This window comes from Priestia sp. D3YE.R1, assembly GCF_049199565.1.
In the GTDB taxonomy this organism is placed as follows: Bacteria; Bacillota; Bacilli; order Bacillales; family Bacillaceae_H; genus Priestia; species Priestia aryabhattai.
This window is the reverse complement of record NZ_JBLTHW010000009.1, coordinates 1-55,677: the sequence shown is the minus strand read 5'-3', so window position 1 is coordinate 55,677 and position 55,677 is coordinate 1. Positions and strand designations below refer to the sequence as shown.

Sequence of the window (55,677 nt, the reverse complement as noted above, 5' to 3'; positions counted from 1 at the left end):
GACCGTTATGAAGCGCATCACCGAGTATCTATTTCTGATGAGGCAATCGAGCAAGCGGTGAAACTATCAGATCGCTACATTTCAGATCGTTTCTTACCGGATAAAGCAATCGATTTAATTGATGAAGCTGGTTCAAAAGTGCGTTTACGTTCATTTACAACGCCGCCAAATTTAAAGGAATTAGAGCAAAAATTAGAATCAGTACGCAATGAAAAAGATGCGTCTGTTCAAAGTCAAGAATTTGAAAAAGCAGCATCTTTACGCGATACAGAACAACGCCTACGCGAAGAATTAGAAGACACAAAGAAAATTTGGAAAGAGCAGCAAGGTAAAGAAAACTCAGCTGTAACCGTAGAAGATATCGCGATGGTGGTATCTAGCTGGACGGGTGTACCGGTCTCTAAACTGGCACAGGAAGAGACAGAAAGACTGCTGAACATGGAAGAGATTCTTCACTCTCGTGTAATCGGCCAAGAAGAAGCGGTAAAAGCAGTTGCAAAAGCTGTGCGCCGTGCTAGAGCAGGCTTGAAAGATCCAAAACGTCCAATTGGTTCATTCATTTTCTTAGGACCAACAGGGGTTGGTAAAACAGAGCTTGCACGCGCATTAGCGGAGTCAATCTTCGGCGATGAAGACGCAATGATTCGTATCGATATGTCTGAGTACATGGAGAAACATTCTACTTCCCGCTTAGTAGGTTCACCTCCAGGATATGTTGGATACGAAGAAGGCGGCCAGTTAACGGAAAAAGTAAGAAGAAAACCTTACTCAGTTGTTCTTTTAGACGAAATTGAAAAAGCACATCCGGATGTATTTAACATTTTATTACAAGTGTTAGAAGATGGACGCTTAACAGATTCAAAAGGCCGTACAGTTGATTTCCGTAATACGATTTTAATTATGACATCAAACGTAGGTGCGGATACATTAAAACGAAGCAAGCACTTAGGGTTCACAGTAGAAGCAGAAGGGCAAGACTACAAAGATATGAAAGGAAAAGTAATGGCGGAAATGAAGCGCGCATTCCGTCCGGAGTTCCTAAACCGTATCGATGAAATTATCGTCTTCCATTCACTAGAGAAACCTCACTTAGCTGAAATCGTTAAATTAATGGCGGATCAGTTAACAAAACGCTTAAAAGAGCAAGAAATTGATCTTGAATTAACAAAAGAAGCAATTGATAAGATTGCAGAGGAAGGTTTTGACCCAGAATACGGTGCTCGTCCACTTCGTAGAGCAATTCAAAAACATATTGAAGACCGTTTATCTGAAGAGCTGCTAAAAGGGGTTGTTCAAAAAGGTCAGAAAGTGACGCTAGATGTAGACAAAGGAGAATTTGTTGTTAAATCCTCCGCTCCAAGCAGCATCAGCTAAATTTACTCAAACCAAGACGAGGCATACGAAAAAACACGTATGCCTCCCTTTTTATTTTAGCTTAGGAAATAGTGTACAATAGAGATAGAAATTGATTGAATGAACGGAGAGATTGATAACATAATGGCGAAACGAAAAACAAAATTTGCATGTCAGCATTGCGGATATGAATCAGCAAAATGGATGGGGAAATGTCCCGGATGCGGAAGCTGGAATTCGATGGTAGAAGAAATGGAAGAAACGAAATCATCACGCCGAGGAGCTTTTTCCGGAGCTACTGCTTCTAAAGTTCAAAAACCTCAGTCAATTACAGCGATTGAATCTACAACAGAACCACGAATTTTTACACCTTCTGCAGAGTTAAATCGTGTATTAGGAGGAGGTATTGTCAGAGGGTCACTCGTTTTAATAGGGGGAGATCCGGGTATCGGAAAGTCTACTTTACTTTTGCAAACCTCCGCGCAGTTAGCAATGAAACAAAATAAAGTACTATATATTTCGGGAGAGGAATCAACGAAACAAACGAAGTTAAGAGCGGACAGGCTAGGTGTAAAAGCTGAAGAACTTTATGTTCACGCAGAAACAAATTTAGAATTAATACTAGAGGCCATCTCAAGCATGCAGCCTGATTTTGTGGTGATTGATTCAATTCAAACCATTTACCATGCTGATGTGACATCAGCGCCAGGAAGCGTCTCACAGGTGCGAGAGTGTACGGCTGAACTAATGCGTGTTGCTAAAACGAATGGAATTGCCATCTTTATTGTGGGTCATGTAACGAAAGAAGGGGCCATTGCAGGTCCAAGACTTCTTGAACATATGGTGGATACGGTTCTTTATTTTGAAGGAGAGCGTCATCATACTTATCGTATATTAAGAGCGGTTAAGAACCGATTTGGATCTACAAATGAAATGGGCATTTTTGAAATGAAAGAAAGCGGGCTAGAAGAAGTATTGAATCCATCTGAAATCTTTCTAGAAGAACGGTCTCAGGGAGCAGCAGGGTCGGTTGTTGTCGCTTCAATGGAGGGGACAAGACCCGTATTAGTAGAGCTGCAGGCGCTAATCAGTCCAACGAGCTTTGGAAACCCTAGAAGAATGGCGACAGGAGTAGATCATAATCGCGTTTCGCTTATCATGGCTGTCTTAGAAAAGCGTGTAGGAATGCTGCTGCAGAATCAAGATGCCTATTTAAAAGTAGCAGGTGGAGTGAAATTAGATGAACCAGCAATCGATTTAGCTGTAGCCGTTAGCATTGCTTCAAGCTTCAGAGATGCTGCTTCTAGCGCTACAGATGTTATTGTAGGAGAGGTAGGATTAACAGGTGAAGTACGCCGAGTGTCTAGAATTGAACAGCGAGTTCAAGAAGCGGTAAAATTAGGGTTCCAACGAATTATTATCCCGGAGAAAAATTTAGGAGGATGGAAAGTCCCAGATGGTATTGATGTGATTGGGGTATCAACAGTAGCGGAGGCTCTGCAATATACATTAGGAGGATAAGCAGTGGAAGGAGAAAAAACAACAGTTAGTCAAAAACAAATATCAGAAATTCTGCAGTTTGTAGCACCAGGAACCCCTATTCGTGACGGTATCGATAACGTCTTGCGGGCAAAGACGGGCGGCTTAATTGTTATGGGCTACAATGAACAAGTCAAAAAGATGGTAGATGGAGGATTTTCGATTAATTGTGCATTTACACCTGCGCATCTATACGAGTTAGCCAAAATGGATGGAGCGCTTATTTTAAACGACAGCGGAAGCAAGATATTATTTGCTAATGCTCAGCTCATGCCAGATCCTTCTACTCCTTCTTCACAGACGGGAATGCGTCACCGTACAGCCGAGCGTGTAGCTAAGCAGTCAGGTGTATTGGTGATAGCCATTTCGCAAAGACGAAATGTGATTACGCTTTACAAAGGGTCTCTGCAGTATGTATTGAAAGACATTAGCGTTATTTTAGCAAAAGCCAATCAAGCGCTTGGAACCCTTGAAAAGTACAAGGCGGTATTAGACGAATCGATTACAAGTCTCAGTGCATTAGAGTTTGAAGAGCAAGTAACTCATACAGATGTGCTGCAGTCGCTTCATCGTACAGAAATGGTTCTGCGTATTAAAAATGAAATTTTGAGCTATATTAGCGAGTTAGGAACAGAAGGAAGACTAATCCGTCTCCAAATGAATGAACTGCTTTCTCACTTAGAGGAAGAAGCAACTTTATTAATCAAAGATTATATGTATGACCTCAGCTTTGACCCTTACCGAGTAATTGAACGCATGCAGCAGCCGTCAAATAATGTTCTTCTCGATGACCAAACGCTCCTTCGCTTAATGGGGTATCCTATGTATACAAGCTTTGAAGACAGCGTTATTCCTAGAGGGTATCGAATGCTTCATAAAATTCCAAGACTTCCATCAATTATTATTGAAAATCTCATTGATGAATTAGGGGATTTAAAAACGATAGCAGATGCGTCGGTAGAAGAATTAGATGAGGTAGAAGGCATCGGTGAAATTCGAGCACGGAAAATTAGAGAAGGCCTAAAAAGACTAAAAGAGCAGCATCTTACAAACCGTCAGCTATAGGATATTAATTGACATTAAATGTTTGATTCATTAAGATATTGTGAAAATACAAAAAAAGTGACAGTTTGTTTACAAATTCTGTTTTTTGGTTAAATAACAGGTTTCAATCATTGTAAACTGTTTATAATGATAAAGGGAGGTGAAGGCGTGTTAAAACGTTTTGTACAGTTATTTTTTATTATTACAGGTGGTACATTGGGCGTCTTTTTTATACCTGAACTTATTCANTATAATGATAAAGGGAGGTGAAGGCGTGTTAAAACGTTTTGTACAGTTATTTTTTATTATTACAGGTGGTACATTGGGCGTCTTTTTTATACCTGAACTTATTCAATTATTAAATCTGCAAGATGTAGCATTTCTAGAAAAACCTTACGTCGATGCAATACTGGGAGCTATTTTGTTTTTCCTTGTCACGTTTTGGATTGTTGATTATATAGTTGAATTAATTCGCCGAGTGGAAGAGGCGTTACTGAAGGCGCCTGTAACGGATGTACTTTTTGGTAGCTTAGGATTGATTTTAGGGCTTATTGTAGCCTACTTGGTCGGAGCTTTTTTAGGAAGAATTCAACTTCAAGTAGTAAGTACCATTTTACCAATCTTTCTAAGTATTCTTTTAGGTTACTTAGGGTTTCAAGTCGGCTTTAAAAAACGTGATGAGCTTGTGAACGTGTTTTCGATGCCATCTCGAATTGGGAAGAAAAAAGGGCAAGAAGAAGAAGCAGATAATGAAGAATCACTAAAATCTCTTAAAATTTTAGATACGAGCGTTATTATTGACGGCCGTATCGCAGATATTTGTCAAACAGGATTTTTAGACGGAACGATTGTTATTCCGCGCTTTGTGCTTGAGGAACTTCAGCATATTGCTGATTCGTCGGATGTTTTAAAACGAAACAGAGGTAGACGAGGTCTAGATATTCTAAACCGTATTCAAAAGGAACTGGCAATGAAGGTAGAAATTTATGAAGGCGATTTCGAAGACATTCAAGAAGTGGACAGTAAGCTCGTCAAATTGGCAAAGCTGACTTCCGGGTTGGTCGTTACAAACGATTTTAATTTAAATAAAGTATGTGAACTTCAAAATGTCGGCGTCTTAAATATTAATGACTTAGCAAATGCGGTCAAGCCAATTGTGCTTCCGGGAGAAGAAATGAACGTGCTGGTTATAAAAGACGGTAAAGAGCATAATCAAGGTATTGCCTATCTTGATGACGGTACAATGATCGTGGTAGAAGAAGGAAGAAATTACATTGGAAAGCAAATTGATGTACTGGTGACGAGCGTACTCCAAACCTCAGCAGGCCGTATGATTTTTGCGAAACCCAAGCTATTAGAAAAAGCACTGTGATGTAACAGGTAAAGGGAGTATACCTATGAAGTATGAAATTATCGTTTTAGCTGCAGGGCAGGGGAAGCGAATGAAAGCGGGGCGGAACAAACAATTTTTAACTATTCAAAACGTTCCGCTTATCATTCATACGCTGCAAAAATTCGAACAAGATCCTTGGTGCAGTGGAATTGTACTAGTCGTAAACGAAAAAGAAGTGGCGATTTTTGAAGAGTTATTAACCGAATATCCAATTCAAAAGGTTCAATCATTGACAGTTGGAGGCGATGAACGTCAACATAGCGTTTATAACGGCCTTAAAAGTTTAAAGCAGGCTCAGATGGTATTAATTCATGATGGCGCTCGTCCATTTGTTCAACAAAACACAATCCATGAGTTAGTAGAAAAAGCTGCTAGTGATAAGGCTGCTGTGCTGGCTGTTCCAGTAAAAGACACAATTAAGCGTGTGGAACAGGGTACTGTCATTGAAACAGTTGAGCGCTCTAGCTTGTGGGCTATTCAAACGCCGCAGGCTTTTCTTTTTGATGTAGTAATGGATGCACATGAAAAAGCAAAAACAAATGAATACTTAGGCACCGATGATGCAAGCTTAGTAGAAAAAGCGGGGCAAAAAGTATCGATTGTAGAGGGAAATTACGATAATATAAAACTAACAACACCAGAAGATTTGTTATATGCAGAAGCTATATTAACAAAGCTAAACACAGCTAAAGGAGTGGAAAAATGAACATACGAGTAGGACAAGGTTTCGACGTACATGAATTTGCAGAAGGAAGACCTTTAATCATCGGTGGTTTAGAAATTCCGTATGAAAAAGGATTATTAGGCCATTCAGATGCAGATGTGCTGTTACATACAATCGCAGATGCCTTATTAGGAGCGGCGGCTAAAGGAGATATCGGAAAGCATTTTCCAGATACAGACCCTGAATTTAAAGATGCTGATTCAGCAAAGCTTCTTCAACATGTATGGAAACTACTAAAAGATGAAGGCTATGAATTAAGCAATGTAGATTGCACGATTATCGCGCAAAAACCTAAAATGGCTCCTTACATTGAACCAATGAGAGAGCGCATTGCGCAGCTGTTAGAAGTAAGCATTTCTCAAATTAACGTCAAGGCAACAACAACAGAAAAGTTAGGTTTTACGGGACGTGAAGAAGGAATTGCCGCCCAAGCAGCCGTTTTAGTTTATCAAAAATAAAAACAGTTGACTTTGACAGATACCTATTTGGTGATAAAATTAGAACATGTCTAAAACATATAAATACATACTATAAGTAATATTAAATTGGAGGTCATCTTAGTTATGTCAAGCGAAGTAAGAGTTCGTTATGCCCCGAGTCCAACTGGACATCTTCATATAGGGAATGCAAGAACAGCACTATTTAATTATTTATTTGCACGAAATCAAAACGGTAAATTTATTATCCGTATTGAAGATACAGATCAAAAGCGTAATATCGAAGGCGGAGAAGAAAGTCAGCTGCGCTATTTAAAATGGTTAGGTATTGAATGGGATGAGAGTATCGATGTAGGCGGCGAGTACGGTCCTTATCGCCAGTCTGAACGTACGGAAATCTATCAAGAGTATACGGAAGAACTTCTTGAAAAAGGATTAGCTTATCACTGTTATTGTACGTCAGAAGAGCTTGAAAAAGAGCGTGAAGAACAGCAGGCGAACAGTCAAATGCCGCGTTATTCAGGTAAGTGCCGTAACTTAACAGCTGAACAGCGTGCTGAACTAGAAGCAGAAGGCCGTGAGCCAAGCATTCGCTTTCGTGTTCCTAGTAACACAGAAATTAAGTGGAATGATATTGTCAAAGATGAAGTATCATTTGAGTCTGAAGGCATTGGTGATTTCGTTATTGTGAAAAAAGACGGTACACCAACATATAACTACGCTGTAGCCATTGATGATTATCTAATGAAGATGACACATGTTCTACGCGGAGATGATCATATTTCCAATACACCGAAGCAAATTCTTGTGTATGAAGCTTTAGGCTGGACGCCTCCTGTATTTGGTCATATGACGTTAATCGTAAATGAAAATCGTCGCAAGCTAAGTAAACGTGATGAGTCAATCATTCAGTTTATTGAACAATATAAAGAATTAGGCTACTTGCCAGAAGCACTGTTTAATTTTATTACAATGCTTGGCTGGTCACCTGTGGGAGAAGAAGAAATCTTCTCTAAAGAACAGTTTATTGAAATTTTTGACCCAGCTCGTTTATCAAAATCTCCAGCACTATTTGATACAAGCAAATTACGTTGGATGAACAACCAATACATGAAACAATTGGATTTAGACGAGGTAGTAGCTTTATCAGTTCCTCACTTAGTGAAAGCTGGAAAAGTTGAAGAAACGCGCGATGCAGAAACAGAACAATGGGTACGTGACTTAGTTGCTCTATACCAAGAACAAATGAGCTTTGGCGCTGAGATTGTTGAACTTACTGAAATGTTCTTTAAGAAAGAAATTGATTACAGTGAAGAAGCAAAAGCAGTACTTGCTGAAGAGCAAGTACCGGAAGTGTTAAAAGCATTTGCTGAAGAGATTTCTTCCTTAGAAGAATTCAGCGCTGATGAAATTAAGGCAGCAACAAAGGCTGTACAAAAAGCAACAGGTCAAAAAGGTAAAAAACTATTTATGCCAATTCGTGTAGCAACAACAGGCGAAACACACGGCCCTGAGCTTCCAAAAGCTATTTCTCTTTTAGGGAAAGAAACAGTTTTAGCTCGTCTAGAAAGCATTTATAGTTAACAAATTTCTAGTTTGCCCATATGATAAAATAATCAAATATGGATATCGTTGAGAAGGAAGAGTAGGCAAGTTCATTGCATATCAGAGAGGGTTATCACCGGCTGAAAGTAACCTATGACAAAACTTGTTGAAGTGCGCCTTTGAGTCTTTTGTTGAATGCTACTAAGTAAGTAGGCAAAAGCGGGTACTTTCACGTTATGAGAGAAGAGTTGGGATTGTTTATTGATCCAAACAGAGTGGAACCGCGTATATACGTCTCTGTGTCATTTGACATAGGGGCGTTTTTTTATACAATCAATGAGTAGATAGAGGAATAGCGGAATTGGGGTGAGATGATGCTAAAGTTGTTAAAGGAAGACATTGAGGCCATATTTGAACAAGATCCTGCAGCAAGAAGTTATATTGAAGTGATATTAACCTATTCGGGGTTGCATGCTATTTGGGCACATAGATTAGCTCACGGGCTTTTTAAAAGAAAGTGGTTTTTTCTGGCGCGTGTAATCTCACAAATTAGCCGATTCTTCACAGGGATTGAAATCCATCCGGGTGCGAAAATTGGCCGCCGCTTTTTTATTGACCACGGAATGGGAATTGTTATTGGGGAAACGTGCGAAATTGGAGATAATGTAACAGTATATCAAGGAGTAACACTCGGAGGAACAGGGAAAGAAAAAGGAAAGCGTCACCCGACGATTGAAGACAATGTCTTAATTGCAACAGGTGCTAAAGTGCTAGGGTCGATTACGATTCATGCGCACTCCAAGATTGGAGCAGGCTCAGTTGTGTTAAATGACGTCCCAGAAAACTCAACGGTTGTCGGTATCCCTGGCCGAGTCGTCATTCAAAATGGCGTCCGGATTCCAAAAGATTTGAATCATCAAGATTTGCCAGATCCAGATGCAGAGCGTTTCAAACAGCTAGAGAAAGAAATTTTACACCTGCAAAATCAATTAAAGGAATTAAAAGAAGGGAAGATTCACCATGGCAATTAAGCTATATAATACGTTAACACGTCAAAAAGAGACGTTTGTACCGCTGGAAGAAAACAAAGTCAAAATGTACGTGTGCGGACCGACGGTGTATAACTATATTCATATTGGAAATGCGCGTCCTGCGATCGTATTTGATACGGTGCGCCGCTATTTAGAATTTAGAGGCTACGATGTAGAGTACGTCTCAAACTTCACAGATGTGGATGATAAATTAATTAAGGCAGCAAAAGAGTTAGGAGAAGATGTTCCAACGATCGCAAACCGCTTTATCGATGCCTACTTTGAAGATACGTCAGCGCTTGGATGCAAGCATGCCGATGTGCATCCACGCGTAACTGAAAATATGGATATCATTATTGAGTTCATTGACGAACTAGTAAAAAAAGGTTATGCATATGAGTCAGAGGGTGATGTATACTATCGTACACGTAAGTTTGAAGGATACGGAAAATTATCACATCAGTCTATTGATGAATTGCAATCCGGTGCTCGTATCGAAGTTGGAGAAAAGAAAGAAGATCCATTAGACTTTACTCTTTGGAAAGCAACCAAAGATGGAGAGATTGCATGGAATAGCCCTTGGGGTCAAGGAAGACCAGGCTGGCATATTGAATGCTCGGCGATGGCACGCAAGTATTTAGGTGATACAATTGATATCCACGCAGGCGGTCAGGATTTAGCTTTCCCTCATCACGAAAATGAAATTGCTCAATCAGAAGCGCTCACTGGGAAATCGTTTGCGAAATACTGGCTTCATAACGGATATATCAATATTGATAATGAAAAGATGTCTAAATCACTAGGGAACTTCGTGTTAGTTCATGACATTATTAAAAAGCATGATCCTTCCCTACTTCGATTCTTTATTTTATCTGTTCACTATCGTCACCCAATTAACTATAACGAAGAAATTTTAGAGAATACGCGCAAAGGGTTTGAGCGTCTGCAAACAGCTTATGGCAACTTAACTCACCGTCTAGAGGCAGCAACAAATCTTCAAGAAGATGCTTCAGAATGGTTTGAAAAGCTAAAAGAGCTTCGCGAAACATTTGTTGAAGAGATGGATGATGATTTTAATACGGCAAATGCCATTTCTGTTCTGTTCGAGCTAGCAAAGCAAGCTAACTTGTATTTATTAGAACAAACAACGTCTACAGATGTAATTGAAGCCTTTATTAAAGAGTTTAAAGAATTAGGTGCTGCAATAGGCATTGCATTTGGAGAAGCTGAACTTCTAGACGAAGAAATTGATCAATTGATCCAAGATCGTATTCAAGCTCGTAAAGATCGTAATTTCCAATTAGCAGATCAAATTCGAGATGAATTGAAGGCTAAAAATATTATTTTAGAAGATACGGCGCAAGGAACAAGATGGAAAAGAGGATAATAGTGTTATGAGCAGCAGTAAATTAGATGTAAAACAGCTAAATAGCTTAGCTCTTGCTTATATGGGTGATGCGGTGTTTGATTTACATGTTCGCCGCCACCTGCTGGTGTTAGGGACAGTGCGCCCTAACCAGCTTCATAATAAAGCTAAAAAATACGTATCAGCAAAAGCACAAGCGCAAATCGTATATTATTTTAAAAATGAAAACTTTTTTACTGAAGAAGAAGAAGGTGTACTGCGACGAGGACGCAATGCAAAGTCCGGTACAGTCCCTAAAAACACAGATGTGCAAACGTATCGCTACAGTACGGCATTTGAAGCGGTCGTAGGCTATTTGTATCTTTTAGGTGAAGAAGAAAGAATGATGGAACTTATTACTAAAGCTATCTCTTTCGTCGATGAAGGAGAGGGAGGAATGAATCATGGAACATGAATTTATCATTGGACGTAATCCGGTCCTAGAAGCCCTAAAGTCTGGGCGCGACATTAACAAACTATGGATTGCCGAAGGATCGCAAGGCGGTTCTATGGGACAAATCACGCAGTTAGCAAAACGTAATGGTGTATTGGTGCAGTTTGTACCGAAAAAGAAAATTGAGCAAATGGTAGACGGTATTCATCAAGGAGTAGCTGCACAAGTTGCTGCTTATCAGTATGCAGAGTTAGATGATTTATTTAACTTAGCGGAAAAACGTAATGAAAGTCCGTTTTTTCTTCTGTTAGATGAGCTTGAAGATCCCCATAATTTAGGTTCTATTATGAGAACAGCCGATGCCGTTGGCGCACACGGTATCATTATTCCAAAGCGCCGTTCAGTTGGATTAACGGCCACTGTAGCAAAGGCGTCTACAGGAGCGATTGAACATATTCCTGTAGCAAGGGTAACAAACCTATCAAGGACGATTGATGAATTAAAAGATCGAGGCGTATGGATTGTTGGAACGGATGCGAAAGAAAGTGACGATTACCGCAACTTAGATGGAGGTATGCCGCTTACGTTAGTGATTGGAAGCGAAGGAAAAGGCATGAGTCGTTTGATTCGTGAAAAATGCGATTTTCTTGTACAGCTTCCAATGGTTGGGCATGTTACATCGTTAAATGCATCTGTAGCAGCTAGTCTTCTCATGTATGAGGTTTACCGAAAACGCCATCCTCTAGGTGAATAAGAATGGATATTCTACTGGTGGATGGTTATAACATGATAGGTGCGTGGCCCGACCTAAGAAAGCTTAGAGATAATGATTTAGCGGGTGCTCGAGACCTGTTAATTGAAAAGATGGCAGAGTATCAAGCATATATGGGGTATCGTGTCATTATTGTCTTCGATGCTCATATGGTCGAAGGAATTGAAAAAAAGGCAAAAAATCATAAGGTTGACGTTGTATTTACAAGAGAAAATGAAACAGCGGATGAGTACATTGAAAAGTTGGCTCAAGAGCTAAACAATGTAAAGACACAGATTCATGTTGCTACATCTGATTTTACGGAGCAGTGGGCAATCTTTGGACAAGGTGCGCTTAGAATTTCTGCTCGAGAATTGTACAACGAAATTGAGCAAATTGAGAAACATATTAATCTTGATGTAAAGTCTATTCAAAATCAAAAGCCAGCGGCACGCATCCAACTTTCCAATCAAGTAGCCGAAATTTTCGAAAAATGGCGCCGGGGACAGCGGTGAGGTTATTGACGGTACGGAATTAGCTACTGTATAATATTTCTATCTACTGTGCGGTCGGGGGGATCGATATGGGCGATAATTATGGGAGAAAACTGCATGCTCATTTCGAACAACAAGAGGATGAAACAGTTGTCGATCTTGTGCATAAAGGCGATATTGACGCATTAGAGTATTTGATTCATAAATACAAAAACTTTGTGCGAGCAAAGGCGCGGTCGTATTTTTTAATTGGGGCAGACCGTGAAGATATTGTACAAGAAGGTATGATAGGGTTATACAAGGCAATTAGAGATTTTAGAGAAGATAAGCTAACTTCGTTTAAAGCTTTTGCTGAACTTTGCATTACCAGGCAAATTATTACCGCTATTAAAACCGCAACAAGGCAAAAACATATTCCATTAAACTCTTATGTATCATTGGACAAGCCAATATATGATGAAGAGTCCGACCGAACCTTAATGGATGTTATTTCGGGGACAAAAGTAGCAAATCCAGAAGAGTTGCTCATTAATCGAGAGAAGTTTGATGATATTGAATTAAAGATGGCTGAACTGTTAAGTGATCTTGAGCGAAAAGTTCTCGTTCTTTATTTAGATGGTCAATCTTATCAAGAGATTTCAGAAGAGTTAAACCGCCACGTCAAATCCATCGATAATGCACTTCAGCGTGTGAAGAGGAAATTAGAGCGCTACCTCGAGATTCGTGAAATCACAATGTAGACTCCTATCCTCATATTGACATGCTAAGAAAGTCTGTGATACTTTTTTATAGACATTATCACTCTATAGGTGGTTGACATTATGCGTAAAAAAGTTGTACTTGCGTGTGTGCAATGCGCTAGTCGTAACTATACGACTATGAAAAACACACAGCAAAACGAAGAGCGTTTAGAAATGAAGAAGTTTTGCAAAACGTGTAACGCACATACGATTCATCGTGAAACAAAGTAGATCAATAATCTGCACAGACTAATACCCCTTTTAATTTATTGGAGGTTACAAACATGAACCGTGTAGGAAATTTCTTGCGTGATGTTGGGCGTGAGATGAAGAAGGTAAGTTGGCCTAAAAAAAATGAGCTAACTCGTTATACAATTACTGTTATTTCTACAGTTGTATTTATGACACTCTTTTTTGTAGTAGTTGATTACGGAATTTCGTCACTTATTCGTTTAATCCCTTGAATAAATTGACTTAAATCATGGTATAATAAAGCTAAATTATGTTTTTTTCAGAAAAGCCCGGAGACGGGTTTTTTAATTTGCTTTAAGAATGATTGTGCTAGGAGTCAACTATTTTCCTAGTGCGTTGTCTGTGCAATAGATTAGGACATCTTATTTTATAGTGAGCTGGGAGGGAAGGACGTATAGTCCTCAGAAATGGAGAAAAATTGGTATGTAGTCCATACTTATTCTGGATATGAAAATAAAGTAAAAACAAATTTAGAAAAGCGCGTAGAAACAATGGGTATGCAAGATAAAATTTTCCGCGTTGTTGTTCCTGAAGAAGAAGAAAGAGAAATTAAGAACAACAAAGAAAAGATTACAAAGAAAAAAGTATTTCCAGGGTACGTGTTAGTTGAAATCATCATGACGGATGATTCATGGTATGTAGTTCGTAATACACCTGGCGTTACGGGCTTTGTAGGTTCAGCAGGTTCTGGATCAAAGCCAACTGCTCTTCTACCAGAAGAAGTAGAAATGATCTTAAAACAAATGGGCATGGACGAGCAGCATGCTGACTTTGACTTTGAACTAAAAGAAACAGTATTGGTTCAAGAAGGTCCGTTTGCAAACTTCGAAGGTACCATTGAAGAAATCGATACAGATAAACGTAAAGTTAAGGTTCATGTCGATATGTTCGGAAGACAAACGCCAGTAGAGCTAGACTTTACACAAATTGAAAAAATATAATCTGTAAGACCTTGCAATTCATGAAGTTTAATGTTAATATTTCATAAGTCAGTATGTCTCAAAACTAGAGACTAAAACAACTATTTCTTTATTTTATATATAAAGAACATTGAGTGGGAGGGCATCGCCCTATTACCACATCACGGACTTAAGGAGGTGTGTCTCGTGGCTAAAAAAGTAATTAAACTTGTTAAGTTACAAATTCCTGCAGGTAAAGCAAATCCAGCGCCACCAGTTGGTCCTGCATTAGGTCAAGCCGGTGTTAACATCATGGGTTTCTGTAAGGAGTTTAACGCTCGCACAGCTGATCAAGCTGGTCTTATCATTCCTGTTGAAATCACGGTATTTGAAGACCGTTCATTTACATTTATTACGAAAACTCCACCTGCTGCTGTACTACTTAAGAAAGCGGCTGGTATTGAGTCTGGTTCTGGTGAACCAAACCGTAATAAAGTTGCAACAGTCAAGCGTGACAAAGTGCGTGAGATTGCTGAAACTAAAATGCCTGACTTAAACGCTGCTAGCGTTGAATCTGCAATGCGCATGGTAGAAGGTACAGCGCGCAGTATGGGAATCGTAGTTGAAGACTAATTCCATTTGATTGGGTGTTAGAAGGTTGCGAGAAATGGAAGTTTTCCTATGCTCGCAACCTTTATTAGTGGGAGGTTATTCCGTTAAAACCACATAAGGAGGAAACAAAAATGGCTAAAAAAGGTAAAAAGTACGTTGAAGCTGCTAAGCTTGTAGATCGTACACAAACTTATTCAGTACAAGAAGCGATTGAATTAGTAAAGAAAACAAACACAACTAAATTTGATGCAACTGTAGAAGTAGCATTCCGTTTAGGAGTTGACCCTAAGAAAGCTGACCAACAAATTCGTGGTGCAGTAGTACTACCAAACGGTACAGGTAAAACTCAACGTGTATTAGTATTCGCTAAAGGCGAAAAAGCTAAAGAAGCTGAAGCTGCAGGCGCTGACTACGTTGGCGATGCTGACTACATCAACAAAATCCAACAAGGTTGGTTCGAGTTCGATGTAATCGTAGCTACTCCAGATATGATGGGTGAAGTTGGTAAACTTGGTCGTGTATTAGGACCTAAAGGTTTAATGCCAAACCCTAAAACTGGTACAGTAACATTTGACGTTCAAAAAGCAGTTAACGAAATCAAAGCTGGTAAAGTAGAATACCGTGTTGATAAAGCTGGTAACATCCACGTACCAATCGGTAAAGTATCTTTCGAAGAGAGCAAGTTAGTTGAAAACTTCACTACAATCTTCGAAACTATGGTAAAAGCTAAGCCGGCAGCAGCAAAAGGCACATACATGAAGAACGTAGCCGTTACTTCAACAATGGGCCCTGGTATCAAAGTTGATACTGCTTCATTCTCTGCTTAATAAATTTGGAAATAAATCGGTGTTGACTTTTTGAAAGTCCCTGATTATAATAGATAATGTTGTTAAAAAGAATAACATTTGTACCGTAGACAGTAGGTGCTGCAAAGCTTAATTTCCTACCGAGGTGTGTGAGATAAATTAGTGAAACGTTATGGTTCGCTTACTACACCTCCATGTCTTTATTGTCATGGAGGTTTTTTATTGCACCTTGTCTGAGTGTACGGAAGGAAATCTACAGGAGGTGTAAAGATGAGCAACGTAATTGAACAAAAGAAACAAGTCGTAGACGAAATTGCTGAAAAACTTCAAGCGAGTAACTCAATAGTTGTCGTTGACTACCGTGGTTTGAATGTTGCTGAAGTTACTGAACTTCGTAAGCAATTACGTGAAGCAGGCATTGAGTTCAAAGTTTACAAAAACACTTTAACTCGCCGTGCTGTAGAAAAACTTGAACTAACAGATCTTAATGATGCGTTAGTAGGTCCAAATGCAATCGCATTTGGTGGAGAAGATGTTGTTGCTCCAGCTAAAATTTTAAACAACTTCGCTAAAGAACACGAAGCGTTAGAAATCAAAGCTGGTGTAATTGAAGGTAATGTTGCATCTGTTGAAGAAATTAAAGCACTTGCAGAACTACCATCTCGCGAAGGCTTACTTTCTATGTTGCTTAGCGTGCTTCAAGCTCCAATTCGCAACCTTGCTCTTGCTACAAAAGCTGTGGCAGATCAAAAAGAAGAACAAGGTGCATAATCTAGTCTGTTATATATAACACAATCACAAGGAGGAAATTAACAATGACTCAAGAACAAATCATTGAAGCAGTTAAAAATATGACTGTTTTAGAACTTAACGATTTAGTAAAAGCAATCGAAGAAGAATTTGGCGTAACTGCTGCTGCTCCTGTAGCTGTAGCTGGCGGTGCTGCTGGTGAAGCTGCTGCTGAGAAAACTGAATTTGACCTAGTACTTGAAAGTGCTGGCGGACAAAAAATCAAAGTTATCAAAGTAGTACGTGAAATCACTGGTCTTGGCTTAAAAGAAGCTAAAGAAATCGTTGATAACGCTCCAAAAGCTCTTAAAGAAGGTATTTCTAAAGAAGAAGCTGAAGAAGCAAAAGCTAAACTTGAAGAAGTTGGCGCTTCTGTAGAAGTTAAGTAATTATTGCTTAACAACTGATATAAAAAAGCTCGCTTGTACAAGCGAGCTTTTTTGCTTCTGTCATCCTTTTCATTTATAGTAAAGAAGAACATATTGATTAGGAGGTTCTATTTTGACAGAACATTATTTTTCTAATACACCATCGTCTGCAAGTAATGAAGAGCGCTTTTCATTTGAATTGAGAGGAACCTCTTTTTCATTTACGAGTGACAGCGGTGTTTTTTCAAAAAAAGAGATCGATTTTGGATCGCGCCTGTTAATTGAAACGTTTCAAATGCCTGAGAGTCCCGGCCCGCTTCTGGATGTTGGATGCGGATATGGCCCGATTGGGTTGGCTCTTGCAAAAGAGGATAGCCAAAGAAACGTTCATATGGTCGATGTTAATGAACGTGCATTAGCACTAGCTCAAAAAAATGCTGAAGTTAATTCAGTATCAAATGTTTCAATCTATCAAAGCTCATGCTATGAAAATGTGAAGGAAACGAATTTTGCAGCTATTCTTAGTAATCCGCCGATCCGTGCGGGTAAAAAAGTTGTTCATGAAATTCTAGAAAAGTCATTAGATCACCTTGCTGACCAAGGAGAACTTTGGATTGTGATTCAGAAAAAGCAAGGAGCGCCATCTGCTCTTGCGAAATTAGAATCTCTATTTAATGAAGTAGAAGTAGTAGAAAAGAAAAAAGGGTATTATATCATATGTGCTAAAAAATGTTGACTAATATTTTTTAGTATGTTAGCATTATAAAATGCCAATATATAAATATTCCATATAAGCTCGGGTTATACATAAAATAAAAGGTATAATTTTGAATTATATGGGAAAAACTAATAAAATCAATAGTACGTTTTTATGAAATTGTGGTTTTCTATTTAAAGAGACCATTTTTCTTTTGTTCAATAATAAACATATGGTTTATTATATATTTTGAATAATAACGCTTGATTTGAGGGGTGAATCAGTTGACAGGTCAACTAGTTCAGTATGGACGCCACCGCCAACGCAGAAGTTATGCTCGTATTAGTGAAGTTTTAGAGTTACCGAACTTAATCGAGATTCAAACGGCTTCATACCAATGGTTTTTAGATGAAGGTTTACGAGAAATGTTCCAAGATATTTCTCCAATTGATGATTTTACAGGTAACTTATCACTAGAATTTATTGATTACAGCTTAGGTGAGCCAAAGTATTCAGTAGGAGAGTCTAAAGAACGTGATGTAACTTATGCAGCACCTCTTCGTGTTAAGGTGCGGTTAATTAATAAAGAAACAGGTGAAGTAAAAGACCAAGATGTGTTCATGGGAGATTTCCCATTGATGACCGAAACAGGTACCTTTGTAATTAATGGTGCTGAGCGTGTTATCGTATCACAGTTGGTTCGTTCACCAAGTGTTTACTATAGTGGAAAGCTTGATAAAAACGGTAAAAAAGGATATACAGCAACTGTTATCCCTAACCGTGGTGCATGGCTAGAATATGAAACTGATGCAAAAGATGTAGTATACGTGCGTATTGATCGTACTCGTAAACTGCCAGTAACAGTGCTGTTACGCGCGCTAGGTTTCGGTTCTGACCAAGAGATTATCGATTTAATCGGTGATAATGAATACATCCGTAATACGCTTGAAAAAGATAACACGGAAACAACGGAAAAAGCGCTATTAGAAATCTATGAGCGTTTACGTCCGGGTGAACCACCGACAGTTGAGAATGCGAAGTCTCTATTAGTATCTCGCTTCTTTGATCCAAAACGATATGACTTAGCGAACGTAGGTCGCTATAAAATTAATAAAAAGCTTCATATCAAACATCGCTTATTTAATCAAAAACTAGCTGAAACATTAGTTGATCCTGAAACAGGTGAAATTATTGCAGAAAAAGGCGCAATGATTGATCGCCGTCTGCTAGATCGCTTGATTCCGATGCTTGAAGGTGGAGTAAACTTCAAAACTTATAGTCCGGTTGGTGGAGTAGTAGAAGACGATGTTACATTACAATCTATTAAGATTTATGCGCCAAATGATCCAGAAGGTGAAAAAGTCATCACTGTATCAGGTAACGCATATGTAACAGAAGAAGTTAAAAATATCACACCTGCTGATATTTTAGCATCAATCAGTTACTTCTTTAACTTGCTTCATCAAGTAGGAGACACAGATGATATCGACCACTTAGGTAACCGTCGTCTGCGTTCTGTAGGTGAATTGTTACAAAACCAATTCCGTATCGGTTTATCTCGTATGGAACGTGTTGTTCGTGAAAGAATGTCAATTCAAGACACGAATACAATCACACCTCAACAATTAATTAATATTCGTCCAGTTATTGCGGCGATTAAAGAGTTCTTTGGAAGTTCTCAATTATCACAGTTCATGGATCAAACGAATCCATTAGGCGAATTGACGCACAAACGTCGTCTTTCAGCTCTAGGACCTGGTGGTTTAACGCGTGAGCGCGCTGGTTTCGAAGTGCGTGACGTTCATTACTCCCACTATGGCCGTATGTGTCCGATTGAAACGCCAGAGGGTCCGAATATCGGGTTAATCAACTCACTTTCTTCTTATGCAAAAGTAAACAAATTCGGTTTCATCGAAACACCTTACCGTCGTATCGATCCTGAAACAGGTAAAGTGACAGAGCGAATTGACTACTTAACAGCTGATGAAGAAGATAACTATGTTGTAGCCCAAGCGAACGCTCGTCTAGGTGATGATGGTTCATTCTTAGATGAAAATGTCGTTGCACGTTTCCGTGGAGAAAACACGGTTATCCGTCGCGATCGTTTAGACTATATGGATGTATCACCAAAACAAGTTGTATCTGCCGCTACAGCATGTATCCCATTCTTAGAGAACGATGACTCTAACCGTGCATTAATGGGTGCGAACATGCAACGTCAAGCAGTACCTTTATTAAATCCTGAAGCACCAATCGTAGGTACAGGTATGGAATATGTATCTGGTAAAGACTCTGGTGCAGCCGTGATTTGTAAATACCCTGGCGTTGTAGAGCGCGTAGAAGCAAAACAAATTTTTGTTCGCCGCTATGAAGAAGTAGACGGACAAAAAGTTAAAGGTAACTTAGATCAATACAAATTATTAAAATTCGTTCGTTCTAACCAAGGTACTTGTTACAACCAGCGTCCAATTGTTTCAGTTGGTGACGAAGTAGTAAAAGGTGAGATCTTAGCCGATGGTCCTTCAATGGAAAAAGGTGAGCTTGCTTTAGGACGAAACGTAATGGTTGGTTTCATGACATGGGATGGTTACAACTATGAGGATGCCATCATCATGAGTGAACGCCTTGTGAAAGACGATGTATATACGTCTGTTCATATTGAAGAATATGAATCTGAGTCTCGTGATACGAAACTTGGACCTGAAGAAATTACGCGTGACATTCCAAACGTAGGTGAAGATGCGCTTCGCAACTTAGATGAGCGTGGAATCATCCGCATTGGTGCAGAAGTAAAAGATGGAGATCTTTTAGTTGGTAAAGTAACGCCAAAAGGTGTAACAGAACTAACAGCTGAAGAACGTCTTCTACACGCTATTTTCGGTGAAAAAGCGCGTGAGGTTCGTGATACTTCTCTTCGTGTACCGCACGGCGGCGGTGGAATTATTCTTGATGTTAAAGTCTTCAATCGTGAAGATGGCGACGAATTACCACCAGGTGTAAACCAATTAGTCCGTGTATACATTGTTCAGAAGCGTAAAATTTCTGAAGGTGACAAAATGGCCGGTCGTCACGGTAACAAAGGTGTAATTTCACGTATTTTACCGGAAGAAGATATGCCTTATCTACCAGACGGTACGCCAATTGACATCATGTTAAACCCATTAGGGGTACCATCTCGTATGAACATCGGTCAGGTGCTAGAGCTTCATTTAGGTATGGCTGCTCGTAAGCTTGGCATTCACGTTGCGTCTCCAGTATTTGATGGTGCGCGTGAGGAAGATGTTTGGGCAACAATCGAAGAAGCTGGCATGTCTCGTGATGCCAAAACAGTTCTATATGATGGTCGAACAGGTGAACCATTCGATAACCGTGTATCAGTAGGAATCATGTACATGATCAAACTTGCTCACATGGTAGACGATAAACTTCACGCTCGTTCTACTGGACCATACTCACTTGTTACACAACAACCACTTGGTGGTAAAGCGCAGTTCGGTGGACAGCGTTTTGGTGAGATGGAGGTATGGGCACTTGAAGCATACGGTGCTGCTTACACATTACAAGAGATCTTAACAGTGAAATCAGACGACGTAGTAGGTCGTGTGAAAACATACGAAGCAATTGTTAAAGGTGAAAACATTCCAGAACCTGGCATACCTGAATCGTTCAAAGTATTAATTAAAGAACTACAAAGTTTAGGTATGGATGTGAAGATGCTTTCTGCTGACGAGCAAGAAATTGATATCATGGACTCAGAAGAGGACCATGAGCAACCAACAGAATCAATTATTGCAGATAACGAAGAAAGCCTTTCTGAAGGACAAAAAGATCCTGTCACAAAAGAGTAAGGAATTACTTTCATATAAACGTTAAGGGAAAAAACCTGTAGATTAAAAGGGAGGTAGGCTCCTTGCTAGATGTAAATAACTTTGAGTATATGAAAATCGGTCTAGCTTCGCCAGATAAAATTCGTTCTTGGTCGTACGGTGAGGTAAAAAAACCTGAAACGATCAACTATCGTACGTTAAAACCTGAAAAAGACGGCTTATTCTGTGAGCGTATTTTTGGTCCGCAAAAGGACTGGGAATGTCACTGCGGAAAATATAAGCGCGTTCGTTATAAAGGTGTTGTATGTGATCGTTGTGGCGTAGAAGTTACGCGCGCAAAAGTTCGTCGTGAACGCATGGGTCACATCGAACTAGCTGCACCTGTTTCACATATTTGGTACTTCAAAGGTATTCCTAGCCGCATGGGACTTGTCTTAGACATGTCCCCTCGTGCGCTAGAGGAAATCATTTATTTTGCTTCTTATGTAGTAACAGATGCTGGTGATACACCACTTGAAAAGAAACAGCTCTTATCAGAGAAAGAATACCGTGCATATCGTGAGAAGTACGGACAAACTTTCCATGCAGCAATGGGTGCTGAAGCTGTTAAAAAATTATTGCATGACATCGATCTTGATAAAGAAGTAGATGCTTTGAAAGAAGAATTGAAAACTGCTCAAGGTCAACGTCGTACACGTGCTATTAAACGTTTAGAAGTACTAGAGGCTTTCCGTCATTCTGGTAACGAACCTTCTTGGATGATTTTAGACGTTCTACCGGTTATTCCGCCAGAACTTCGTCCAATGGTTCAATTAGATGGTGGACGCTTTGCTACGTCTGATCTAAATGATTTATATCGCCGTGTAATTAACCGTAACAACCGCTTAAAGCGTTTATTAGACCTTGGAGCTCCTAGCATTATCGTTCAAAACGAAAAGCGTATGCTTCAAGAAGCTGTAGATGCATTAATCGATAATGGTCGTCGCGGCCGTCCGGTAACAGGACCAGGTAACCGTCCATTAAAATCTCTTTCTCACATGTTAAAAGGTAAGCAAGGTCGCTTCCGTCAAAACTTATTAGGTAAACGTGTTGACTACTCTGGACGTTCGGTAATCGTTGTAGGTCCGAACTTAAAGATGTATCAATGTGGTCTTCCAAAAGAAATGGCGTTAGAACTTTTCAAACCTTTCGTAATGAAAGAGCTTGTTGAACGCGGTTTAGCTCATAACATCAAGAGTGCAAAGCGTAAAATTGAACGTGTGCAACCTGAAGTATGGGACGTATTAGAATCGGTTATTAAAGAGCATCCAGTTCTTTTAAACCGTGCACCAACGCTACACAGACTAGGTATTCAAGCATTTGAACCTACGCTTGTAGAAGGTCGCGCTATCCGTCTTCACCCGCTTGTATGTACAGCATATAACGCTGACTTTGACGGTGACCAAATGGCGGTTCACGTTCCATTATCTGCGGAAGCACAAGCAGAAGCACGTATCTTAATGCTTGCTGCTCAAAATATCTTGAACCCTAAAGACGGTAAACCAGTTGTTACACCTTCACAGGATATGGTATTAGGTAACTACTACTTAACACTTGAGCGTGAAGAGGCAGTTGGAGAAGGTATGGTGTTCAAAGATACGAACGAAGCACTATTAGCGTACCAAAACGGTTATGTGCATCTTCATACACGTGTAGCTGTGTATGCAGGTTCTTTAAACAACGAAACGTTTACAGAAGCACAAAATCAACAATTGCTTGTTACAACGGTTGGTAAATTAGTTTTCAACGAAATTTTACCAAAATCGTTCCCATACATTAACGAACCAACAAGAGAAAACTTAGAAGTGAAAACTCCTGAGAAGTACTTTGTTGAAAAAGGTGCAGATGTGAAGGAATTCATCAAGAATCAACCGGCTATCGCACCGTTCAAGAAAAAAATCTTAGGAAATATCATCGCTGAAGTATTTAAACGTTTCAAAATTACTGAAACATCTAAAATGCTTGACCGCATGAAAGACCTAGGTTTCAAATATTCTACTAAAGCTGGTATTACAGTTGGTGTAGCTGATATCGTTGTTTTAGGAGAAAAAGAAGTTATCTTAACAGAAGCGCAAGCTAAAGTAGATAATGTACTAAAACAATTCCGTCGTGGTTTAATTACTGAAGATGAGCGTTATGACCGTGTTATCTCTGTATGGAGCAGCGCGAAAGACGTTATCCAAGGTAAATTAATGGCGTCATTAGACAAACGCAACCCAATCTTCATGATGAGTGACTCTGGTGCCCGTGGTAACGCATCTAACTTCACTCAGCTTGCAGGTATGCGTGGACTAATGGCCAACCCGTCTGGTCGTATCATTGAGTTACCAATCAAATCTAGTTTCCGTGAAGGTTTAACAGTATTAGAGTACTTTATCTCTACCCATGGTGCACGTAAAGGTCTTGCCGATACGGCTCTTAAAACAGCTGACTCTGGTTACCTTACTCGTCGTCTGGTTGACGTGGCACAAGACGTTATCGTACGTGATGACGACTGTGGTACAGATCGCGGTATTCTGGCTGTTGCAATCAAAGAAGGAACAGAAGAAATTGAAAAACTTGATGAGCGTCTAATTGGACGTTATGCAAGAAAAACAGTACTTCACCCAGGAACAAACGAAGTGTTAGTGAAAGAAAACGAACTAATTACAGAAGACTTAGCTGAAACAATTGTGGATGCTGGTGTTGAAGAAGTATGGATTCGTTCTGCATTCACATGTAACACTCGCCACGGTGTATGTAAAAAATGTTACGGTCGTAACCTTGCAACTGGTTCAGAAGTTGAAGTGGGTGAGGCAGTTGGTATCATCGCTGCTCAATCTATCGGTGAGCCAGGTACACAGTTAACGATGCGTACATTCCATACAGGTGGGGTTGCTGGAGACGATATCACTCAAGGTTTACCGCGTATCCAAGAGATCTTCGAAGCGCGTAACCCTAAAGGTCAAGCCGTTATTTCTGAAATTGAAGGTACAATTGCCGGCATTTCTGAAGGACGCGATCGTCAGCACGAAATTACTGTTCAAGGAGAGATTGAAACTCGTTCTTACACAGCTCCGTACAGTGCACGTCTGAAAGTTATTGAAGGACAGCGCATTGCACGTGGTCAAGAATTAACGGAAGGTTCAATTGATCCTAAAGAATTACTAAAAGTAAAAGACATCACGGCTGTACAAGAGTACTTGCTTCGTGAGGTGCAAAAAGTATACCGTATGCAAGGGGTAGAAATTGGAGATAAGCACGTAGAGGTAATGGTTCGCCAAATGCTTCGTAAAGTGCGCGTAATGGATTCAGGAGATACAGATGTATTACCAGGTTCATTACTTGATATTCACCAATTCACTGATGCTAATGAAAAAGTATTACTTGAAGGCAATCGTCCAGCGACAGGCCGTCCTGTATTACTTGGTATTACAAAAGCATCTCTTGAAACTGATTCCTTCTTATCTGCTGCATCATTCCAAGAAACAACTCGTGTTCTTACAGATGCTGCAATCAAAGGAAAACGTGATGAGTTGCTTGGACTTAAAGAGAATGTTATCATTGGTAAGCTAGTTCCGGCTGGTACAGGTATGACGAGATATCGTAATGCTGAACCGATCAAAAACCAAGCTGAAGAAACGGTAACAATCGACTAATTATAAAATCATTACTCTAGAATGGATGTTTTTTAAAAAAACTACGAAACGTTAGTTGACATCCATTCTAGGGAATGATACTATATCAAAGGTGCTCCTATAAACTACCTGTTACTTTGGAGGATATGATAATGTCTTATGAAAAAGTATTACAGGCTGATCATATTATTGTAGGAACAAAGCAGACGGTGAAAGCATTAAAAAAAGGTACAGTAAAGGAAATCATCATTGCTGAAGACGCTGATTTTTATGTCACATCCATTGTGGCAAAAACGGCACAGCAAGAAAACGTTCCGTATACGTATGTCCCTTCTATGCGAAAGCTTGGTCAAGCTTGTAGGATAGAAGTTAACGCTGCAACTGTTGCAATTATTAGTTAACACGTTTTTGAACTTTTAGTTTCAAAGACTTTGTTTTTTGCTAAAAAATGAACCACCTGGATGTGTGGTCTTACAAAAGGCGAAAGGAGGAAAAATTAAATGCCTACTATTAACCAATTAATCCGTAATGGTCGTGTGAGTAAAGGTAAAAAATCTGACTCACCTGCTTTAAACAGAGGTTACAACAGCTTCAAAAAAGCTCAAACTAACCAATCTTCTCCACAAAAACGTGGTGTATGTACACGTGTGGGTACTATGACACCGAAGAAACCGAACTCGGCTCTTCGTAAATATGCTCGTGTACGTTTAACAAACGGTATCGAGGTAACAGCTTATATCCCAGGTATTGGTCACAACTTACAAGAACACAGCGTGGTACTTATCCGCGGTGGACGTGTAAAAGATTTACCAGGGGTACGTTACCATATCGTACGTGGTGCACTTGATACTGCTGGTGTGGATGGCCGTATGCAAGGTCGTTCTAAATATGGTACTAAGCGACCAAAAGCAGCTAAAAAATAATAGCTTAACAATTAATAGATAAACTTTTAAAAGTGAAAGGAGGAAGTAGAATGCCACGTAAGGGACCTGTTGCAAAAAGAGACGTATTACCAGATCCGATTTACAATTCTAAGCTTGTATCTCGCTTAATCAACAAAATGATGCTTGATGGAAAGCGCGGTAAGTCACAAGCTATTCTTTATAGAGCATTCGATTTAGTACAAGAGCGCAGTGGTAAAGAAGCTATGGAAGTATTCGACCAAGCTCTTAAAAACATCATGCCTGTACTAGAAGTTAGAGCACGCCGTGTAGGGGGTTCTAACTACCAAGTTCCTGTAGAAGTACGCCCAGAGCGTCGTACTACTTTAGGTCTTCGTTGGTTAGTAAACTATGCTCGTCTTCGTGGAGAAAAAACGATGGAAGAGCGTTTAGCTAACGAAATCCTTGATGCAGCTAACAACACTGGTGCTGCAGTTAAGAAACGTGAAGATACTCACAAAATGGCAGAAGCTAATAAAGCATTTGCTCATTACCGTTGGTAATCTTTTAACGAAACTTTTTAAAAAACAAATTATAATATGGAAGGAGAAATACCTAAGATGGCAAGAGAGTTCTCCTTAGAAAACACTCGTAATATTGGGATCATGGCTCACATTGATGCTGGTAAAACAACAACAACTGAGCGTGTTCTTTATTATACTGGCCGTATCCATAAAATTGGTGAAACTCATGAAGGAGCTTCACAAATGGACTGGATGGAGCAAGAGCAAGAACGTGGTATCACTATCACGTCTGCTGCGACAACTGCTTCTTGGAAAGGTCACCGCGTTAACATCATCGATACTCCTGGACACGTAGACTTCACTGTTGAAGTTGAGCGTTCATTACGTGTACTTGATGGCGCTGTGGCAGTTCTTGATGCTCAATCTGGTGTTGAGCCTCAAACAGAAACAGTATGGCGTCAAGCGACTACGTACGGTGTTCCCCGTGTCGTATTCGTTAACAAAATGGACAAAATTGGTGCTGACTTCTTGTACTCTGTAAAAACGATCCACGATCGTTTAGGTGCAAATGCTCACCCAATTCAGTTGCCAATCGGTGCTGAAGATGACTTCGAAGCAATCATTGACCTTGTGGAAATGAAAGCATACTTCTACGAAGATGACTTAGGTACTCGTTCAGAATCTCGTGAAATTCCTGAGGAATACAAAGAGCAAGCTGAAGAATACCGTGCAAGCCTAGTAGAAGCTGTTGCAGAACTTGACGAAGAATTAATGATGAAGTACTTAGACGAAGGCGAGCTTACAGTTGAAGAACTAAAAGCTGGTATCCGTAAAGGTACTTGTGACGTTGAATTCTACCCAGTTATCTGTGGTTCAGCATTCAAAAACAAAGGTGTACAATTAATGCTAGATGCGGTAATTGATTACCTACCATCTCCAGTTGATGTACCAGCAATCCAAGGTATCGTACCTGACACAGAAGAAGAAGTTACGCGTGAGTCTAGCGACAACGCTCCTTTCTCAGCATTAGCGTTCAAAGTTATGACGGACCCTTATGTTGGTAAATTAACATTCTTCCGTGTGTATTCTGGTGTACTAAGCTCTGGTTCATACATCAAAAACTCTACAAAAGGTAAGCGTGAGCGTGTAGGTCGTATCCTACAAATGCATGCTAACTCTCGTGAAGAGATTTCTGAAGTATACGCTGGAGATATCGCGGCAGCTGTAGGATTAAAAGATACTTCTACTGGTGATACTCTATGTGACGAAAAGAGTCTTGTAATTCTTGAGTCTATGGAATTCCCAGAGCCAGTTATCTCTTTATCTGTTGAGCCAAAATCAAAAGCTGACCAAGATAAAATGACTACAGCTCTTCAAAAGTTACAAGAAGAAGATCCAACTTTCCGTGCGGAAACTAATACAGAGACTGGTCAAATCATCATCTCTGGTATGGGTGAACTTCACCTTGATATCATCGTTGACCGTATGCGTCGTGAATTCAAAGTAGAAGCAAACGTTGGTGCTCCTCAAGTAGCTTACCGTGAAACTTTCCGCGCTGGTGCGAAAGTTGAAGGTAAATTCGCTCGTCAATCTGGTGGTCGTGGACAATTCGGTCACGTTTGGATTGAGTTCGAACCTAACGAAGAAGGAAAAGGCTTTGAATTTGAGAACAAAATCGTTGGTGGTGTAGTTCCACGTGAATACATCCCTGCAGTTCAAGCTGGTCTTGAAGATGCATTACAAAACGGTGTTCTTGCTGGTTATCCATTAATCGATATCAAAGCTGCTTTAGTTGATGGATCTTACCATGACGTTGACTCAAGTGAGATGGCGTTTAAAATTGCCGCTTCTATGGCTCTTAAAAACGCAGTATCAAAATGTAACCCAGCTATCCTTGAACCAATGATGAAGGTTGAAGTTGTTATCCCTGACGAATACTTAGGAGATATCATGGGTGACGTTACGTCTCGTCGTGGACGTGTAGAAGGTATGGAAGCACGCGGTAACGCTCAAGTTGTACGTGCATTCGTTCCACTTTCTGAAATGTTTGGTTATGCAACTGCATTACGTTCAAACACTCAAGGTCGCGGAACATATTCTATGCACTTCGATCACTACGAAGAAGTTCCTAAATCAATTTCAGAAGAAATTATTAAAAAAAATAAAGGTGAATAATTGATTTTCACTCTTTATTGAAGTATAACTACTTATGTACGCTGTGAAAGAGGAGCTCATTCCCTTTCACGGCCTCATAAAACATAAACTACATGAATTTTAAGGAGGATTTTCGAATGGCTAAGGAAAAATTCGACCGTTCAAAAACACATGCCAATATCGGTACAATTGGTCACGTTGACCATGGTAAAACAACTTTAACAGCTGCTATCACTACTGTTCTTGCTAAGAAAAGTGGTAAAGGTGCAGCAATGGCTTACGACATGATCGATGCTGCTCCAGAAGAGCGCGAGCGTGGAATCACAATCTCAACTGCACACGTTGAGTATGAAACTGACACTCGTCACTATGCACACGTTGACTGCCCAGGACATGCTGACTATGTTAAAAACATGATCACTGGTGCTGCTCAAATGGATGGCGGTATCTTAGTAGTATCTGCTGCTGATGGTCCAATGCCACAAACTCGTGAGCACATCCTTCTTTCTCGTCAAGTAGGTGTACCTTACCTAGTTGTATTCTTAAACAAATGTGACATGGTAGACGACGAAGAGCTACTTGAATTAGTAGAAATGGAAGTACGTGACCTTCTTTCTGAATACGACTTCCCTGGTGACGATGTACCAGTAATCAAAGGTTCTGCTCTTAAAGCTCTTGAAGGCGAAGCTGATTGGGAAGCTAAAATCATCGAGCTTATGGACGCTGTTGATGAGTACATCCCAACTCCAGAACGTGACACTGAAAAACCATTCATGATGCCAGTTGAGGACGTATTCTCAATCACTGGTCGTGGTACAGTTGCTACAGGTCGTGTAGAGCGTGGACAAGTTAAAGTTGGTGACGTTATCGACATCATCGGTTTAACTGAAGAGCCAAAATCTACTACTGTAACAGGTGTAGAAATGTTCCGTAAGCTTCTTGACTATGCTGAAGCTGGCGACAACATCGGTGCTTTACTTCGTGGTGTAGCACGTGAAGAAATCCAACGTGGACAAGTATTAGCTAAACCAGGCTCAATCACTCCACACACTAAATTTACTGCTGAAGTATACGTTCTTTCTAAAGACGAAGGTGGACGTCACACTCCATTCTTCACAAACTACCGTCCACAGTTCTACTTCCGTACAACTGATGTAACTGGTATTTGTAACTTACCTGAAGGCGTAGAAATGGTAATGCCTGGCGACAACATCGAAATGACTGTTGAACTTATCGCTCCAATCGCGATTGAAGAAGGTACTAAATTCTCAATCCGTGAAGGTGGACGTACAGTAGGCGCTGGCGTTGTAGCTAAAATCAGCGAGTAATTTCTCGTTTCAGTAAAGGGAGTAGGGTAACCTACTCCCTTTTTTATTTGGTGATAAAAGGTAAAGATAGTTTTTACTATTACACTTGCAAAATGATCTCCTTTTATATATAATGAAAAAAGTGTGCGACACATAAAAAAGTTTTTTAACTTTATTGTTGCAATATGAACCCATTTTTAGTATAATAAAAATGTTGGTCTTTGACTGCGATGATGCGGAAGGTTGCCGACACACCCGGCCGCTTTGCCATGGCGAGTGTGGGGAAATTTCCGCGGAGAATGTCTATTGTAAAATAGGCGAAAAAGGAGGGAAAATAATGGCAAAAGAAAAAATTCGCATTCGTTTAAAAGCATATGATCACAGAATTCTTGATCAATCTGCTGAGAAAATCGTAGAAACTGCAAAACGTTCTGGTGCGGCTGTATCTGGTCCGATTCCATTACCGACTGAAAAATCAATTTATACAATTCTACGTGCAGTACACAAATATAAAGATTCTCGTGAGCAGTTCGAAATGCGCACGCATAAACGCTTAATTGATATCGTGAATCCAACACCACAAACTGTTGATTCATTAATGCGTTTAGACTTACCATCTGGTGTAGATATCGAAATTAAACTTTAATTTAAAATAAAGAATGAAAAGATACTTAGGAGGTGTGACTAATGGCCAAAGGAATCTTAGGAAGAAAGATCGGTATGACTCAAGTATTTGCTGAAAATGGTGACTTGATCCCAGTAACAGTAATTGAAGCTTCTGCTAACGTAGTACTTCAAGTTAAAAACGCTGAGACAGACGGTTACGAAGCAATCCAATTAGGTTTCGAAGATATCCGTGAAAAACTATCTAACAAACCTGCAAAAGGACATGCTACTAAAGCTAATACTGCTCCTAAGCGCTTCATCCGTGAGTTACGCGGTGTGGACGCTTCAGCATATGAAGTTGGTCAAGAAGTCAAGGTTGATATTTTCGCAGAAGGCGATGTAATTGATGTAACAGGAATCTCAAAAGGTAAAGGTTTCCAAGGTGCTATTAAACGCCACGGACAATCTCGCGGACCTATGTCTCATGGTTCTCGCTACCACCGTCGCCCAGGTTCAATGGGTCCTGTAGCTCCAAACCGCGTATTCAAAGGTAAATTATTACCAGGACGCATGGGTGGAGAGCGCATCACTGTGCAAAACTTATCAATCGTTAAAGTTGACGCAGAACGCAATCTTTTATTAGTAAAAGGTAACGTGCCAGGAGCTAGAAAATCTCTAGTTACTGTTAAATCTGCAGTTAAATCTAAATAATAATTCTTCGAGAAAGGAGGAATAACCAATGCCAAAAGTAGCATTGTTTAACCAAAACGGTGAAAACGTTGGAGAGATCGAACTTCAAGATGCCGTTTTCGGTATCGAACCAAACAATAAAGTACTTTTCGACGCGATCGTAATGCAACGCGCATCTCAACGTCAAGGTACTTCTAAAGTTAAAAATCGTTCTGAAGTAAGAGGCGGTGGCCGTAAGCCATGGCGTCAAAAAGGTACTGGTCGTGCTCGTCAAGGATCTATCCGTTCTCCACAATGGCGTGGTGGTGGCGTAGTATTTGGTCCAGTTCCAAGAAGCTATAGCTACAAATTACCTAAAAAAGTTCGTCGTTTAGCAATTAAGTCTGCATTATCAACTAAAGCTCAAGATAACAGCATCGTTGTTCTTGAAGCTCTTTCTTTTGACGCTCCAAAAACAAAAGAAATGGTAGCAGTTCTTAAAAACCTAACAGTAGAACGCAAAGCATTAGTAGTAACTGCTGATCTTAACGAAAATGTTGCACTTTCAGCACGTAATATTCCTGGTGTAACAGTTGTTGCAGCTAATGGTTTAAGCGTATTAGACGTTATGAACCATGATAAGCTTGTAATCACTAAAGACGCAGTTGAAAAAGTAGAGGAGGTGCTTGCATAATGAAAGATCCTCGTGATATTATTAAGCGCCCCGTAATTACAGAACGTTCAACAGACTTAATGGCTGAGAAAAAATATACGTTTGATGTTGATGTAAGAGCTAATAAAACTGAGGTTAAAGATGCTATCGAAAAAATCTTTGACGTAAAAGTTGAAAAAGTAAACATCATGAACTACAAAGGTAAATTCAAGCGTGTAGGTCGCTACAGTGGTCTTACTAACCGTCGTCGTAAAGCGGTAGTAACACTAACTCAAGAGAGCAACGAAATCGAATTCTTCGAAGCTTAAGATTACTAGAGAAGGAGGGAAATTGAGATGGCGATTAAAAAGTATAAACCAACCTCAAATGGTCGTCGTGGTATGTCAGTTTCTGATTTCGCTGAAATTACTACTGACAAACCAGAAAAATCGTTACTTGCACCTGTCAAGAGAAAAGGTGGTCGTAACAACCAAGGTAAATTGACTGTTCGTCACCAAGGTGGTGGGCACAAGCGTCAATACCGTATCATCGATTTTAAACGCGATAAAGATGGAATACCTGGACGCGTTGCTACAATCGAATATGATCCAAACCGTTCAGCTAACATCGCATTAATTCATTATGCTGATGGTGAAAAACGTTACATCCTTGCTCCTAAAAACCTAAAAGTAGGTTTAGAAGTTATGTCAGGTCCTGAAGCTGACATTAAAGTAGGTAACGCGCTTCCTTTAGCTAACATTCCTGTTGGTACAGTAGTACACAACATCGAATTGAAACCTGGTAAAGGTGGACAATTAGTTCGTTCTGCAGGTACATCTGCTCAAGTACTTGGTAAAGAAGGTAAATACGTATTAGTACGTTTAACTTCTGGTGAAGTACGCATGATCCTTGCAACTTGTCGTGCAACTGTAGGTCAAGTTGGTAACGAACAACACGAGTTAATCAACATCGGTAAAGCCGGTCGTTCTCGTTGGTTAGGTATCCGTCCAACTGTACGTGGTTCTGTAATGAACCCTAACGATCACCCACACGGTGGTGGTGAAGGACGTTCTCCAATCGGACGTAAGTCTCCAATGAGTCCATGGGGCAAACCAACACTTGGTTACAAAACTCGTAAGAAGAAAAACAAATCCGATAAATTTATCGTTCGTCGTCGTAAAAAATAACGGGATTGAGCTACGGTTCAAACGAACCGTAGGACAATCACGAAGGGAGGTTCATTTATGGGTCGCAGCTTAAAGAAAGGACCTTTTGTAGATGACCATTTAATCAACAAAATTGAGAAGTTAAACGAAACTGACAGCAAGCAAGTAGTAAAAACTTGGTCTCGTCGTTCAACTATCTTCCCTCAGTTCATTGGTCATACAATTGCTGTATATGACGGTCGTAAACATGTACCAGTTTATGTTACTGAAGACATGGTAGGTCACAAACTTGGTGAATTCGCACCATCTCGTACTTACAAAGGTCACGCAAGTGATGATAAGAAAACAAGACGCTAATATGAGAGGAGGCTTTTAAATGCAAGCTAAAGCTGTCGCGAGAACAGTACGTATTGCTCCTCGTAAAGTTCGTTTAGTTGTAGATTTAATTCGAGGTAAGCAAGTGGGTGAAGCGCTAGCAGTGCTACTTCACACGCCAAAGGCTGCTTCTCCAGTCGTTGAGAAAGTATTAAAATCTGCTATTGCCAATGCAGAACACAATTATGAAATGGACGCTAACAATTTAGTTATTACTGACGCTTTTGTTAACGAAGGTCCAACTTTAAAACGTTTCCGTCCACGCGCTATGGGACGTGCAAGCCAAATTAACAAGCGCACAAGCCACATCACAATCGTGGTATCAGAAAAGAAGGAGGGATAATTCATGGGTCAAAAGGTAAATCCGGTCGGTCTTCGCGTCGGTGTCATCCGTGATTGGGAATCAAGATGGTTCGCTGGCAAAGACTACGCTGACTTATTACATGAAGACTTAAAAGTACGTGAATATATCGCTAAACGTTTAAACGATGCAGCTGTTTCTAAAGTTGAAATCGAACGCGCTGCTAACCGCTTAAACGTAACGATCCACACTGCAAAACCTGGTATGGTAATTGGTAAAGGTGGTACTGAAGTAGAATCACTTCGTAAAGCTCTTAACCAATTAACAGGCAAGCGTGTACACATTAACATCCTTGAAATTAAACGAGCTGATTTAGATGCTAAACTAGTAGCTGAAAACATCGCTCGCCAACTTGAGAACCGTGTATCATTCCGTCGTGCTCAAAAGCAAGCTATCCAACGTAGTATGCGTGCTGGCGCACAAGGTATCAAAACAATGGTATCTGGTCGTTTAGGCGGAGCTGATATTGCTCGTTCTGAATATTACAGTGAAGGTACAGTTCCACTTCATACACTTCGCGCTGATATTGACTATGCTCACGCTGAAGCAGATACTACTTATGGTAAACTTGGTGTGAAAGTATGGATCTATCGTGGAGAGGTTCTTCCTACTAAAAAGAAAACTGAGGAAGGAGGAAAATAATTATGTTATTACCAAAACGCGTTAAATATCGTCGCGAACACCGCGGAAAAATGCGTGGACGCGCTAAAGGTGGTACGGAAGTACATTTCGGTGAATTCGGTTTACAAGCTACTGAAGCTTCTTGGATTACAAACCGTCAAATCGAAGCTGCTCGTATCGCAATGACTCGTTACATGAAACGTGGCGGTAAAGTATGGATTAAAATTTTCCCTTCTAAACCTTATACTGCTAAGCCTCTAGAAGTCCGAATGGGTTCTGGTAAAGGTGCTCCTGAAGGTTGGGTAGCAGTTGTTAAACCTGGAAAAGTAATGTTTGAAATTTCAGGTGTATCTGAAGAGGTTGCACGTGAAGCTTTACGTTTAGCTGCACACAAGCTACCTGTAAAATGTAAGTTTGTAAAACGTGAAGAAATTGGTGGTGATTCTAATGAAAGCTAATGAAATTCGTGACCTTACCACTGCTGAAATTGAACAAAAAGTTAAGGCTTTAAAAGAAGAGTTGTTTAACCTTCGTTTCCAATTAGCGACTGGACAATTAGAGAATACTACTCGTATTCGCGAAGTGCGCAAATCGATCGCTCGTATGAAAACTGTAGTTCGTGAAAGAGAGATTGCTGCTAATAAATAATTAAGTCTGAGAGGAGGCTTTCAGAATGAGTGAACGCAACCAACGTAAAGTTTACACTGGCCGCGTAGTTTCTGACAAAATGGATAAGACTGTTACTGTTCTTGTTGAAACTTACAAAAAGCATTCGCTTTATGGCAAGCGTGTAAAATACTCAAAGAAATTCAAAGCTCACGATGAAAACAATACAGCTCAACTAGGCGATATCGTGAAGATCATGGAAACTCGTCCGTTATCAGCTACTAAACGTTTCCGTCTAGTAGAAGTTGTAGAAAAAGCTGTTATCATCTAATAGTTAAGATAGATCGGATAAGAATGATTCATCCGAAGGGAGGTTTCGTACATGATTCAACAAGAATCTCGTTTAAAAGTTGCAGACAACTCTGGTGCACGTGAGGTACTTACTATTAAAGTACTTGGTGGTTCAGGTCGCAAGACAGCAAACATTGGTGATGTTATCGTTTGTACGGTGAAACAAGCAACACCAGGAGGCGTTGTTAAAAAAGGTGACGTTGTTAAAGCTGTTGTTGTACGTACAAAAAGTGGTGTTCGCCGTACTGACGGTTCTTACATCCGTTTCGACGAAAATGCTTGCGTAATCATCCGTGACGACAAAGGACCACGTGGTACTCGTATCTTCGGACCAGTTGCTCGTGAATTACGTGATAACAACTTCATGAAGATCGTATCATTAGCTCCAGAAGTTATCTAATTGATATATAGAACAAATACAAAATGCCTTTTAAGGAGGTGCGAATAGGATGCATGTTAAAAAGGGCGACAAAGTAGTGGTTATCTCTGGTAAAGACAAAGGTAAGCAAGGTGAAGTACTTGCAGCTTTCCCAAAGAAAGACCGTGTACTTGTTGAAGGCGTGAACGTTGTTAAAAAACACTCTAAACCTTCTCAAGTAAATCCACAAGGTGGAATCGTTAGCCAAGAGGCACCTATCCACGTATCAAACGTAATGCCGTTGGATCCTAAATCTGGTGAGCCAACTCGTGTTGGGTACCAAGTTATCGATGGCAAAAAGGTACGTGTAGCAAAAAAATCTGGTGAAACTTTAGATAAATAATTAATGAAATGTGAAGGGAGGTTTAGTTCACATGAACCGTCTTAAAGAGAAATTTACAAAAGAGATTACTCCTGCTCTAGTTAGCAAGTTTAATTATGAATCTGTAATGCAAGTGCCAAAAATCGACAAGATCGTAATCAACATGGGTATCGGTGATGCTGTTTCTAACTCAAAAGCTTTAGATAACGCTGTTGAAGAACTAGCTGAAATCACTGGTCAAAAACCTGTTGTAACTCGTGCGAAAAAATCTATCGCTGGTTTCCGTCTTCGTGAAGGTATGCCAATCGGTGCGAAAGTTACTTTACGCGGCGAGCGTATGTACGAATTCTTCGATAAACTAGTATCAGTATCACTTCCACGTGTGCGTGATTTCCGTGGGGTATCTAAAAAAGCATTTGATGGTCGTGGAAACTACACGTTAGGTGTTAAAGAACAATTGATCTTCCCAGAGATCGATTATGATAAAGTAACTAAAGTTCGTGGTATGGATATCGTTATTGTTACAACAGCAAACACTGATGAAGAAGCTCGTGAGCTTTTAACTCAGTTCGGTATGCCATTCCAGAAGTAATAACTGCCAACGTTAAGCAGAGGAGGCGAAAATGTGGCTAAAAAATCAATGATTGCGAAGCAAAAACGCCAGCAAAAATTCCAAGTACAAGAGTATACACGTTGCGAACGTTGTGGACGTCCACACTCAGTACTACGTAAATTCAAGCTTTGCCGTATTTGTTTCCGTGAGCTTGCTTATAAAGGTCAAATTCCTGGTGTTAAAAAAGCTAGTTGGTAAAACCCAAGTTTGGGAAGGAGGTAAATTAATATGGTAATGACTGATCCTATTGCAGATTTACTAACTCGTATCCGCAATGCGAACATGGTTCGTCATGAGAAAATTGAAGTTCCTGCTTCTAACATTAAGAAGCAAATTGCAGAAATCCTTAAGCGTGAGGGTTTCGTACGTGATGTAGAATACATCGAAGACAACAAACAAGGTATTATCCGTATCTTCTTAAAATACGGTTCAAATAACGAACGTGTAATTACAGGCTTAAAACGTATCAGTAAACCTGGTCTACGTGTTTATGCAAAAACTAACGAAGTACCACGTGTACTTAACGGTTTAGGTATCGCAATCGTTTCTACTTCTCAAGGTGTTTTAACTGACAAAGAAGCTCGTCAAAAGCAAACTGGTGGAGAAGTATTAGCGTACGTTTGGTAATAAGTTTTAAATGTGAATGGAGGTGTAACTATGTCACGTGTTGGTAAAAAGCCTTTAGAACTTCCAGCAGGTGTTACAGTTACGAACGAGAGCAACACTGTAACTGTAAAAGGACCAAAGGGTGAATTAACTCGTACATTCCACCCTGAAATCGAAATTAAAGTTGAAGACAACGTATTAGTTGTTAATCGTCCTAGCGACAATAAAGAGCACCGCGCTCTTCACGGAACTACTCGTAGCCTTTTAGGTAACATGGTTGAAGGTGTTACTAAAGGATTCGAACGTGGTTTAGAATTAGTCGGTGTAGGTTACCGTGCACAAAAATCTGGTAGCAAATTAGTATTGAGCGTTGGATACTCTCACCCAGTTGAGATTACTCCTGAAACAGGAATCGAAATCGAAGTTCCTTCTCAAACTAAGATCGTTATTAAAGGTATTGATAAAGAACGCGTAGGTGCATTAGCTGCAAATATTCGTGACGTTCGTCCACCAGAGCCTTACAAAGGTAAAGGTATTCGTTACGAAGGCGAATATGTACGTCGTAAAGAAGGTAAAACTGCTAAGAAGTAATGCCGGTTAGGTAAAAGAAAGGAGTGCCCGAAATGATCACGAAGCTTGATAAAAACAAAGTTCGTAAAAAAAGACATGCTCGTGTTCGTGCGAAGTTATCTGGAACTGCAACTCGTCCGCGTTTAAACGTGTTCCGTTCTAATCAACATATTTACGCACAAGTTATCGACGATTTAAATTCAGTAACAATCGCAAGTGCTTCAACGTTAGATAAAGACCTGACTTTAGAAAGCACTGGTAACACTGAAGCTGCTATCAAAGTTGGCGAATTAGTCGCTAAACGCGCAGTAGAAAAAGGTGTAAACGAAGTAGTATTCGACCGTGGCGGTTATTTATATCATGGCCGTGTTAAAGCATTAGCTGACGCTGCTCGTGAAGCTGGATTACAATTCTAATTGTAAAAGGAGGGAAAATCATGCGTCGTATTGATCCAAATAAATTAGAGCTTGAAGAACGTGTTGTTACCGTTAACCGCGTAGCTAAAGTTGTGAAAGGTGGACGTCGTTTCCGCTTCGCTGCATTAGTTGTAGTTGGTGACAAAAACGGTCACGTTGGATTCGGTACTGGTAAAGCACAAGAGGTACCAGATGCAATCCGTAAAGCAATTGAAGATGCGAAGAAAAACTTAATTACTGTACCTATGGTTGGTACAACTATTCCACACGAAATCCTTGGACAATTTGGTGCAGGTCAAATTTTCTTAAAACCTGCTTCTGAAGGTACAGGAGTTATCGCTGGTGGCCCAGTTCGTGCGGTACTAGAATTGGGTGGAGTAAGTGATATTCTATCTAAATCTTTAGGTTCAAACACTCCAATCAACATGGTACGTGCAACTCTTAACGGTTTAGCTAACCTAAAACGTGCTGAAGATGTTGCAAAACTACGTGGCAAGACTGTAGAAGAACTGTTAGGATAAGGGAGGGATATAGAATGGCAAACAAACTAGCAATTACCCTTACTCGTAGCGTAATTGGTCGTCCAGAAGATCAACGTGTAACTGTTCGTACACTTGGCCTACGTAAGTTAAATCAAACTGTCGTTCAAGACGATAATCCTGCAATTCGCGGAATGATTAACAAAGTAGCTCACCTTGTTACAGTAAAAGAGCAATAAGTATAAATTGTCACTCTAAGGAGGTGCTCCGGAATGAAACTTCATGAATTGAAACCAGCTGAAGGTTCACGTAAAGTACGTAACCGTGTAGGTCGTGGTACTGGTTCAGGTAACGGAAAGACTTCAGGTAAAGGTCACAAAGGGCAAAACGCTCGCTCTGGCGGTGGCGTAAGACCTGGCTTCGAAGGTGGTCAAACTCCTTTATTCCGTCGTCTTCCAAAACGTGGGTTCACTAATATCAATCGCAAAGAATACGCGATCGTTAATTTAGAAGCTCTTAACCGTTTTGAAGATGGAACTGAAGTAACACCAGAATTATTAATCGAAACTGGTTTAGTAAGCAAAGCAAAAGCTGGCGTTAAAGTACTAGGAAACGGTACATTAAACTCTAAGCTAACTGTTAAAGCTGCTAAATTCTCTTCAACTGCTAAAGAAGCTATCGAAGCTGCTGGCGGTACAGTTGAGGTGATCTAATGTTTCAAACAATCTCCAATTTAATGCGCGTGCGTGAAATAAGACAAAAAATCTTTTTCACTTTGTTAATGTTAATTGTCTTCCGAATTGGTACATTTATTCCTGTACCAAGTGTTAATACGGATGTACTAAAATTGCAAGATGGGTTAAATGTATTCGGAGTTCTGAATACATTTGGCGGCGGCGCGTTAAAAAACTTCTCCATTCTTGCTATGGGCATTATGCCTTATATTACAGCATCCATCATCGTCCAATTATTGCAGATGGATGTTGTACCTAAGTTTACAGAATGGTCAAAGCAGGGAGATGTTGGGCGCCGTAAATTAGCTCAAGTAACTCGTTATGGAACAATTGTGCTTGGATTTATCCAGGCTTTAGGTATGTCTATAGGATTCAACAATATTTCGGGCGGACAATTGATCGCTAATCCAGGAATTTCTACGTATCTTCTAATTGCTACAGTGTTAACGGCAGGTACTGCCTTCTTAATGTGGTTAGGAGAACAGATTACTGCAAAAGGCGTAGGTAATGGTATTTCTATCATTATCTTTGCTGGGATTGCAGCTGGTATTCCGACAACATTAAATCAAATTTATGCACAGCAATTTGAAGACGTTGGGGATCAATTATTCATTCGTATCGTAACGGTAGTTTTAATTGCGATTGCAGTTTTAGCTATTATTGTTGGGGTTATTTACTTCCAACAAGCGCTACGAAAAATTCCTATTCAATATGCAAAGGGTTCAGCTGGTCGTAATCCTGTTGGAGGTCAATCCACTCATTTACCGTTAAAAGTAAATGCTGCTGGGGTTATTCCTGTTATCTTTGCAGTTTCATTTATTATCACACCACCAACAATTGCATCATTTTTCGGTCCAAATGATGTAACGACGTGGATTCAGAATACATTTGACTATACTAAGCCAATTGGTATGATAGTGTATGTAGCGTTAATCATTGCTTTTTGTTACTTCTATACATTTGTTCAAGTTAACCCTGAACAAGTAGCAGAGAACTTGAAAAAGCAAGGTGGCTACATCCCAGGCATTCGTCCTGGTAAAAGCACACAAGCTTATTTAACGAAAGTGTTATATCGTCTGACATTAATCGGTTCGATATTCCTTGCGTTAATTGCTGTGTTGCCGGTTCTGTTCATCAAAATTGCGAACCTACCATCATCTGCTCAGATCGGCGGTACTAGTTTGTTAATTGTTGTCGGTGTAGCTCTTGAGACAATGAAACAGCTTGAGAGTCAATTAGTGAAACGCCATTATAAGGGATTTATTAAGTAAAGCTGTTTAGTGGGGGGCAGGCTGCTTTCCCATTAAACGGATAAGATACTGAGGGGGAAGCAAGAAATGAATTTAGTGTTAATGGGCCTTCCTGGTGCTGGGAAAGGTACTCAAGCAGAAAAAATCGTTGAGCATTACGATATCCCTCATATCTCAACAGGAGATATGTTCCGAGCTGCAATTAAAGAAGGAACGCAACTAGGTTTAAAAGCTAAATCATTTATGGACCAAGGTAACCTTGTTCCTGATGAAGTAACAATTGGAATTGTGCGCGAGCGTTTAAACAAACAAGATTGTGAAAACGGCTTTTTACTTGATGGCTTCCCAAGAACAGTAGCCCAAGCAGAAGCTCTTGAAACAATTACAAAAGAACTAAACAAGCAAATTGATTATGTGATTAATATTGATGTAGATCAAAGCATTTTAATGGAGCGTCTTACTGGACGCCGCATTTGTAAAGATTGCGGAGCTACTTACCACTTAGTATTCAATCCTCCTGCGAAAGAAGGAGTTTGTGACAAATGTGGCGGAGAGCTTTACCAACGTGCAGATGACAATGCTGAGACGGTTTCAACTAGACTTTCAGTTAATGTTAAACAATCTCAACCTCTACTTGATTTCTATCAAGAAAAAGGTTATCTACGCAATATTAATGGTAATCAAGATATTAACATTGTGTTTGAGGATGTTCGTCAATTACTTGCTGGGGTTAAGCAATGATCATTTGCAAGACACCAGAGGAAATTGAGGTCATGCGTGAAGCTGGACGAATCGTGGCTTTAACTCATCAAGAGTTAAAAAAACATATCGCTCCAGGTATTACGACTATAGAATTGGATGCAATTGCTGAAAATTTTATTCGTCAACATGATGCAATTCCGTCTTTTAAAGGGTATAATGGTTTTCGCGGCAGTGTATGTGCTTCTGTGAATGAAGAATTAGTTCATGGTATTCCGGGAGAACGCAAGCTTAATGAAGGAGATATCATCAGTTTAGACATCGGAGCTAAATTCGGTGGCTATCACGGTGACTCAGCTTGGACATATGGAGTAGGAAAGATTTCATTAGAAAATCAAGAGCTGCTTGATGTGACTGAGCAATCTCTCTACAAAGGATTAGCAGAAGCGAAGCCGGGTGAGCGTTTGTCGAATATTTCACATGCTATTCAACAGTACGCAGAATCACGTAACTTTTCGATTGTAAGAGAATATGTTGGCCATGGCGTCGGCAAAGACTTACATGAAGATCCGCAAGTACCTCATTATGGTCCACCGAATAAAGGACCGCGTCTACGTCCAGGCATGGTATTGGCAGTTGAGCCAATGGTGAATGCTGGTATGCGATATGTAAAAACATTACCTGATAACTGGACAGTTGTGACAGTGGATGGTAAAATGTGTGCGCACTTCGAACATACTATTGCAATTACTGAGACGGGATATGAAATTCTGACAGCATTGTAATGTTAAAGGATGTTATCTCTATCCATTCCTCGCTAGATGCACTGGACAGTAAACAGTAATTATCTAAATTCACGATGATCGTTTTTCGTCTGAATTGCTGTTAAAATGGTAAAGATGTATATTAGCGTCAATCATCTTGAATTTAATGATTACGATCTCCGGATGTTCAGAACAGGTTCTTTTTAAGTCGTTTAATGATAGCTTGTTACTGTTTCAAAGAAAGGAGAGCACTTTAATGGCAAAAGACGATGTAATTGAAGTTGAAGGTACAGTTGCTGAGACTTTACCTAACGCTATGTTCAAGGTAGAATTAGAAAATGGTCATACAGTACTTGCTCACGTATCAGGGAAAATTCGCATGCATTTCATTCGAATCTTACCTGGTGATAAAGTAACTGTAGAATTGTCACCATACGATTTAACTCGCGGTAGAATTACGTACCGTTTCAAATAAAACCTATGCACTCCGTACTATCAAGGAGGTATGAAACATGAAAGTCAGACCATCAGTTAAACCAATCTGCGAAAAATGTAAAGTTATCCGTAGAAAAGGTAAAGTAATGGTAATTTGTGAAAACCCTAAGCATAAACAAAAACAAGGTTAATCAATAAGGAGGTGCACTATTCATATGGCACGTATTGCTGGTGTTGATATTCCTCGTGACAAGCGTGTAGTAATTTCATTAACATACATTTTCGGTATTGGTCGTCCAACTGCTGAAAAAGTTCTAGCTGAAGCTGGAGTTTCTGAAGATACTCGCGTTCGTGACTTAACAGAAGAAGAATTAGGTAAAATTCGTGATATTTTAGATAGCTATAAAGTAGAAGGCGATCTTCGTCGTGAAGTTTCTTTAAACATCAAACGTTTAATTGAGATTGGTTCATACCGTGGTATCCGCCACCGTCGTAGTTTACCAGTTCGTGGTCAAAACAGTAAAAACAATGCTCGTACACGTAAAGGCCCACGCCGTACTGTAGCGAACAAGAAGAAATAATTAGTAAGGGAGGTCATTAACAGATGGCACGTAAAACTAATACACGTAAACGTCGCGTGAAAAAGAATATTGAAGCTGGTGTAGCTCATATTCGCTCAACGTTTAACAACACTATTGTAACAATTACAGATGTTCACGGTAATGCGATTGCTTGGTCTAGTGCAGGCGCACTTGGCTTCAGAGGTTCTCGTAAATCTACTCCATTTGCTGCGCAAATGGCTGCTGAAACTGCTGCAAAAGTTTCTATGGATAACGGAATGAAAACTCTTGAAGTTACAGTTAAAGGCCCTGGTGCTGGTCGTGAAGCAGCTATCCGTGCTCTTCAAGCTGCAGGTTTAGAAGTAACAGCTATTAAAGATGTTACTCCTGTACCTCACAACGGATGCCGCCCACCAAAACGTCGTCGTGTATAATTAATATGTATAGATTCTATTTCGTTGTCTATAATGATGATGGTGTAGAATTTATTCATGCAACGAAATGTTTTCCATTTGTTGTGCACATTCGGGAACTGTCTAATAGGGAATTTCGGTTAGGCATTTGAGAAATCAGCCGTCTAGCCGAGGTTTCGACGTTTTGAAGGAGGGTTTATATTGATAGAGATTGAAAAGCCAAAAATCGAAACGGTAGAAATCAGCGATGATAGAAAGTACGGTAAATTCGTCGTCGAACCACTTGAGCGTGGATATGGTACTACTTTGGGTAACTCCTTACGTCGTATCCTATTATCCTCACTCCCTGGTGCAGCTGTAACATCTATTCAAATTGAAGGTGTATTACATGAATTTTCAACAGTTCCTGGAGTTGTTGAAGATGTAACAAACATCATTTTAAACGTTAAAAAGTTAGCGTTAAAGATTTACTCTGATGAAGAGAAAACACTTGAGATCGATGTTAAAGGTCCTGGTACAGTAACGGCTGCTGACATTCAAGCAGACAGCGATATCGAAGTTCTAAATCCAGATCTTCATATTGCAACACTTGAGTCAGATGCTCATTTCCGTATGAGACTTACTGCTCGCACAGGTCGAGGTTATAATCCTGCCGATGCTAACAAGCGTGAAGACCAACCAATTGGTGTACTTCCAATTGACTCAATCTATACGCCTGTTACTCGCGTATCGTATTATGTAGAAAATACTCGTGTTGGTCAAATGACAAATTACGATAAGTTAACGTTGGATGTTTGGACTGACGGTAGCATCGAGCCAGAAAAAGCTGTTGCTTTAGGTGCAAAGATTCTAACGGAACACTTAAATATCTTCGTTAACTTAACAGATGAAGCTCAAAAAGCAGAGATCATGGTAGAAAAAGAAGAAGACCAGAAAGAAAAAGTTCTAGAGATGACGATCGAGGAACTGGATTTATCTGTTCGTTCTTACAACTGCTTAAAACGAGCAGGCATCAATACTGTACAAGAGCTTGCTAATAAAACAGAAGAAGATATGATGAAAGTTCGTAACTTAGGCCGTAAATCTTTAGAAGAAGTTAAAGCTAAACTTGAAGAATTAGGTTTGGGTCTACGTAAGGACGACTGATTATATCTACCTGTTTAACTACTTAACAAAGGAGGGGACCTCACATGTCTTACCGTAAATTAGGTCGTACAAGCGCACAACGCAAGGCGCTTCTTCGTGATTTAACAACTGATTTAATCATCAGTGAACGCATTGAGACAACTGAAGCTCGTGCAAAAGAATTACGTTCAACTGTTGAAAAAATGATTACTTTAGGTAAACGTGGAGATCTACACGCTCGTCGTCAAGCTGCATCTTACATCCGTAATGAAGTAGCTAACGAAGAAGCTGGTCAAAGCGCTTTACAAAAACTATTCAGCGATATCGCTACTCGCTACGAAGATCGCCAAGGCGGTTACACTCGTATCTTAAAAGTTGGACCTCGCCGTGGTGACGGTGCTCCAATGGTTATCATTGAATTAGTTTAATATTTTTAATACAGATAGAAAAGGGCGAGACAGTGTGTAACTAGTCGTTGCCCTTTTTTTATACCTTAAACCGGGTAAATAGCGTAAAAAACCAATGTAGGCAATGCTGCAATAGAAAAAGCTGAGAGGAAGATAGCGTTGAAAGAAATGTCTTTAGAGGTAAAAGATTTATGCTTTCGATACGATCCTGAAGCAGACCTAACATTAGATCACCTTTCTCTCTCTGCTTATAAAGGTGAATGGTTAGCGATAGCTGGACATAATGGATCTGGTAAATCGACGCTGGCACGAATTCTAAACGGCCTTTTGCTACCTGAAAAAGGAACGGTTCGAGTGGGCGATACTCTTTTATCTGAAGAAACAATATGGGATGTGCGCAAGCAGATTGGAATGGTGTTTCAAAATCCAGATAATCAATTTGTTGGCTCAACCGTTCAAGATGATATTGCGTTTGGGCTTGAAAACAACGGGATTCCATTTGAGATTATGGAAAAACGTATACCTGAAGCAATCGAAATGGTCAATATGAGTGCTTTTCTGGATCAAGAGCCTCATCAGCTATCAGGTGGACAAAAACAGCGTGTGGCCATTGCGGGTATAATTGCCGTACAGCCATCTGTCATCATTCTAGATGAAGCAACATCTATGTTAGATCCTATTGGACGAACTGAAGTACTTGAAACTGTTAGAAAATTAAAAGAAGAAAAACAACTGACGGTTATTTCAATTACCCACGATTTAGATGAAGTAGCAATGGCTGACAGAGTCGTTGTGATGAACAAAGGGAAGATCTATGCAACAGGTACTCCACGCGAAGTATTTGCATTAGGTTCCAAGTTAACGGATATTGGACTAGACTTGCCGTTTTCCGTTAAACTAAGCCATCGTTTTGCTTCCGTAGGAATTCCTTTATCAAAAATTCATTTAACAGATGAGGACTTGGTGGACGAACTATGGACATTATATTCAAAGAAGTAGAGCATCGTTATCAAGTTAATACACCATTTGAACGAATTGCTCTACATGACTTAAATTTAAGCATTCAATCAGGTACATTTTTGGCTGTTATTGGCCATACTGGTTCTGGGAAATCAACAATCATACAGCATCTGAATGCTTTATTGAAGCCAACTGCTGGTGAAATTCAAATCGGTGAGCGCACAATTAAAGCCAATCGAAAAGAAAAGAATTTGAAAGCTATTCGTCAGCAAGTAGGCGTAGTGTTTCAATTTCCAGAACATCAGCTTTTTGAAGAAACGGTGGAAAAAGATATAGCTTTTGGGCCAATGAATTATGGCGTTTTGGAAGAAGAAGCAAGGCAAAAAGCAAGAGAGCTTATCAAGTTAGTGGGGTTGCCAGAAGACCTTCTCACCAGATCTCCTTTTGATTTGAGTGGTGGACAAATGCGTCGTGTAGCGATAGCAGGTATTCTAGCGATGAATCCTAATGTGCTAATTTTAGATGAGCCAACTGCTGGATTGGACCCTAGAGGCCGTCAAGAAATTATGAATATGATTTATCGTCTTCATAAAGAAAAAGGCTTGACGACGATTCTCGTGACTCACAGCATGGAAGATGCAGCTATGTACGCTGATGAGCTAATTGTGATGAATAAGGGAACGATTGCGATGAAAGGGTCACCTAGAGAAGTGTTTGGTCAGCATACGCAGCTAAAAGAATATGGATTGGATGTTCCAGAATCGCTTCGCTTTATGCTGAAGCTACAAGAGAAATTTCAGCTTGAAGCATCGGATACGGTTATTACCTTTTCTGAAGTGGTAGAGAAAGTGCAGCACCTTATGCAGCAAGGTGAACGATTATGATGAACTCAATCATTATTGGTAAGTATGTGCCGGGGCATTCTGTTGTCCATCGAATGGATCCTCGGGCCAAGCTGCTTCTCGTATTTGCATATGTATTAATTGTGTTTTTAGCAAATAACCCTATCGGCTATGCTTTTTTAGGTGTGTATACCCTTGCCATAGTGGCCATGAGTAAAGTGCCCGTTTCATTTATTTTAAGAGGGTTAAAGCCCGTTCTATTTATTATTATCATCACGTTTCTTTTGCACATTTTTATGACAAAGGAAGGGCCTCTCTTGTTTGAATGGGGATGGTTTTCTGTCTATAAAGGCGGCCTTATTCAAGGTATTTTAATTTCCTTACGCTTCTTGTTTTTAATTTTAATTACGACGATGCTAACGTTAACGACTACGCCCATTGAAGTAACAGATGGAATGGAAAGCTTGTTGAATCCATTTAAAAAGCTCAAGCTTCCTGTCCATGAATTAGCTTTAATGATGTCCATTTCTCTTCGCTTTATTCCTACATTGATGGAAGAGACAGATAAAATTATTAAAGCACAGACAGCACGAGGAGTGGACTTTAGCAGCGGTCCTGTTACGGATCGGTTGAAAGCTGTCGTTCCTTTGCTTGTTCCTTTATTTATAGGTTCATTTAAGCGTGCTGAAGAGCTAGCTATTGCCATGGAGGCAAGGGGTTATAAAGGCGGAGAAGGGCGTACAAAGTATCGTCAATTGAAATGGGGAAGCATAGATACAATTATGCTTTTACTTCTACTGGCAGTAGCAGTTGTTTTAGTGCTGATTAGAACGTAAAGATTGTTTGGTGAAAAGATGAAACGTTTAAAATGTATAGTTGCATACGACGGCACACACTTTTCGGGTTATCAAGTTCAGCCCAATAAGCGAACTGTTCAACTCGAGATTGAATCCGTTTTAGAGAAAATGCATAACAAAAAAGTTCCGATTTACGCCTCTGGACGAACGGACACAAATGTTCATGCACAGGGGCAAGTCATTCATTTTGACACAAACCTAAATATTCCATGTGATAAGTGGAAAAAAGCATTGAATTCAATGCTACCAGATGATATTGTAATGAAGAATGTATGTGAAGTTGATGCACATTTTCACGCCCGGTATGACGTTACTTCAAAAGAGTATCGCTATCATATTTTGCGCGGCGAAGATCGAAATCCTTTCACTCGTTCTTATGCATACCATTACCCTTATCCATTAGACTACTCGAAAATGAAAAAAGCCATCACATATTTACTCGGTACACACGACTTTACAAGCTTTTGTTCAGCGAGGACAGAAGTGGAAGATAAGATCCGTACGATTTATAAGATTGATATGTATGAAGAGAATAGTCAGCTTGTGTTTAGATTCGTTGGAAGTGGCTTTCTGTATAATATGGTTCGTATTCTTGTTGGAACGCTTTTAGAAGTAGGACAAGGCCGTATTGAACCAGATGCTATAAAAGATATTCTAGAAAGCAAATCACGTCCTCGTGCAGGGAAAACTGCGCCTTCGCAAGGACTATATTTATGGCGCGTTTTCTATGACAACTAAACCTGGTGTAACATTTTCTTGACATTAGTAGCTTAAAGATATAATATATCATATGGTATGTATTTTAACCCCACGGTTAGCCCCGGAAATTAATCGTGTTGAAATAGAAGGTTGAAATAATTTTATAATTGATGATGAAAATTAGGAGGGAAACTCATGCGTACAACTTTCATGGCGAAAGCAAACGAAGTAGAGCGTAAATGGTATGTTGTCGATGCTGAAGGTAAAACTTTAGGTCGTTTAGCAAGTGAAGTAGCATCAATCTTACGCGGTAAACATAAACCAACTTTTACACCACATGTTGATACTGGTGATCACGTGATCCTTATCAATGCGTCAAAAATCGAACTAACAGGTAAAAAATTAACTGATAAAATTTATTACCGTCACAGCATGCACCCAGGTGGTTTGAAACAACGTACAGCATTAGAAATGCGTACTAACTACTCTGAGAAAATGCTTGAATTAGGAATCAAAGGCATGCTTCCAAAAGGTAGCCTAGGCCGTCAAATGTTCAAAAAATTACATGTGTATGCTGGTGAAACACATCCACATGAAGCACAAAAACCAGAAGTTTACGAACTTCGCGGATAATTAATAAGAGGAGGTTATTATCTTGGCACAGGTACAATATTACGGAACTGGTCGTCGTAAAAGCTCTGTTGCTCGTGTACGTTTAGTACCAGGTAACGGTCGCGTAACAATCAACGGTCGTGAAATCGAAGAATACATTCCATTTGCTGCACTACGTGAAGTAGTAAAACAACCACTTGCTTTAACTGAAACTGTAGGTAACTATGACGTATTTGTAAACGTTAATGGTGGAGGTTATGCAGGTCAAGCTGGCGCTATTCGTCACGGAATCTCTCGTGCTTTATTAGAAGCAGACCCTGAATACCGTGGAACATTAAAACGTGCTGGTCTATTAACTCGTGACGCTCGTGCGAAAGAACGTAAAAAATACGGTCTTAAAGGCGCTCGTCGTGCACCACAATTCTCAAAACGTTAATTTTATATTACGTTTCAAGCCTTGGTCTTTGGACCAAGGCTTTTTTTATTTATTGTTTGCGTATGAGACGAAGGCTTGTGCAGACAATATGTAAAAAAGGGAGGCGTTATCATGAACGAGGTTACATATTTAAAAGAAAAACGTTATGAAAAAGAAATGAAATATGAACGCAAAGTCCTAAGGGAATTATCGTTTGATTTGCTTCAAGAGAGGCTGCGCCGTTATTTTCACCCAATGTTTCAGTGGAATATGCTAGGAGACGAACATGTGGAGGAGTACTGTCTTGACATTGCTATCGAATCATTTTTATTAGGTGCCCGGGTGAGTAAACGTGGTAAAGGCTACGAAGATTTTCAGAAGCACAGTAAGCAAGAAGAGTCTCTTTTAATTGATACATTGTACGGAGCCGTCAGCATGTCTGTAACAGACCTTTATCAAGATGGTCTGTATTATTTGTGTCAAGGATATGTGCAAGACTGGTGGAAAGAAGGTTATCGAACCGCAGAAAAAAGACGTCGGTTACGTTTGCATTAAAAAGTACTCATAATTCCCGTTCTTGTCCCATATAGAAATAAATAGGTGAGGCAAGAAGGGAAGGGATAAAATGTCTAAAGTAAAAATAATGAGCACAATTATAGCGCTTCTCGTTCTTTTTGTCATTGTACAATATCAGATAGATCATAGAACATCATCCGGTTCGCTTTCACTTCCTCTTAGCGGGAAAGTTATTGTACTAGATCCTGGACACGGCGGTGTTGATGGAGGAGCGGTAGGAGAGGATGAAGTGCTTGAAAAAGAAATAACTCTTAAAATTTCGTTAATGCTTCGGGACTATCTGCAAGAGCAAGGGGCACTTGTTATTATGACGAGAGAAAAAGACGAAGACCTAGCGGCCAAAGATACAAGAGGATACAGTCGGAGAAAAGTAGAAGACTTAAAAAATCGCTTAACGATGATTAATAAATCCAATGCCGATTTGTACTTAAGTATTCACTTGAATGCTATTCCATCCTCTGCGTGGAGAGGGGCTCAAACTTTCTATTACGGATCCCTAAAAGAAAACGAGCAAGTGGCCAAACTCATTCAACAAGAGCTAAGAAATAACCTAGACAATACGACCCGTGAAGCAAAAGCTATTCAAACTCTTTACCTTCTTAAGCATTCTAAGCCACCCGGTGCTTTGGTTGAAGTAGGATTCTTATCAAATCCTACAGAACGTAAAATGCTTCAATCGAAACGCTATCAAAAAAAGTTAGCTGAATCCATTTATGAAGGAGTCAGCCGGTATTTTACTGGAGAAAAGCCTAAATAAAAAGCATAGCATCCTTCTATTCAGAAAAATCTAATATGTATGATATACTTGATAGTATAAATAGATTTTAACATGGTGGTGGGAGTATGCTAACGGAAAAGCAAGTAAAAGAAGTAGTAGGGGAAATTACAGATCCATTTTTAAATAAAAAACTATCAGAAACAGATGCGATTAAAGAAATAACAATCAAAGCTGAAAAACAGCATATAAGCCTGAAGATTGCTGTTGCAAAAACAGGTACTAGTGAACAGCTGAGCCTTCAAGGCACAATTGTAGAAGAATTAAAAAAAGCAGGTGTACAGTCGGTGGGACTGCGATTTGTTGAGTTTACGCCTGAGGAACTTCAGCAGTACCGCGCTGAGCAGCCGAATACTGGCAACTTACTAACTAGTCCGAATGCACCTGAATTTATTGCTATTGCCAGCGGTAAAGGAGGCGTTGGTAAATCAACAGTCTCTGTGAACTTAGCCGTTTCTCTAGCTCGTTTAGGAAAGAAAATTGGTTTAATTGATGCTGACATTTATGGATTCAGCGTCCCAGATATGATGGGAATCATACAGCGTCCTGTAGTAGAAGGTGAAAAGATTATTCCAGTTGACCGTTTCGGAGTAAAAGTTATTTCCATGGGCTTCTTTGTAGAAGATAATTCACCTGTTATCTGGCGAGGACCTATGCTTGGAAAAATGTTGACGAGCTTTTTTACAGAAGTTGAATGGGGAGAATTAGATTATCTTTTACTAGACTTACCTCCTGGAACAGGTGATGTCGCATTAGACGTTCACTCCATGCTTCCTGCTTGTAAAGAAGTGATTATTACAACACCACATCCTACAGCGGCATTTGTTGCAGCTAGAGCGGGTGCTATGGCTTTGAAAACAGATCATGAGGTAATTGGAGTTGTAGAAAATATGGCCTACTTTGAAAGCCAGCTAACAGGCGAAAAAGAGTACGTATTTGGTAAAGGCGGGGGTCCAAAACTTGCTGAGGAACTTCAGACAGAGCTTTTAGGACAGCTTCCGTTAAGTCAGCCCGACTGGAATGAAGAAGATTTTGCACCTTCCATTTACGACGAATCCCATCGTTTAGGTCAAATATATGGAGAGATTGCAAGCAAGATTGCATTTATTTGCGAAAATGAAAAAGCAGCAACAGGGAAATAACAAAAAGCACGCGCTCGAACAGCGCGTGCTTTTTGTTGTTATACAGAGAGTTCAATCTGCGCCTTTTTAAAATCAAATGCAAGGTTTTGCTTTAAGAGAGCTAAAAATGTTTTTCCAGCTGTACTTACGGTGTGAGACTGGTGCTTTAAAATGCCGATTGCAGGGCCCTCATGTAAGTCATGAATCGTTTTAACCACCACTTGATCTGGCGGAAGAGTTGCGCTTATTTGTGGAACAACGGCTATTCCTAAGTTTTCTTTTACAAAATGCTGAAGTGTGCTAATAGTGCCTAACTGGACTTTAGCAGGCAGCTGTCCTGTTCGTTCAAAGATTAGCTGCTCAATTTTCTTTTGAACGGAAGATTGCCCAGCTGTAATCAGCGTTTCGTGTATTAAATCTTTTGCAAAGATTGTTTTTCTTTTTGTTAGAGCATGATTGAATGGTAGTAGCAGCACAAGTTTTTCCGTTAGCAATGCCTCAAATTCTATATCTCTGAACGATTCTGAGACAGTGCCAATCGCGAAATCAATTTCTTGATTGCGTATATGTTGATGAAGGTGCTTTTCGTCTGCAACGAGTAAGCTAATTTCTGTGTTGGGATATCTTTTTTTAAATAATGAGAGAATGGAAGGCAGTCGACTGCTTGCTGTAGGCTCTGCAGCACCTATACGGATAGTGCCAGCTTCGCCTGTTGAATAATCCTTTAAGGTGTTATTTAGGTATTCATATTCCTTTAGTAAGATATTTGCCCGCTCGTAAAAGATTTTACCTGCTTCAGTAAGTTTAATGCTTTTTCCACGTTCTAAAAGCTTAAATCCTAGTTCGGATTCTAACTTTTGAATGTGCAATGTAATAGTAGGCTGAGAGTACTTTAAATATTCAGCGGCTAATTGAAAGCTTCCTAAACGAACAATGGTTTGAAACGTTTTAATAACGCGAAATTCCATCGAATTCCCTCCTTTTGCTATAAAACGATTGTGTTAATTTCTAATATTTTACCATAAAGCTAAGAATTAAAGTTTACAATTCCAATAAAAATACTAAGTATTAAGAAATATAAAGAAGTCATTTAGGTTTTTTAATAAAAATAAATGACATAATTAAATACGCATCTCATATGAGATGCGTATTTAATCACTGTTGTTGCTGTTCTCCGCCTGAGTCAGATCCAGCGGAAGAAGAACCACCATCGTCGCTGCTTTGTTTTTGTCCACCTTGTGTTTCTTCAGCGGCTTTCAAAAGAATGTCTTGAATTTTAGATTGATAAAGAGGGCTATCAAACGTTTCGGTCATAATCTTTTGTAAATAAGTGCGATATTCTTTACTCTTTAAAACAGTCAGTACTTCTTTTTCCATAGCCGGATCCTTTAAAACATCTTGAAGCATTCCTTGATATTCAGGATCTTTCATTAGTTGTTTGATGACCGTCTTATTTTCTTTTTCCAAACTTTTAGCAAAGCTTTCAGCAAACTTCGGATCATCCATGGCTTTTTTCCAAAATTCCACGCCTTTATCTGATACGAGGGTTTGAGAAATTGTATCTTTTATCGCGTTTTGATCCATTAAAATATCTTGTCTAACAGAAGGGTCTTTCATAATTGCCTCGACTGCTTTTTTTCCTTCATCTGTTTTTAAAATATCAACAACCATTTTCTTTGTTTGATCATAATCCATACCATTGTTCTCTTCATCTTGCGGTGCACAGGCTGTAGCTAAAAGCATACACATTCCTATATAAATGAGGAGCATGAGTCGCTTTTTCATAGTAATGAGCTCCTTTCCTAATATGCTTACGCTTAATATGAGATAAACAAGGTTTTTTATTCATAAAAGAGCTCTAGATTTTTCAAAACGTGATTGGTACAATTTATGAAAAGGTACAATTTTGTAACTTATGGGGGAGATGGAAGTGAATAGTCGAAATTGGGTTCGTCTATTTCTAACCACGTTAGCTGTTGGGGGTATAAGTACAGCTGTTGTTGGGTTTGCGGTGCGCTGGGGGGAATACGGTCACTTATTTCAACAAGGAAAGATAGGAGAAATTGTTGCTGTTTTAACATGGCTCGTAGGAGTAGGGTTTATTTTTAGTTTAATTAGCCAAATGGGTTTTTTTGCATATTTAACTATTCACAGATTTGGGTTGGGAATTTTTAAATCTGCATCTCTTTGGAAATCGGTTCAAATTGTATTTGTTTTATTTGTATTATTTGACGTTGCTTATTTTCGATATAAGTTCTTCCAACAAACGGGAGAAGGCATAGGTAAGTATATTTTGTTAAGCGTTTTCTTGTTAGCAGTGGGGTTGTTAGTGGCGTATGCAAAGAAAAAGCAGACGAATAAAGAGGCTTTTGTACCAGCGCTGTTTTTTATGATTGTTGTAACGACAATTGAATGGTTCCCAGCGCTGCGAACGAACGAAGAAAGCTGGCTTTACCTTATGTTGTTTCCACTTCTAATTTGTAATATGTATCAACTTCTTATTTTGCCGAAACTTCTTACGCATGCAAGAATAGCAAAAGCAGACAAATAGCATATTTGTCTGCTTTTGCTTTCCATATACAGTGGGTATAGATCTTAGCGGATATCTTTTACCTGGGTTTTTGAATTTGAAATTAATGTTGAAACACTTACGTTTGAGACTTTTTTATTTTGTAATGAATTCTTGATATATGGAATAGCCTTTGCTGTTTGTTGAGCGGAGTCAGACGCGTGCAGCAATATAATATCTCCCCCGTCTAAAGGCTTTGTAACATTCGATACAATCTTTTTAACCCCTGGATTTGTCCAGTCTTTAGAGTCAATGCTCCAGTGAACAGTAGTATATCCTATATCTGCTGTTAACTTTAAGATGTCTTTATTAAATTGCCCGTTAGGAGGACGAAGAAGGTGAACATCTTTAAGGCCTAGAGAATCAAATACTTTCTTTGATTTTGCAAGATCCTGTCTAATCTCATTAGGTTTTAGGCTTGTATAAGAAGTATAGTCATAGCCCATTGTGCCAATTTCGTGACCTTCTTTCTTAATGCGCTCTACAACATCTGGGTGACGTTCAGCCCATGAAGCAGATAAAAAGAAAGTAGCATGTTCAATATGCTGTTTTTTCAGTTCATTTAGAATAGGAATAGCTCTTTCGTCTCCCCAGCTGATGTTAAATGTAAGAGCGACTTCGGGATTTTTATCATCCGCCTTATAAACAGCTCGTGGACCATTATCTGTTGAAAACACAGGGAAGTGAAACGTCTGCTGAGCATAAAGAAAAAAGCTTGTAAAAAAAGCAGCAACTACGATAAGCATTGTTTGTTTGATTCTTTTAGCTCGAATAGTATAAAACATATTCATTTTGTCACCTCATTTAATAAGTAGTACTTGTCTAATTTGTATGCGTTTTGTCTACAATTAATAACAGGTAAGGAAAAGAACGACTGATTTTATTTTGATGTTTGAGAATCAATGTCGCAAAAAGCAGGTGAATCAATGAAAATTTGTTTATTTAATCAGGTGGAGTGTTTAGAGTTAGAAGCACTACTCAGAGAAGAAATGAAGAGAACAAACGTTGTTTTTCAACAAAGTTTGAATCAGGTAGTTCTTGAACGAAACATTCAAGAGAAGTATCAAATCCTTTCAAAGATCTTGCTAAGGTTCAGTGAAAGCAGGGAAGTAAACAAGGTTTTTTAATAAAACGAAAAAAACTTTCCAAAAAGTATTGACTTTATATAATACAGATGTTAAATTATTAAATGTCGCTGATGAGTGATTGGAAAGCAATCGCAATTCATCAGAAATAAAATATTAAAAAGTTGTTGACAAATGAAAGGCAACTTGTTAATATAAAAAAGTCGCTCAAGAGCGGCGGTTGAACTTTGAAAACTGAACAAAGCGACAAACGTCAACGTTAATTTTTATTTTTAAATTGAGCAAGTCAAACATTTCTTCGGAGAGTTTGATCCTGGCTCAGGATG

At 39.6% G+C, this 55,677-nt stretch carries 71 protein-coding genes and 2 other annotated features (1 of these 73 only partly in view); of the genes, 68 read left to right on the top strand and 3 right to left on the bottom strand.

From position 1 onward, the window contains the following. From clpC to ACOZIR_RS26115, 67 genes are all read left to right on the top strand, one after another. On the top strand, positions 1-1,374 hold the 3' portion of the coding sequence (gene clpC / locus ACOZIR_RS26445) for an ATP-dependent protease ATP-binding subunit ClpC (protein ID WP_014462041.1). The gene continues 1,068 nt to the left of window position 1, outside the view; 1,374 of the gene's 2,442 nt are visible here — the last part of the coding sequence; its start codon lies beyond the left edge, outside the window; it ends in the stop codon at positions 1,372-1,374. Between the two features lie 123 nt (positions 1,375-1,497). After that, positions 1,498-2,874, top strand: a complete 1,377-nt coding sequence (gene radA, locus ACOZIR_RS26440) for a DNA repair protein RadA (RefSeq protein ID WP_013054899.1) — start codon at positions 1,498-1,500, stop codon at positions 2,872-2,874. Positions 2,875-2,877: 3 nt separating this feature from the next. Next, on the top strand, positions 2,878-3,957 hold the full coding sequence (gene disA / locus ACOZIR_RS26435) for a DNA integrity scanning diadenylate cyclase DisA (RefSeq protein ID WP_013054900.1): 1,080 nt from the start codon (positions 2,878-2,880) through the stop codon (positions 3,955-3,957). A 253-nt stretch (positions 3,958-4,210) separates the two neighbouring features. Beyond that, positions 4,211-5,308, top strand: a complete 1,098-nt coding sequence (locus ACOZIR_RS26430; protein WP_014462040.1) for a PIN/TRAM domain-containing protein — start codon at positions 4,211-4,213, stop codon at positions 5,306-5,308. Positions 5,309-5,333: 25 nt separating this feature from the next. Further along, positions 5,334-6,035: a 2-C-methyl-D-erythritol 4-phosphate cytidylyltransferase gene (gene ispD, locus ACOZIR_RS26425; protein WP_074683731.1), complete on the top strand. Its 702-nt coding sequence runs from the start codon at positions 5,334-5,336 to the stop codon at positions 6,033-6,035. Further along, entirely contained in the window at positions 6,032-6,511 is a 480-nt protein-coding gene (ispF, locus tag ACOZIR_RS26420; RefSeq protein ID WP_045294424.1) for a 2-C-methyl-D-erythritol 2,4-cyclodiphosphate synthase, read from the top strand. The genes ispD and ispF overlap by 4 nt, the downstream gene beginning before the upstream one ends. A 105-nt stretch (positions 6,512-6,616) precedes the next feature. Next, on the top strand, positions 6,617-8,074 hold the full coding sequence (gene gltX, locus ACOZIR_RS26415) for a glutamate--tRNA ligase (protein ID WP_310879075.1): 1,458 nt from the start codon (positions 6,617-6,619) through the stop codon (positions 8,072-8,074). Positions 8,075-8,113: 39 nt separating this feature from the next. After that, positions 8,114-8,337, top strand: a binding site (T-box leader). 72 nt (positions 8,338-8,409) lie between these two features. After that, entirely contained in the window at positions 8,410-9,066 is a 657-nt protein-coding gene (cysE, locus tag ACOZIR_RS26410; RefSeq protein ID WP_013054905.1) for a serine O-acetyltransferase, read from the top strand. Then, a complete protein-coding gene (gene cysS, locus ACOZIR_RS26405) occupies positions 9,056-10,453 on the top strand; it encodes a cysteine--tRNA ligase (protein WP_045294420.1) in 1,398 nt (465 codons plus the stop codon). Before cysE ends, cysS begins: the two co-directional genes overlap by 11 nt. A gap of 7 nt (positions 10,454-10,460) precedes the next feature. Continuing rightward, on the top strand, positions 10,461-10,886 hold the full coding sequence (locus ACOZIR_RS26400) for a Mini-ribonuclease 3 (protein ID WP_013054907.1): 426 nt from the start codon (positions 10,461-10,463) through the stop codon (positions 10,884-10,886). Further along, on the top strand, positions 10,876-11,619 hold the full coding sequence (gene rlmB / locus ACOZIR_RS26395; RefSeq protein WP_014462034.1) for a 23S rRNA (guanosine(2251)-2'-O)-methyltransferase RlmB: 744 nt from the start codon (positions 10,876-10,878) through the stop codon (positions 11,617-11,619). The genes ACOZIR_RS26400 and rlmB overlap by 11 nt, the downstream gene beginning before the upstream one ends. Positions 11,620-11,621: 2 nt before the next feature. Further along, positions 11,622-12,131, top strand: coding sequence for an NYN domain-containing protein (locus tag ACOZIR_RS26390; RefSeq protein ID WP_013081364.1), 510 nt, complete (start codon positions 11,622-11,624; stop codon positions 12,129-12,131). A gap of 68 nt (positions 12,132-12,199) precedes the next feature. Further along, positions 12,200-12,850 (top strand): RNA polymerase sporulation sigma factor SigH, encoded by a 651-nt coding sequence (gene sigH / locus ACOZIR_RS26385; RefSeq protein ID WP_013054910.1) that lies wholly within the window; start codon positions 12,200-12,202, stop codon positions 12,848-12,850. 81 nt (positions 12,851-12,931) lie between these two features. Beyond that, positions 12,932-13,081, top strand: coding sequence for a 50S ribosomal protein L33 (rpmG, locus tag ACOZIR_RS26380; protein ID WP_013081365.1), 150 nt, complete (start codon positions 12,932-12,934; stop codon positions 13,079-13,081). A gap of 53 nt (positions 13,082-13,134) precedes the next feature. Next, positions 13,135-13,314 (top strand): preprotein translocase subunit SecE, encoded by a 180-nt coding sequence (gene secE, locus ACOZIR_RS26375; RefSeq protein ID WP_013054912.1) that lies wholly within the window; start codon positions 13,135-13,137, stop codon positions 13,312-13,314. Positions 13,315-13,509: 195 nt separating this feature from the next. Continuing rightward, complete coding sequence (nusG, locus tag ACOZIR_RS26370) at positions 13,510-14,043, top strand: transcription termination/antitermination protein NusG (protein WP_014462032.1); 534 nt, start codon at positions 13,510-13,512, stop codon at positions 14,041-14,043. Between the two features lie 165 nt (positions 14,044-14,208). Next, the gene (gene rplK, locus ACOZIR_RS26365) at positions 14,209-14,634 is read left to right on the top strand and encodes a 50S ribosomal protein L11 (protein ID WP_013054914.1); all 426 of its coding nucleotides are present in this window, start codon (positions 14,209-14,211) and stop codon (positions 14,632-14,634) included. Between the two features lie 110 nt (positions 14,635-14,744). Then, positions 14,745-15,440 carry a 50S ribosomal protein L1 gene (rplA, locus tag ACOZIR_RS26360; protein ID WP_013054915.1) on the top strand — a complete coding sequence of 232 codons (696 nt, stop codon included), beginning with the start codon at positions 14,745-14,747 and terminating at the stop codon, positions 15,438-15,440. Positions 15,441-15,505: 65 nt separating this feature from the next. Continuing rightward, positions 15,506-15,649, top strand: a sequence feature (ribosomal protein L10 leader region). Positions 15,650-15,689: 40 nt separating this feature from the next. Next, entirely contained in the window at positions 15,690-16,190 is a 501-nt protein-coding gene (rplJ, locus tag ACOZIR_RS26355; protein ID WP_013054916.1) for a 50S ribosomal protein L10, read from the top strand. 44 nt (positions 16,191-16,234) lie between these two features. Next, a complete protein-coding gene (gene rplL / locus ACOZIR_RS26350) occupies positions 16,235-16,597 on the top strand; it encodes a 50S ribosomal protein L7/L12 (protein WP_013054917.1) in 363 nt (120 codons plus the stop codon). 112 nt (positions 16,598-16,709) lie between these two features. Then, positions 16,710-17,312, top strand: a complete 603-nt coding sequence (locus tag ACOZIR_RS26345; protein WP_034263652.1) for a class I SAM-dependent methyltransferase — start codon at positions 16,710-16,712, stop codon at positions 17,310-17,312. 245 nt (positions 17,313-17,557) lie between these two features. Continuing rightward, positions 17,558-21,121 (top strand): DNA-directed RNA polymerase subunit beta, encoded by a 3,564-nt coding sequence (gene rpoB / locus ACOZIR_RS26340; protein WP_028412662.1) that lies wholly within the window; start codon positions 17,558-17,560, stop codon positions 21,119-21,121. Between the two features lie 62 nt (positions 21,122-21,183). After that, a complete protein-coding gene (gene rpoC, locus ACOZIR_RS26335; RefSeq protein WP_013054920.1) occupies positions 21,184-24,777 on the top strand; it encodes a DNA-directed RNA polymerase subunit beta' in 3,594 nt (1,197 codons plus the stop codon). Positions 24,778-24,908: 131 nt separating this feature from the next. Next, complete coding sequence (locus ACOZIR_RS26330) at positions 24,909-25,157, top strand: 50S ribosomal protein L7ae-like protein (RefSeq protein ID WP_045294410.1); 249 nt, start codon at positions 24,909-24,911, stop codon at positions 25,155-25,157. Between the two features lie 99 nt (positions 25,158-25,256). After that, entirely contained in the window at positions 25,257-25,679 is a 423-nt protein-coding gene (gene rpsL, locus ACOZIR_RS26325) for a 30S ribosomal protein S12 (protein ID WP_013054922.1), read from the top strand. A gap of 50 nt (positions 25,680-25,729) precedes the next feature. Next, on the top strand, positions 25,730-26,200 hold the full coding sequence (gene rpsG / locus ACOZIR_RS26320; protein WP_013054923.1) for a 30S ribosomal protein S7: 471 nt from the start codon (positions 25,730-25,732) through the stop codon (positions 26,198-26,200). A gap of 57 nt (positions 26,201-26,257) precedes the next feature. Continuing rightward, complete coding sequence (gene fusA / locus ACOZIR_RS26315; protein WP_028412663.1) at positions 26,258-28,336, top strand: elongation factor G; 2,079 nt, start codon at positions 26,258-26,260, stop codon at positions 28,334-28,336. Positions 28,337-28,452: 116 nt separating this feature from the next. Then, the gene (gene tuf, locus ACOZIR_RS26310; RefSeq protein ID WP_013081371.1) at positions 28,453-29,643 is read left to right on the top strand and encodes an elongation factor Tu; all 1,191 of its coding nucleotides are present in this window, start codon (positions 28,453-28,455) and stop codon (positions 29,641-29,643) included. A gap of 316 nt (positions 29,644-29,959) precedes the next feature. Beyond that, positions 29,960-30,268 (top strand): 30S ribosomal protein S10, encoded by a 309-nt coding sequence (gene rpsJ, locus ACOZIR_RS26305; protein ID WP_013054926.1) that lies wholly within the window; start codon positions 29,960-29,962, stop codon positions 30,266-30,268. A gap of 41 nt (positions 30,269-30,309) precedes the next feature. Beyond that, on the top strand, positions 30,310-30,939 hold the full coding sequence (gene rplC / locus ACOZIR_RS26300) for a 50S ribosomal protein L3 (RefSeq protein ID WP_013054927.1): 630 nt from the start codon (positions 30,310-30,312) through the stop codon (positions 30,937-30,939). Between the two features lie 28 nt (positions 30,940-30,967). Continuing rightward, the gene (gene rplD / locus ACOZIR_RS26295; protein ID WP_013081372.1) at positions 30,968-31,591 is read left to right on the top strand and encodes a 50S ribosomal protein L4; all 624 of its coding nucleotides are present in this window, start codon (positions 30,968-30,970) and stop codon (positions 31,589-31,591) included. Then, positions 31,591-31,878, top strand: coding sequence for a 50S ribosomal protein L23 (gene rplW / locus ACOZIR_RS26290; protein ID WP_013054929.1), 288 nt, complete (start codon positions 31,591-31,593; stop codon positions 31,876-31,878). Before rplD ends, rplW begins: the two co-directional genes overlap by 1 nt. Positions 31,879-31,905: 27 nt before the next feature. Beyond that, positions 31,906-32,736 (top strand): 50S ribosomal protein L2, encoded by an 831-nt coding sequence (gene rplB / locus ACOZIR_RS26285; protein ID WP_013081374.1) that lies wholly within the window; start codon positions 31,906-31,908, stop codon positions 32,734-32,736. A gap of 57 nt (positions 32,737-32,793) precedes the next feature. Continuing rightward, positions 32,794-33,072 (top strand): 30S ribosomal protein S19, encoded by a 279-nt coding sequence (gene rpsS / locus ACOZIR_RS26280; RefSeq protein WP_013054931.1) that lies wholly within the window; start codon positions 32,794-32,796, stop codon positions 33,070-33,072. A 19-nt stretch (positions 33,073-33,091) separates the two neighbouring features. After that, positions 33,092-33,433: a 50S ribosomal protein L22 gene (gene rplV / locus ACOZIR_RS26275; protein WP_013054932.1), complete on the top strand. Its 342-nt coding sequence runs from the start codon at positions 33,092-33,094 to the stop codon at positions 33,431-33,433. Between the two features lie 3 nt (positions 33,434-33,436). Next, on the top strand, positions 33,437-34,093 hold the full coding sequence (gene rpsC / locus ACOZIR_RS26270; RefSeq protein WP_013054933.1) for a 30S ribosomal protein S3: 657 nt from the start codon (positions 33,437-33,439) through the stop codon (positions 34,091-34,093). A gap of 2 nt (positions 34,094-34,095) precedes the next feature. Further along, positions 34,096-34,530: a 50S ribosomal protein L16 gene (gene rplP / locus ACOZIR_RS26265; protein WP_013054934.1), complete on the top strand. Its 435-nt coding sequence runs from the start codon at positions 34,096-34,098 to the stop codon at positions 34,528-34,530. After that, complete coding sequence (gene rpmC / locus ACOZIR_RS26260) at positions 34,520-34,720, top strand: 50S ribosomal protein L29 (RefSeq protein ID WP_013054935.1); 201 nt, start codon at positions 34,520-34,522, stop codon at positions 34,718-34,720. Before rplP ends, rpmC begins: the two co-directional genes overlap by 11 nt. Before the next feature lie 25 nt (positions 34,721-34,745). Continuing rightward, positions 34,746-35,009, top strand: coding sequence for a 30S ribosomal protein S17 (gene rpsQ / locus ACOZIR_RS26255; protein WP_013054936.1), 264 nt, complete (start codon positions 34,746-34,748; stop codon positions 35,007-35,009). 51 nt (positions 35,010-35,060) lie between these two features. Continuing rightward, positions 35,061-35,429, top strand: a complete 369-nt coding sequence (gene rplN, locus ACOZIR_RS26250; RefSeq protein WP_013054937.1) for a 50S ribosomal protein L14 — start codon at positions 35,061-35,063, stop codon at positions 35,427-35,429. A gap of 49 nt (positions 35,430-35,478) precedes the next feature. Then, positions 35,479-35,790, top strand: a complete 312-nt coding sequence (gene rplX / locus ACOZIR_RS26245) for a 50S ribosomal protein L24 (RefSeq protein ID WP_013054938.1) — start codon at positions 35,479-35,481, stop codon at positions 35,788-35,790. Between the two features lie 31 nt (positions 35,791-35,821). Further along, positions 35,822-36,361 (top strand): 50S ribosomal protein L5, encoded by a 540-nt coding sequence (gene rplE / locus ACOZIR_RS26240; protein ID WP_013054939.1) that lies wholly within the window; start codon positions 35,822-35,824, stop codon positions 36,359-36,361. 33 nt (positions 36,362-36,394) lie between these two features. Continuing rightward, positions 36,395-36,580, top strand: coding sequence for a type Z 30S ribosomal protein S14 (locus ACOZIR_RS26235; protein ID WP_013054940.1), 186 nt, complete (start codon positions 36,395-36,397; stop codon positions 36,578-36,580). A 30-nt stretch (positions 36,581-36,610) separates the two neighbouring features. Further along, positions 36,611-37,009, top strand: coding sequence for a 30S ribosomal protein S8 (gene rpsH / locus ACOZIR_RS26230; protein WP_013054941.1), 399 nt, complete (start codon positions 36,611-36,613; stop codon positions 37,007-37,009). 30 nt (positions 37,010-37,039) lie between these two features. After that, complete coding sequence (rplF, locus tag ACOZIR_RS26225; RefSeq protein ID WP_013054942.1) at positions 37,040-37,579, top strand: 50S ribosomal protein L6; 540 nt, start codon at positions 37,040-37,042, stop codon at positions 37,577-37,579. Positions 37,580-37,611: 32 nt separating this feature from the next. After that, positions 37,612-37,974 carry a 50S ribosomal protein L18 gene (gene rplR / locus ACOZIR_RS26220; protein WP_013054943.1) on the top strand — a complete coding sequence of 121 codons (363 nt, stop codon included), beginning with the start codon at positions 37,612-37,614 and terminating at the stop codon, positions 37,972-37,974. A 20-nt stretch (positions 37,975-37,994) separates the two neighbouring features. After that, positions 37,995-38,495, top strand: a complete 501-nt coding sequence (rpsE, locus tag ACOZIR_RS26215; RefSeq protein ID WP_013054944.1) for a 30S ribosomal protein S5 — start codon at positions 37,995-37,997, stop codon at positions 38,493-38,495. A gap of 14 nt (positions 38,496-38,509) precedes the next feature. Next, positions 38,510-38,692, top strand: coding sequence for a 50S ribosomal protein L30 (gene rpmD, locus ACOZIR_RS26210; protein ID WP_013054945.1), 183 nt, complete (start codon positions 38,510-38,512; stop codon positions 38,690-38,692). 33 nt (positions 38,693-38,725) lie between these two features. Then, positions 38,726-39,166, top strand: coding sequence for a 50S ribosomal protein L15 (rplO, locus tag ACOZIR_RS26205; RefSeq protein ID WP_013054946.1), 441 nt, complete (start codon positions 38,726-38,728; stop codon positions 39,164-39,166). Then, positions 39,166-40,458 (top strand): preprotein translocase subunit SecY, encoded by a 1,293-nt coding sequence (gene secY, locus ACOZIR_RS26200; RefSeq protein WP_013054947.1) that lies wholly within the window; start codon positions 39,166-39,168, stop codon positions 40,456-40,458. The genes rplO and secY overlap by 1 nt, the downstream gene beginning before the upstream one ends. A 66-nt stretch (positions 40,459-40,524) precedes the next feature. Then, on the top strand, positions 40,525-41,178 hold the full coding sequence (locus tag ACOZIR_RS26195; RefSeq protein ID WP_013054948.1) for an adenylate kinase: 654 nt from the start codon (positions 40,525-40,527) through the stop codon (positions 41,176-41,178). After that, positions 41,175-41,921, top strand: a complete 747-nt coding sequence (map, locus tag ACOZIR_RS26190; RefSeq protein ID WP_014462024.1) for a type I methionyl aminopeptidase — start codon at positions 41,175-41,177, stop codon at positions 41,919-41,921. Before ACOZIR_RS26195 ends, map begins: the two co-directional genes overlap by 4 nt. A gap of 235 nt (positions 41,922-42,156) precedes the next feature. Further along, the gene (gene infA / locus ACOZIR_RS26185; RefSeq protein ID WP_010285101.1) at positions 42,157-42,375 is read left to right on the top strand and encodes a translation initiation factor IF-1; all 219 of its coding nucleotides are present in this window, start codon (positions 42,157-42,159) and stop codon (positions 42,373-42,375) included. A 37-nt stretch (positions 42,376-42,412) separates the two neighbouring features. Then, a complete protein-coding gene (gene rpmJ, locus ACOZIR_RS26180; RefSeq protein WP_003156543.1) occupies positions 42,413-42,526 on the top strand; it encodes a 50S ribosomal protein L36 in 114 nt (37 codons plus the stop codon). A 24-nt stretch (positions 42,527-42,550) separates the two neighbouring features. After that, positions 42,551-42,916 (top strand): 30S ribosomal protein S13, encoded by a 366-nt coding sequence (rpsM, locus tag ACOZIR_RS26175; RefSeq protein ID WP_013054950.1) that lies wholly within the window; start codon positions 42,551-42,553, stop codon positions 42,914-42,916. Positions 42,917-42,939: 23 nt separating this feature from the next. Continuing rightward, positions 42,940-43,329: a 30S ribosomal protein S11 gene (gene rpsK / locus ACOZIR_RS26170; RefSeq protein ID WP_013054951.1), complete on the top strand. Its 390-nt coding sequence runs from the start codon at positions 42,940-42,942 to the stop codon at positions 43,327-43,329. A 180-nt stretch (positions 43,330-43,509) separates the two neighbouring features. After that, on the top strand, positions 43,510-44,454 hold the full coding sequence (locus ACOZIR_RS26165; RefSeq protein WP_013054952.1) for a DNA-directed RNA polymerase subunit alpha: 945 nt from the start codon (positions 43,510-43,512) through the stop codon (positions 44,452-44,454). A gap of 44 nt (positions 44,455-44,498) precedes the next feature. Further along, entirely contained in the window at positions 44,499-44,861 is a 363-nt protein-coding gene (gene rplQ, locus ACOZIR_RS26160; protein WP_013054953.1) for a 50S ribosomal protein L17, read from the top strand. Between the two features lie 138 nt (positions 44,862-44,999). Continuing rightward, positions 45,000-45,839, top strand: coding sequence for an energy-coupling factor ABC transporter ATP-binding protein (locus ACOZIR_RS26155; RefSeq protein WP_013054954.1), 840 nt, complete (start codon positions 45,000-45,002; stop codon positions 45,837-45,839). Next, positions 45,815-46,684, top strand: a complete 870-nt coding sequence (locus ACOZIR_RS26150; protein WP_045294405.1) for an energy-coupling factor ABC transporter ATP-binding protein — start codon at positions 45,815-45,817, stop codon at positions 46,682-46,684. Before ACOZIR_RS26155 ends, ACOZIR_RS26150 begins: the two co-directional genes overlap by 25 nt. Further along, positions 46,681-47,478 (top strand): energy-coupling factor transporter transmembrane component T family protein, encoded by a 798-nt coding sequence (locus tag ACOZIR_RS26145; protein ID WP_045294403.1) that lies wholly within the window; start codon positions 46,681-46,683, stop codon positions 47,476-47,478. The genes ACOZIR_RS26150 and ACOZIR_RS26145 overlap by 4 nt, the downstream gene beginning before the upstream one ends. A gap of 18 nt (positions 47,479-47,496) precedes the next feature. Then, a complete protein-coding gene (gene truA, locus ACOZIR_RS26140) occupies positions 47,497-48,237 on the top strand; it encodes a tRNA pseudouridine(38-40) synthase TruA (protein WP_310879074.1) in 741 nt (246 codons plus the stop codon). A 156-nt stretch (positions 48,238-48,393) separates the two neighbouring features. Beyond that, a complete protein-coding gene (gene rplM, locus ACOZIR_RS26135; protein ID WP_013054958.1) occupies positions 48,394-48,831 on the top strand; it encodes a 50S ribosomal protein L13 in 438 nt (145 codons plus the stop codon). 22 nt (positions 48,832-48,853) lie between these two features. Then, complete coding sequence (gene rpsI, locus ACOZIR_RS26130; RefSeq protein ID WP_013054959.1) at positions 48,854-49,246, top strand: 30S ribosomal protein S9; 393 nt, start codon at positions 48,854-48,856, stop codon at positions 49,244-49,246. 111 nt (positions 49,247-49,357) lie between these two features. Then, complete coding sequence (locus tag ACOZIR_RS26125) at positions 49,358-49,780, top strand: DUF2521 family protein (RefSeq protein WP_013054960.1); 423 nt, start codon at positions 49,358-49,360, stop codon at positions 49,778-49,780. Positions 49,781-49,850: 70 nt separating this feature from the next. Continuing rightward, entirely contained in the window at positions 49,851-50,558 is a 708-nt protein-coding gene (cwlD, locus tag ACOZIR_RS26120; RefSeq protein ID WP_014462005.1) for an N-acetylmuramoyl-L-alanine amidase CwlD, read from the top strand. An 86-nt stretch (positions 50,559-50,644) separates the two neighbouring features. Beyond that, a complete protein-coding gene (locus tag ACOZIR_RS26115) occupies positions 50,645-51,718 on the top strand; it encodes a P-loop NTPase (protein WP_045294399.1) in 1,074 nt (357 codons plus the stop codon). 38 nt (positions 51,719-51,756) lie between these two features. Here ACOZIR_RS26115 and ACOZIR_RS26110 read toward each other — a convergent pair whose 3' ends face one another. Both ACOZIR_RS26110 and gerD read right to left on the bottom strand, forming a co-directional pair. After that, a complete protein-coding gene (locus tag ACOZIR_RS26110; protein WP_045295635.1) occupies positions 51,757-52,665 on the bottom strand; it encodes a LysR family transcriptional regulator in 909 nt (302 codons plus the stop codon). A gap of 187 nt (positions 52,666-52,852) precedes the next feature. After that, positions 52,853-53,482, bottom strand: a complete 630-nt coding sequence (gene gerD / locus ACOZIR_RS26105) for a spore germination lipoprotein GerD (RefSeq protein ID WP_033580786.1) — start codon at positions 53,480-53,482, stop codon at positions 52,853-52,855. Positions 53,483-53,627: 145 nt separating this feature from the next. On the opposite strand from gerD, the gene ACOZIR_RS26100 reads away from it, so the two are divergent. Further along, complete coding sequence (locus ACOZIR_RS26100) at positions 53,628-54,248, top strand: KinB-signaling pathway activation protein (protein ID WP_045295634.1); 621 nt, start codon at positions 53,628-53,630, stop codon at positions 54,246-54,248. Between the two features lie 44 nt (positions 54,249-54,292). Here ACOZIR_RS26100 and pdaB read toward each other — a convergent pair whose 3' ends face one another. Next, complete coding sequence (gene pdaB, locus ACOZIR_RS26095) at positions 54,293-55,057, bottom strand: polysaccharide deacetylase family sporulation protein PdaB (RefSeq protein ID WP_045295633.1); 765 nt, start codon at positions 55,055-55,057, stop codon at positions 54,293-54,295. Between the last annotated feature and the right edge of the window lie 620 nt (positions 55,058-55,677).

Excerpts from the sequence above, each read along its gene's own strand:
- radA (WP_013054899.1), top strand. The coding sequence starts at position 1,498 with ATGGCGAAACGAAAAACAAAATTTGCATGTCAGCATTGCGGATATGAA.
- ispD (WP_074683731.1), top strand. The coding sequence starts at position 5,334 with ATGAAGTATGAAATTATCGTTTTAGCTGCAGGGCAGGGGAAGCGAATG.
- ispF (WP_045294424.1), top strand. The coding sequence starts at position 6,032 with ATGAACATACGAGTAGGACAAGGTTTCGACGTACATGAATTTGCAGAA.
- gltX (WP_310879075.1), top strand. The coding sequence starts at position 6,617 with ATGTCAAGCGAAGTAAGAGTTCGTTATGCCCCGAGTCCAACTGGACAT.
- cysE (WP_013054905.1), top strand. The coding sequence starts at position 8,410 with ATGCTAAAGTTGTTAAAGGAAGACATTGAGGCCATATTTGAACAAGAT.
- cysS (WP_045294420.1), top strand. The coding sequence starts at position 9,056 with ATGGCAATTAAGCTATATAATACGTTAACACGTCAAAAAGAGACGTTT.
- ACOZIR_RS26400 (WP_013054907.1), top strand. The coding sequence starts at position 10,461 with ATGAGCAGCAGTAAATTAGATGTAAAACAGCTAAATAGCTTAGCTCTT.
- rlmB (WP_014462034.1), top strand. The coding sequence starts at position 10,876 with ATGGAACATGAATTTATCATTGGACGTAATCCGGTCCTAGAAGCCCTA.
- ACOZIR_RS26390 (WP_013081364.1), top strand. The coding sequence starts at position 11,622 with ATGGATATTCTACTGGTGGATGGTTATAACATGATAGGTGCGTGGCCC.
- sigH (WP_013054910.1), top strand. The coding sequence starts at position 12,200 with ATGGGCGATAATTATGGGAGAAAACTGCATGCTCATTTCGAACAACAA.
- rpmG (WP_013081365.1), top strand. The coding sequence starts at position 12,932 with ATGCGTAAAAAAGTTGTACTTGCGTGTGTGCAATGCGCTAGTCGTAAC.
- secE (WP_013054912.1), top strand. The coding sequence starts at position 13,135 with ATGAACCGTGTAGGAAATTTCTTGCGTGATGTTGGGCGTGAGATGAAG.
- nusG (WP_014462032.1), top strand. The coding sequence starts at position 13,510 with ATGGAGAAAAATTGGTATGTAGTCCATACTTATTCTGGATATGAAAAT.
- rplA (WP_013054915.1), top strand. The coding sequence starts at position 14,745 with ATGGCTAAAAAAGGTAAAAAGTACGTTGAAGCTGCTAAGCTTGTAGAT.
- rplJ (WP_013054916.1), top strand. The coding sequence starts at position 15,690 with ATGAGCAACGTAATTGAACAAAAGAAACAAGTCGTAGACGAAATTGCT.
- rplL (WP_013054917.1), top strand. The coding sequence starts at position 16,235 with ATGACTCAAGAACAAATCATTGAAGCAGTTAAAAATATGACTGTTTTA.
- ACOZIR_RS26330 (WP_045294410.1), top strand. The coding sequence starts at position 24,909 with ATGTCTTATGAAAAAGTATTACAGGCTGATCATATTATTGTAGGAACA.
- rpsL (WP_013054922.1), top strand. The coding sequence starts at position 25,257 with ATGCCTACTATTAACCAATTAATCCGTAATGGTCGTGTGAGTAAAGGT.
- rpsG (WP_013054923.1), top strand. The coding sequence starts at position 25,730 with ATGCCACGTAAGGGACCTGTTGCAAAAAGAGACGTATTACCAGATCCG.
- fusA (WP_028412663.1), top strand. The coding sequence starts at position 26,258 with ATGGCAAGAGAGTTCTCCTTAGAAAACACTCGTAATATTGGGATCATG.
- tuf (WP_013081371.1), top strand. The coding sequence starts at position 28,453 with ATGGCTAAGGAAAAATTCGACCGTTCAAAAACACATGCCAATATCGGT.
- rpsJ (WP_013054926.1), top strand. The coding sequence starts at position 29,960 with ATGGCAAAAGAAAAAATTCGCATTCGTTTAAAAGCATATGATCACAGA.
- rplC (WP_013054927.1), top strand. The coding sequence starts at position 30,310 with ATGGCCAAAGGAATCTTAGGAAGAAAGATCGGTATGACTCAAGTATTT.
- rplD (WP_013081372.1), top strand. The coding sequence starts at position 30,968 with ATGCCAAAAGTAGCATTGTTTAACCAAAACGGTGAAAACGTTGGAGAG.
- rplW (WP_013054929.1), top strand. The coding sequence starts at position 31,591 with ATGAAAGATCCTCGTGATATTATTAAGCGCCCCGTAATTACAGAACGT.
- rplB (WP_013081374.1), top strand. The coding sequence starts at position 31,906 with ATGGCGATTAAAAAGTATAAACCAACCTCAAATGGTCGTCGTGGTATG.
- rpsS (WP_013054931.1), top strand. The coding sequence starts at position 32,794 with ATGGGTCGCAGCTTAAAGAAAGGACCTTTTGTAGATGACCATTTAATC.
- rplV (WP_013054932.1), top strand. The coding sequence starts at position 33,092 with ATGCAAGCTAAAGCTGTCGCGAGAACAGTACGTATTGCTCCTCGTAAA.
- rpsC (WP_013054933.1), top strand. The coding sequence starts at position 33,437 with ATGGGTCAAAAGGTAAATCCGGTCGGTCTTCGCGTCGGTGTCATCCGT.
- rplP (WP_013054934.1), top strand. The coding sequence starts at position 34,096 with ATGTTATTACCAAAACGCGTTAAATATCGTCGCGAACACCGCGGAAAA.
- rpmC (WP_013054935.1), top strand. The coding sequence starts at position 34,520 with ATGAAAGCTAATGAAATTCGTGACCTTACCACTGCTGAAATTGAACAA.
- rpsQ (WP_013054936.1), top strand. The coding sequence starts at position 34,746 with ATGAGTGAACGCAACCAACGTAAAGTTTACACTGGCCGCGTAGTTTCT.
- rplN (WP_013054937.1), top strand. The coding sequence starts at position 35,061 with ATGATTCAACAAGAATCTCGTTTAAAAGTTGCAGACAACTCTGGTGCA.
- rplX (WP_013054938.1), top strand. The coding sequence starts at position 35,479 with ATGCATGTTAAAAAGGGCGACAAAGTAGTGGTTATCTCTGGTAAAGAC.
- rplE (WP_013054939.1), top strand. The coding sequence starts at position 35,822 with ATGAACCGTCTTAAAGAGAAATTTACAAAAGAGATTACTCCTGCTCTA.
- rpsH (WP_013054941.1), top strand. The coding sequence starts at position 36,611 with ATGGTAATGACTGATCCTATTGCAGATTTACTAACTCGTATCCGCAAT.
- rplF (WP_013054942.1), top strand. The coding sequence starts at position 37,040 with ATGTCACGTGTTGGTAAAAAGCCTTTAGAACTTCCAGCAGGTGTTACA.
- rplR (WP_013054943.1), top strand. The coding sequence starts at position 37,612 with ATGATCACGAAGCTTGATAAAAACAAAGTTCGTAAAAAAAGACATGCT.
- rpsE (WP_013054944.1), top strand. The coding sequence starts at position 37,995 with ATGCGTCGTATTGATCCAAATAAATTAGAGCTTGAAGAACGTGTTGTT.
- rpmD (WP_013054945.1), top strand. The coding sequence starts at position 38,510 with ATGGCAAACAAACTAGCAATTACCCTTACTCGTAGCGTAATTGGTCGT.
- rplO (WP_013054946.1), top strand. The coding sequence starts at position 38,726 with ATGAAACTTCATGAATTGAAACCAGCTGAAGGTTCACGTAAAGTACGT.
- secY (WP_013054947.1), top strand. The coding sequence starts at position 39,166 with ATGTTTCAAACAATCTCCAATTTAATGCGCGTGCGTGAAATAAGACAA.
- ACOZIR_RS26195 (WP_013054948.1), top strand. The coding sequence starts at position 40,525 with ATGAATTTAGTGTTAATGGGCCTTCCTGGTGCTGGGAAAGGTACTCAA.
- map (WP_014462024.1), top strand. The coding sequence starts at position 41,175 with ATGATCATTTGCAAGACACCAGAGGAAATTGAGGTCATGCGTGAAGCT.
- infA (WP_010285101.1), top strand. The coding sequence starts at position 42,157 with ATGGCAAAAGACGATGTAATTGAAGTTGAAGGTACAGTTGCTGAGACT.
- rpmJ (WP_003156543.1), top strand. The coding sequence starts at position 42,413 with ATGAAAGTCAGACCATCAGTTAAACCAATCTGCGAAAAATGTAAAGTT.
- rpsM (WP_013054950.1), top strand. The coding sequence starts at position 42,551 with ATGGCACGTATTGCTGGTGTTGATATTCCTCGTGACAAGCGTGTAGTA.
- rpsK (WP_013054951.1), top strand. The coding sequence starts at position 42,940 with ATGGCACGTAAAACTAATACACGTAAACGTCGCGTGAAAAAGAATATT.
- rplQ (WP_013054953.1), top strand. The coding sequence starts at position 44,499 with ATGTCTTACCGTAAATTAGGTCGTACAAGCGCACAACGCAAGGCGCTT.
- ACOZIR_RS26150 (WP_045294405.1), top strand. The coding sequence starts at position 45,815 with ATGGACATTATATTCAAAGAAGTAGAGCATCGTTATCAAGTTAATACA.
- ACOZIR_RS26145 (WP_045294403.1), top strand. The coding sequence starts at position 46,681 with ATGATGAACTCAATCATTATTGGTAAGTATGTGCCGGGGCATTCTGTT.
- truA (WP_310879074.1), top strand. The coding sequence starts at position 47,497 with ATGAAACGTTTAAAATGTATAGTTGCATACGACGGCACACACTTTTCG.
- rplM (WP_013054958.1), top strand. The coding sequence starts at position 48,394 with ATGCGTACAACTTTCATGGCGAAAGCAAACGAAGTAGAGCGTAAATGG.
- ACOZIR_RS26125 (WP_013054960.1), top strand. The coding sequence starts at position 49,358 with ATGAACGAGGTTACATATTTAAAAGAAAAACGTTATGAAAAAGAAATG.
- cwlD (WP_014462005.1), top strand. The coding sequence starts at position 49,851 with ATGTCTAAAGTAAAAATAATGAGCACAATTATAGCGCTTCTCGTTCTT.
- ACOZIR_RS26115 (WP_045294399.1), top strand. The coding sequence starts at position 50,645 with ATGCTAACGGAAAAGCAAGTAAAAGAAGTAGTAGGGGAAATTACAGAT.
- ACOZIR_RS26110 (WP_045295635.1), bottom strand. The coding sequence starts at position 52,665 with ATGGAATTTCGCGTTATTAAAACGTTTCAAACCATTGTTCGTTTAGGA.
- gerD (WP_033580786.1), bottom strand. The coding sequence starts at position 53,482 with ATGAAAAAGCGACTCATGCTCCTCATTTATATAGGAATGTGTATGCTT.
- pdaB (WP_045295633.1), bottom strand. The coding sequence starts at position 55,057 with ATGAATATGTTTTATACTATTCGAGCTAAAAGAATCAAACAAACAATG.